The organism is Planococcus massiliensis (assembly GCF_000821325.1).
Classification (GTDB): Bacteria; Bacillota; Bacilli; order Bacillales_A; family Planococcaceae; genus Planococcus; species Planococcus ruber.
In genome coordinates this window covers 877,782-935,452 of sequence record NZ_CCXS01000001.1, presented here as the reverse complement: position 1 = coordinate 935,452, position 57,671 = coordinate 877,782, and the positions used below count along the sequence as shown (strand labels likewise).

General features: G+C 46.0%; 36 protein-coding genes and 2 pseudogenes (2 of these 38 cut by a window edge). 12 read left to right on the top strand and 26 right to left on the bottom strand.

The genetic code is table 11. The features are described from left to right. The 5 genes from BN1080_RS04585 to BN1080_RS04565 form a co-directional block, all read right to left on the bottom strand. Positions 1-265: the 5' end (the start) of a sugar transferase gene (locus tag BN1080_RS04585; protein WP_052650764.1), read on the bottom strand. It extends 371 nt beyond the left edge of the window; only the first 265 of its 636 coding nucleotides appear in the window; its start codon is at positions 263-265; its stop codon lies beyond the left edge, outside the window. 2 nt (positions 266-267) lie between these two features. Next, positions 268-1,380 carry a DegT/DnrJ/EryC1/StrS family aminotransferase gene (locus BN1080_RS04580; RefSeq protein ID WP_052650763.1) on the bottom strand — a complete coding sequence of 371 codons (1,113 nt, stop codon included), beginning with the start codon at positions 1,378-1,380 and terminating at the stop codon, positions 268-270. 54 nt (positions 1,381-1,434) lie between these two features. Then, entirely contained in the window at positions 1,435-3,273 is a 1,839-nt protein-coding gene (locus BN1080_RS04575; protein WP_052650762.1) for a polysaccharide biosynthesis protein, read from the bottom strand. A gap of 331 nt (positions 3,274-3,604) precedes the next feature. Further along, positions 3,605-4,312: a CpsD/CapB family tyrosine-protein kinase gene (locus BN1080_RS04570; protein WP_052650761.1), complete on the bottom strand. Its 708-nt coding sequence runs from the start codon at positions 4,310-4,312 to the stop codon at positions 3,605-3,607. A 5-nt stretch (positions 4,313-4,317) separates the two neighbouring features. Next, a complete protein-coding gene (locus BN1080_RS04565) occupies positions 4,318-5,046 on the bottom strand; it encodes a YveK family protein (protein WP_052650760.1) in 729 nt (242 codons plus the stop codon). A 547-nt stretch (positions 5,047-5,593) separates the two neighbouring features. Between BN1080_RS04565 and BN1080_RS04560 the strand changes: the two genes are divergently transcribed. The 5 genes from BN1080_RS04560 to BN1080_RS04540 all read left to right on the top strand — a co-directional run bounded on the left by BN1080_RS04560 (position 5,594) and on the right by BN1080_RS04540 (position 10,057). Beyond that, entirely contained in the window at positions 5,594-6,283 is a 690-nt protein-coding gene (locus tag BN1080_RS04560; RefSeq protein ID WP_052650759.1) for a glycosyltransferase family 2 protein, read from the top strand. A gap of 15 nt (positions 6,284-6,298) precedes the next feature. Then, positions 6,299-6,658 (top strand): DUF2304 domain-containing protein, encoded by a 360-nt coding sequence (locus BN1080_RS04555; protein WP_052650758.1) that lies wholly within the window; start codon positions 6,299-6,301, stop codon positions 6,656-6,658. Beyond that, positions 6,655-7,023 carry a DMT family transporter gene (locus BN1080_RS04550; protein WP_052650757.1) on the top strand — a complete coding sequence of 123 codons (369 nt, stop codon included), beginning with the start codon at positions 6,655-6,657 and terminating at the stop codon, positions 7,021-7,023. The genes BN1080_RS04555 and BN1080_RS04550 overlap by 4 nt, the downstream gene beginning before the upstream one ends. Before the next feature lie 530 nt (positions 7,024-7,553). Then, positions 7,554-8,996 (top strand): MBOAT family O-acyltransferase, encoded by a 1,443-nt coding sequence (locus tag BN1080_RS04545; protein ID WP_052650756.1) that lies wholly within the window; start codon positions 7,554-7,556, stop codon positions 8,994-8,996. An 11-nt stretch (positions 8,997-9,007) separates the two neighbouring features. Next, entirely contained in the window at positions 9,008-10,057 is a 1,050-nt protein-coding gene (locus BN1080_RS04540; protein WP_052650755.1) for a hypothetical protein, read from the top strand. A gap of 647 nt (positions 10,058-10,704) precedes the next feature. On the opposite strand, the gene BN1080_RS04530 is transcribed toward BN1080_RS04540, so the two are convergent. Both BN1080_RS04530 and BN1080_RS04525 read right to left on the bottom strand, forming a co-directional pair. Next, entirely contained in the window at positions 10,705-11,472 is a 768-nt protein-coding gene (locus BN1080_RS04530) for a tyrosine-protein phosphatase (RefSeq protein ID WP_052650753.1), read from the bottom strand. Between the two features lie 125 nt (positions 11,473-11,597). Continuing rightward, complete coding sequence (locus tag BN1080_RS04525; RefSeq protein ID WP_052650752.1) at positions 11,598-13,418, bottom strand: S-layer homology domain-containing protein; 1,821 nt, start codon at positions 13,416-13,418, stop codon at positions 11,598-11,600. A gap of 176 nt (positions 13,419-13,594) precedes the next feature. Here BN1080_RS04525 and BN1080_RS04520 point away from each other — a divergent pair, with 176 nt between their 5' ends. Further along, entirely contained in the window at positions 13,595-14,497 is a 903-nt protein-coding gene (locus BN1080_RS04520; RefSeq protein ID WP_052650751.1) for a hypothetical protein, read from the top strand. Between the two features lie 45 nt (positions 14,498-14,542). Here BN1080_RS04520 and BN1080_RS04515 read toward each other — a convergent pair whose 3' ends face one another. Then, the gene (locus BN1080_RS04515) at positions 14,543-14,752 is read right to left on the bottom strand and encodes a hypothetical protein (protein WP_052650750.1); all 210 of its coding nucleotides are present in this window, start codon (positions 14,750-14,752) and stop codon (positions 14,543-14,545) included. A 159-nt stretch (positions 14,753-14,911) separates the two neighbouring features. Then, on the bottom strand, positions 14,912-16,306 hold the full coding sequence (locus tag BN1080_RS04510; protein ID WP_052650749.1) for a trypsin-like peptidase domain-containing protein: 1,395 nt from the start codon (positions 16,304-16,306) through the stop codon (positions 14,912-14,914). 347 nt (positions 16,307-16,653) lie between these two features. Here BN1080_RS04510 and BN1080_RS04505 point away from each other — a divergent pair, with 347 nt between their 5' ends. Then, complete coding sequence (locus tag BN1080_RS04505; protein WP_052650748.1) at positions 16,654-17,589, top strand: nuclease-related domain-containing protein; 936 nt, start codon at positions 16,654-16,656, stop codon at positions 17,587-17,589. Between the two features lie 810 nt (positions 17,590-18,399). Here the strand turns inward: BN1080_RS04505 and BN1080_RS04500 are convergent. Further along, the gene (locus BN1080_RS04500; RefSeq protein WP_052650747.1) at positions 18,400-20,760 is read right to left on the bottom strand and encodes a bifunctional 2',3'-cyclic-nucleotide 2'-phosphodiesterase/3'-nucleotidase; all 2,361 of its coding nucleotides are present in this window, start codon (positions 20,758-20,760) and stop codon (positions 18,400-18,402) included. A 363-nt stretch (positions 20,761-21,123) separates the two neighbouring features. Between BN1080_RS04500 and BN1080_RS04495 the strand changes: the two genes are divergently transcribed. Both BN1080_RS04495 and BN1080_RS04490 read left to right on the top strand, forming a co-directional pair. Continuing rightward, positions 21,124-22,206: an S-layer homology domain-containing protein gene (locus BN1080_RS04495; RefSeq protein ID WP_052650746.1), complete on the top strand. Its 1,083-nt coding sequence runs from the start codon at positions 21,124-21,126 to the stop codon at positions 22,204-22,206. A 32-nt stretch (positions 22,207-22,238) separates the two neighbouring features. Beyond that, on the top strand, positions 22,239-23,300 hold the full coding sequence (locus tag BN1080_RS04490; protein ID WP_052650745.1) for an S-layer homology domain-containing protein: 1,062 nt from the start codon (positions 22,239-22,241) through the stop codon (positions 23,298-23,300). A gap of 100 nt (positions 23,301-23,400) precedes the next feature. On the opposite strand, the gene BN1080_RS17500 is transcribed toward BN1080_RS04490, so the two are convergent. From BN1080_RS17500 to BN1080_RS04470, 4 genes and pseudogenes are all read right to left on the bottom strand, one after another. Further along, complete coding sequence (locus BN1080_RS17500) at positions 23,401-27,021, bottom strand: S8 family serine peptidase (RefSeq protein WP_052650744.1); 3,621 nt, start codon at positions 27,019-27,021, stop codon at positions 23,401-23,403. 182 nt (positions 27,022-27,203) lie between these two features. After that, positions 27,204-27,398: pseudogene (locus tag BN1080_RS04480) on the bottom strand (hypothetical protein); the annotation flags it as partial. Between the two features lie 421 nt (positions 27,399-27,819). Further along, positions 27,820-32,049, bottom strand: a complete 4,230-nt coding sequence (locus BN1080_RS04475; RefSeq protein WP_110925570.1) for a S8 family serine peptidase — start codon at positions 32,047-32,049, stop codon at positions 27,820-27,822. Positions 32,050-32,311: 262 nt separating this feature from the next. Beyond that, positions 32,312-33,331: an acyltransferase gene (locus BN1080_RS04470; RefSeq protein WP_052650742.1), complete on the bottom strand. Its 1,020-nt coding sequence runs from the start codon at positions 33,329-33,331 to the stop codon at positions 32,312-32,314. Between the two features lie 175 nt (positions 33,332-33,506). On the opposite strand from BN1080_RS04470, the gene BN1080_RS04465 reads away from it, so the two are divergent. After that, entirely contained in the window at positions 33,507-34,559 is a 1,053-nt protein-coding gene (locus tag BN1080_RS04465; protein WP_052650741.1) for an acyltransferase family protein, read from the top strand. A gap of 327 nt (positions 34,560-34,886) precedes the next feature. On the opposite strand, the gene BN1080_RS04460 is transcribed toward BN1080_RS04465, so the two are convergent. After that, positions 34,887-37,067 (bottom strand): S8 family serine peptidase, encoded by a 2,181-nt coding sequence (locus BN1080_RS04460; protein ID WP_052650740.1) that lies wholly within the window; start codon positions 37,065-37,067, stop codon positions 34,887-34,889. Between the two features lie 637 nt (positions 37,068-37,704). Here BN1080_RS04460 and BN1080_RS04455 point away from each other — a divergent pair. Then, a complete protein-coding gene (locus BN1080_RS04455; protein WP_052650739.1) occupies positions 37,705-38,469 on the top strand; it encodes a C40 family peptidase in 765 nt (254 codons plus the stop codon). Positions 38,470-38,840: 371 nt separating this feature from the next. On the opposite strand, the gene BN1080_RS04450 is transcribed toward BN1080_RS04455, so the two are convergent. From BN1080_RS04450 to BN1080_RS04425, 7 genes and pseudogenes are all read right to left on the bottom strand, one after another. Beyond that, entirely contained in the window at positions 38,841-40,139 is a 1,299-nt protein-coding gene (locus BN1080_RS04450; protein WP_052650738.1) for a S1C family serine protease, read from the bottom strand. A gap of 163 nt (positions 40,140-40,302) precedes the next feature. Then, the gene (locus BN1080_RS04445; protein ID WP_052650737.1) at positions 40,303-43,818 is read right to left on the bottom strand and encodes a DUF6359 domain-containing protein; all 3,516 of its coding nucleotides are present in this window, start codon (positions 43,816-43,818) and stop codon (positions 40,303-40,305) included. Positions 43,819-44,215: 397 nt separating this feature from the next. After that, a complete protein-coding gene (locus BN1080_RS17495; protein WP_407674798.1) occupies positions 44,216-45,013 on the bottom strand; it encodes an endonuclease I family protein in 798 nt (265 codons plus the stop codon). A gap of 768 nt (positions 45,014-45,781) precedes the next feature. After that, a pseudogene (locus BN1080_RS17490) lies at positions 45,782-46,201 on the bottom strand (lamin tail domain-containing protein); the annotation flags it as partial. A gap of 227 nt (positions 46,202-46,428) precedes the next feature. Continuing rightward, complete coding sequence (locus BN1080_RS04435; RefSeq protein ID WP_052650736.1) at positions 46,429-47,682, bottom strand: serpin family protein; 1,254 nt, start codon at positions 47,680-47,682, stop codon at positions 46,429-46,431. 124 nt (positions 47,683-47,806) lie between these two features. Beyond that, positions 47,807-48,082 carry an excalibur calcium-binding domain-containing protein gene (locus BN1080_RS04430; protein ID WP_052650735.1) on the bottom strand — a complete coding sequence of 92 codons (276 nt, stop codon included), beginning with the start codon at positions 48,080-48,082 and terminating at the stop codon, positions 47,807-47,809. Between the two features lie 399 nt (positions 48,083-48,481). Continuing rightward, a complete protein-coding gene (locus BN1080_RS04425; RefSeq protein ID WP_052650734.1) occupies positions 48,482-51,217 on the bottom strand; it encodes an S-layer homology domain-containing protein in 2,736 nt (911 codons plus the stop codon). A 700-nt stretch (positions 51,218-51,917) separates the two neighbouring features. On the opposite strand from BN1080_RS04425, the gene BN1080_RS04420 reads away from it, so the two are divergent. Further along, positions 51,918-53,195, top strand: a complete 1,278-nt coding sequence (locus tag BN1080_RS04420; RefSeq protein ID WP_052650733.1) for an ArnT family glycosyltransferase — start codon at positions 51,918-51,920, stop codon at positions 53,193-53,195. Between the two features lie 365 nt (positions 53,196-53,560). On the opposite strand, the gene BN1080_RS04415 is transcribed toward BN1080_RS04420, so the two are convergent. The 4 genes from BN1080_RS04415 to BN1080_RS04400 form a co-directional block, all read right to left on the bottom strand. Further along, complete coding sequence (locus BN1080_RS04415) at positions 53,561-54,952, bottom strand: O-antigen ligase family protein (RefSeq protein ID WP_052650732.1); 1,392 nt, start codon at positions 54,950-54,952, stop codon at positions 53,561-53,563. 16 nt (positions 54,953-54,968) lie between these two features. Then, on the bottom strand, positions 54,969-56,084 hold the full coding sequence (locus tag BN1080_RS04410; RefSeq protein WP_052650731.1) for a glycosyltransferase family 4 protein: 1,116 nt from the start codon (positions 56,082-56,084) through the stop codon (positions 54,969-54,971). Positions 56,085-56,418: 334 nt separating this feature from the next. Beyond that, complete coding sequence (gene galU, locus BN1080_RS04405) at positions 56,419-57,288, bottom strand: UTP--glucose-1-phosphate uridylyltransferase GalU (RefSeq protein ID WP_052650730.1); 870 nt, start codon at positions 57,286-57,288, stop codon at positions 56,419-56,421. Positions 57,289-57,302: 14 nt separating this feature from the next. Further along, positions 57,303-57,671 carry the final stretch of a nucleotide sugar dehydrogenase gene (locus BN1080_RS04400; RefSeq protein WP_052650729.1) on the bottom strand. Its footprint extends 903 nt past the window's final position, so the window shows 369 of its 1,272 coding nt (coding positions 904-1,272); its start codon lies off the right edge, out of view — the gene reads right to left on this strand; its stop codon occupies positions 57,303-57,305.

Here is a 57,671-nt window from a genome sequence, read left to right as displayed (position 1 = left end):
TGGTCAGGCGAATTTCATCAGGCAACAAGTTTCCATTCTGATCTTTTTCGTCAGTCATCGAACGAAACTTATACATGAAGAAGATTTCCTCGTTTAATCCTGGACGCTGCTGCTTGAAGAGTACTGGGCTACCTAGCTTTGTTCTGACTAAAATAACTACGATTAAAAAGACCGGACTCAAAACAACAATAGCCATCAAAGAAAGTAAGAAATCCATCGGCCGTTTAAAAAACCTTTTATATAATCCGCCCTTAGAAACCTTCATAATTATTCCCACAACCTTCGAATAATCTTCACAACTCTCTCCAACTGCTTATCCGTAATTTTCGTATCACTAGGCAAGCAAATCCCATTTTCAAACAACTTCTCAGAAACATCGGTTCCCACAAAATCATATTTCTCAAAGTAAGGCTGAAGATGCATCGGCTTCCACACTGGACGCGACTCAATATTCTCTTTCTCAAGAGCCTCCATCATATCAATCGGACGAACCTTACCAGTCAAAGTCATAGCGCTCAACCAATAATTCGGTTGATCCCACTCATTACTCGGCATGAATTCTACACCTCCAAGATCACTGAGATTGCGTATATAAAAATCGTATATGTAATTCTTCTTTGCAACTCGATCATCCAATACTTTAAGCTGCCCTCTGCCAATTCCGGCAACCACATTGCTCATACGATAGTTATATCCCAATTCGCTATGCTGGTAATGTCTTGCTTGATCTCTTGATTGCGTTGCCCAGAATCTCGATTTAGCAATTCGTTCTTCATTATTTGAAACGAGCATGCCACCGCCTGACGTCGTGATGATTTTATTGCCATTGAATGAGAAAATTCCGTAATCACCAAACGTTCCCGTATGCTGACCTTTATAGCAAGTTCCTAGGGACTCTGCTGCATCTTCAATCAATGCGACATTATATTTTTTGCAAAGGGCTGCAATTTTATCCATATCTGCCGATAAACCATATAGATGAACTAAAAGGACTGCTTTTACTTCCGGATATTTCTCAAATGCTTCTTCCAAAGCTTTTGGAGACATATTCCATGTTTCGTAATCGCTGTCGATAAAAACCGGAATCGCATTTTGATAAATGATCGGGTTTGCAGTTGCAGAGAATGTGAGAGTCGAACAGAAGACGATGTCTCCTTCTCCCACCCCTGCTGCTTTGAGTGCTAAGTGGATAGCCGCTGTTCCAGATGAAAGAGCTGCTGCCGCTTTTGAACCGACTTTTGCAGCCAGTTCATTTTCAAATTCGTTTACATTCGTTCCAAGAGGAGCAATCCAATTTGTATCGAACGCTTCTTTTACGTATTGCTGTTCGTAGCCTTCCTCACTCATATGAGGTGAAGAAAGAAAAATCCGTTCTGCCATTATCTGATGCTTCCTTCCTGATGTACCGCAAATTTCTATTGCGCCTTTAATGATTTATTTTGCAGCTTTTAATAAGTGATTTTCACTTACTTTTACATTCTTACGATTCGCTAGTGCAATTAATGTATCCTTTAAAACATCTACTTCCATATCCAATAACTTATCCAACAGAATCGTCAGCTCTCCCTCACTAACCGGGTTCGCCTTCCCAATATGGATTTTCGGAAATACTTGCTGGCTTTGGATTTCATCTGCATTCAATAATTCTTCGTATAATTTCTCTCCAGGACGTATGCCTGCGAACTTGATGCCGATATCTTCTACTTCATAGCCCGATAACCGGATCAGGTTTTCTGCCAGGTCCACGATTTTCACAGGTTCGCCCATATCAAGGACGAAGACTTCTCCGCCTTCAGCGAGAGTTCCTGCCTGGATAACGAGACGAGATGCTTCCGGAATCGTCATGAAATAGCGCGTCATCCGTTCATCTGTTACTGTGATTGGACCGCCTGCCGCAATTTGTTTCTTAAACAATGGAATTACCGATCCGCGTGAACCAAGTACGTTCCCAAAACGAACTGCTGCAAATTTCGTCTTGCTGCGTTTTGCCAAGTTCTGGACGATCATTTCGGCAAAGCGCTTCGTTGCCCCCATAACGTTCGGTGGGTTGACCGCTTTGTCGGTCGACACCATGACGAAGTTTTTAACACCCGAGAAATGTGCCGCATCTGCTACGTTCTTTGTACCAAAAATATTATTTTTGACCGCTTCCATCGGGTTTCCTTCCATTAACGGAACATGCTTATGCGCAGCGGCGTGATAGACGACATCTGGTTCGTAGTCCATCATGATCTGGATCATGCGTTCGCGGTCTTGGACGTCTGCAATGATCGGAATGATTTCGGTATCGCAGTCAATCGAATTGCGCAGTTCCATGTCGATCAGGTAAATCGAGTTTTCGCCGTGGCCGAGAAGCAAGAGCTTCTCCGGTGTGAAGCGTGAAATCTGGCGGCAGATTTCGGAACCGATGGAACCGCCTGCTCCTGTGACGAGAACGGTCTTTCCTGTCAGCTGGCCCTGGATTTTATTCATATCCAATTTCACTTCGTCGCGCCCAAGCAAGTCTTCGATTTTCACGTCTTGCATATCCGTGACGGACAGTTTTCCCGTCATCAAGTCTTCGATGAGCGGAATGATTTGCGTTTTGATGCCGGTGTCGACGCACTGGGAAATGATTTCTGCGGTTTCTGCTTTCGGGAGTGAAGGAATCGCGAAGACGATTTGTTCGATTTTGTTGTCTTTTGCAATATCGGCAATGGCATCGGTGCCGCCGACGACCCGCACGCCGTAAATTTCCAAACCTTGCTTTTTGATGTCATCGTCTACGAAGGCAATCGGCAACAAGCCTTTTTCCGGGTTGTTGATGAGCTGGCGGGCTACTAACGTGCCGGCTCTCCCCGCTCCGATGATCATCGTGCGTTTTTGGTCGTTTTTTTGGTGGTCGAGGAACATATCCCGGAGCAAACGCCAGGAAAGTCTGGATCCTCCGATTAATAAGAGGTGCAGCATCCATGTAATGGCCAGTGCCCGAAGCAGCACATCTCCCCGCACAAAGTATTGGACCAGACCGACCGCGATGACGGAGAAGGTCACCGCCTTAAAGATTGACGTCAATTCGCCGATCGACGCGTATTCCCAAATTTTCCGGTAGAGCCCGTAATACATCGCAAATGCGTGGTGCGCGACAAAGATCGTCGTAGCGCTCGCCAGCAAGAAGATGCTGTCAAAGGGGTTGGTCCATGGATGAAGCAAGAAATAACCGATAAAGATGGAGAAGAAAACAATTAAGGAATCCAGCAATACCAACAGGGATACTCGGTTTTTCAAAGACACGCTATTCACTCCTTTCCGTTTTAAGTACTTTAGATCTAGGCAATTAGACTATTCATCTATTTTAGCACACTAGTATTTGGAAAAGAATACATTTCAAACACAAATTCTTACTTTTTCTGTTATTAATTTCTGAGATAACTTACAATTCCTACAAATTCATGAATACGTAATCCTTAGTTCCCGAAAAGGAATACGTTTCGTTTTTATTTCAAATGCTTATGTATGAATAGTCCTGAGGAATGGGTCTAGAGGTCTAAAACCAGAAAATCCGTTTATAGGCCTTTTTCCGAGCTCGTTTAGGCATAGAAAAAAGCAAAAAGGGATGCCCTTTTTACTTTTCAGCTCCGTAGTATTGGTAATAGTAATTGTCTTTCGGCAAAATGAAGTTATTTAAAACAGCACCGATCAAGCGGCTATTGGATGAAGCAATCGCTTCTTTCGCTTTTAGGGCCATTTCTTTTTCCGTTGTGCCGGAGTTGACGACGAGGATTGTACCTTCGCATTTGCTGGCAAGGATCTGGCCGTCGGTTACGGAAAGAACCGGCGGCGCATCGAAAATGATGATGTCGTACGTTTCTTTTAATTGTTCAATCAAAGCGTCCATTGATTTGGATGCCAAAAGCTCCGCCGGATTTGGCGGAATCGGACCGCACGTCAATAGGTCAAGGCGTTCGATCTCGGTTTCCCGGATCGCCGCTTCCGCCTCGATTTGGCGGGTTAAGACAGATGACAAGCCTTGCGTGTTCCCCATATGGAACGTATAATGCGTCGTCGGTTTCCGCATATCGGCATCGACTAGCAAGACACGTTTTCCTTCTTGGGCGAAAACGACAGCCAAGTTCGCCGATGCCGTTGACTTCCCTTCAGAAGGAGCAGCTGACGTCACAAGCAGTGAACGGATATCTGAATCCGGAGACGAGAAGTTGATGTTCGTCCGGAGCGTCCTGAATTGTTCCGCTACGTAAGAGCGGGGATTGGTAAACGAGATTACTTTACGCGCAGTTTCCTGCAATACTTTTTTCTGTCTCTTTCTTGCCATCTGTTTTACGCTCCCCTTCTCTTAGATGAAGTTTTTGCAGCTTCCTGCATATCGGTTTTTTCTTCGATTGGTGAAATCATGCCAAGTACCGGAATGCCCAGTACGTCTTCGATATCTTGATCGCTTTTGATTGTCGTATCCAAGTATTCAAGCAAGAATGCGATACCGACTCCAAGCATTAGGCCAATTACAGCGGCAATCGCCATATTGAGCATCGGATTTGGTTTGATCGGGGTCGGGTCTTCTTTCAACATAGCCGGCGAAAGAATCGAAACGTTGTCAACGCTCATCAATTCCAGAATCTCGTTTTGGAAAACGTCTGCTGTCGTGTTCGCAATGTCTACAGCAATTGCCGGGTCTGCATCTTCCACGGAGACGTTCACGACTTGTGAGTTTTCTGCGTTGCTGACGGTGATTTTGCTGTTCAGCTGTTCAGCAGTTAAGCCAAGGTCAAGCTGCTGCGCCACTTGATCCAAAATGGCCGGGCTTTTGATGATGACTGAGTATGTATTGATCAATTGAAGGTCGGTTTGGATGTTCTGGTTCGTCAGCTGCGTTGCTTCCGTCTGTTCCTGATTGACGAGAATCTGCGTTGACGTCTGGTAGATCGGTGTCAGCAAGGTGTAGCTGACAACACCTGCGATGATGACTGCGATGACCGTCAAAGCGATGATCAAGACGAGCCTTTTCTTTAACGTGGTGAAAAGTTCCTGTAACGAGATGGTTTCTTCCATGTGCCGTTTGACTCCTTTTAAGGTAAATGTGGTAGGTTCTTACTTTAAATGACAGGACAGCCCCTCTTTTGATGCGGGAATCAGCTGGCGGTTAAAGTCCGATTGGTCTAAGCGGTGGTAAATAATTTCCTGTTCACCGGTTCACTTTATCTCAGTATAACATGAAGTTATAAGGGTATTGCGGTTTATTTTGGAAAATTTTCGTAGGTATTGTTTCCTTTATTGGGAAGGATGCAGGTATTTTCACATGCCCAGATGGATAAATTATGTCGAAAACCGTGCGTGGAGAAGAGATTTTTGAGTTTTTTAGCAGGACGATTAGAAACGAATTGGAAAAGAGATTCTTAATAAAAATAGTTGGAGCAGACTGACTTTATTCTTACCTATTTTGTATTGCCTAAGGGTTATAGCCTAGCCATTGGGGTTTGGCAGCCATGAGCTAAAAGAAGGAACACTTGGTTTTATTGTATGTATTTAGGAATTCACATGACTTCTCTTAGATTTCCTCCTATAATGAAAGTGACTAAGAAAAAGGGGCTTTTTGGCAATGACTTCTAAGATTTTAATCATCGTTCCCGCTTATAACGAGGAGCAGGCCATTGTTGGGACAGTCCAGCAACTGGAACAATTTGATGAATATGATTATGTGGTGATTAACGACGGCTCAACGGACCGGACGAAAGAAATTCTGGAAGCCCATAACTTTTCGCACGTGACGCTTCCTTTGAACTTGGGCATCGGCGGTGCGGTCCAAACCGGCTTCCGGTACGCGGAACGTTTCGGCTATGATTATGCGATTCAGCTGGATGCGGACGGCCAGCACGATCCGGAAGATCTTCATCATTTGGTGGCGGAGATGAAAAAGCGGGATGTGGATATGCTGATTGGTTCGCGGTTTTTGGAGAAGTCGAATTACAAAGGCAGTTGGACGCGCCGGGTCGGCATTCTTTATTTCAATTATTTGTTGCGCCTGATTGCCCGGGTGAACATCACGGATCCGACTTCCGGCTACCGGATTGTCAACCGCCGCGTGATCGAGTGGTTTGCGAAAGACTATCCGGTGGATTATCCGGAGGTGGAAGTGATTGTGAAGCTTGCGCGCAAAGGCTTTAAAGTGGAAGAGACGAAAGTCGAGATGAATGCGCGGCAAGGCGGCGCGTCTTCGATCACGCCCGGCAAGTCGGTCTATTATATGGCGAAAGTGACGTTCTTTTCGCTGATCCGTTCTTATATATAGGAAGGAGTTTTGTGAATGAATACGGTTTATCTCATTGTGATCGCTTCATCCCTCTTCTTTCTGTTTGTGGTAATCGGGATGACGGCGAAGAACAAGCTGACGGACCAGTACGCGTTTATGTGGCTGACGTTTTCGATCATTGGCGTCGTGCTCGCGTTTGCTTTGCCTTATTTAAATGATTTTGCCCGCGCGATCGGCATCAGTTATTTGCCGTCGCTAATTTTTTTACTGGCGTTTTTGGTGGTGTTGAGCTTGCTCATCTACCATACGCATTTATTGTCGAAGCAGGAGCATCGCATCAAAACGCTCGTGCAGGACGTTGCGTTTTTGCAGCGTGAAATACAGGAAGTACGGAAAGAGGATTCGCGTTCATGAATATTGTGTCGCTGTTGTTGGTATTGTGCAATACGTTGATATTGGTTGCCGGCCAGTTTTTATGGAAGGTCGGCATGGAGAAAAATACGGATGCGTTCAGTTCGATTTTCTCGGTGGTTAAATTGTTTTTCACGCCGTATATTTTTTCGGGCTTGACGATGTATGGGCTTGCTACGGTGTTGTGGCTGTTCATTTTGACGCGGGTGCCGCTGAGTGTGGCATATCCGCTGCAGTCGAGTGCGTATGTGATTGCGGTGGTTGGCGCGTTTTTTATTTTCGGTGAGGCGATTACGCTTTGGAAGATTGCAGGTGTGTGCTTTATCATGCTTGGGGTTTCGATTATCGGAATTAGTGAGATGCGTTGATGGTGAGTTTGGGCCTCCTTTTTAGGGGGTTCTTTTTATTTAGAGCGTTTTCTTGAGCCGTTCGGCTCGCTTAGGGGGTGACTTTCGCAAGAAGCCAAGCAAAGAGCGCTTGTCTTCTTGCTTCGCTACCCCCATGGCGCTCCCTCACTTTTGGGTGTGGCGGTAGTTTTGGTGAAATCACCTCAAAACCTGCTGAAATTACCCCAAAGTCGACTGAAGTTACCCTTTTAGGTGTCGAAATCAACTTTTCTCCTGTTGAAATCACCCTGCCCTTGCTTTTGTCGCTTTTCGCGAAGCGGAAAGCCGGTTTTGAGTAATCAGATTTTGTTGTTTGAGTTCCCCCTCGTTTATTCAGAACGGCATAAATGCCAGCGAAAAGTAGTCCATCTTGCTCTTTTTTTCGGGAAGTGTTTTGAGGTCTGTTTCATTTTTGGGTGTTTGGTTTAGAATGGGAGATAGGTTTTGTTTTCTTGGAGAATTTAGTAGAATGGATGGATTGTTTCATTCTTACAGATCAGAGGGGTTTCGTTGTGATATTTAATTCGTTTGAGTTTATCTTTTTGTTCCTTCCGATTGTTTTTGTTGTTTATTACATACTCGGCCGCCTGCATATTCCATTTGCGAAAAGTTGGCTGCTGGTCGCTTCGCTGTTTTTCTACGGTTATTGGAATCCTGCGTATTTGCCGCTGATTTTGGTGTCGATGGTAATCAACTATACTGTCGGGGCTTTTCTTGGCAAGGACCGGGCGAAGCCGCTGCGCAAAGGGATTCTGACGCTCGGGATTTTATTTAATGTCGGCTTGCTTGGCTATTATAAGTACTATGACTTCTTTGTGGAAAATATTAATATTGTGTTCGGTTCGGAGATTGTGCTGAAAGAGCTGCTCTTGCCGCTCGCAATCAGTTTTTATACGTTCCAGCAGATTGCGTATCTGGTGGATTCGTACCGCCTCGAGACAAAGGAATACAATTTCCTCAATTATGGGTTATTCGTTTCCTTTTTCCCGCAATTGATCGCGGGACCGATTGTACACCACGGCCAAGTGATGTCGCAGTTTACAGATAAGAAAAATTACCGGATCCAGTATGAGAATATTTCGAAGGGGCTCTTGGTGTTTGCGATCGGGCTGTTCAAGAAAGTCGGGATTGCGGATGTGTTTGCCGGTTGGGCGAACACCGGCTATAGCGATGTTGCGTCGCTGACGTTCCTCGACAGCTGGTTTACGACGCTTTCCTATACGCTGCAATTGTATTTCGATTTCAGCGGCTATTCGGATATGGCGATCGGGCTTGCCCTCTTGTTCAATATTCGCTTGCCGATCAATTTCAATTCGCCGTATAAAGCGCGCGACATCCAGGACTTCTGGCGGCGCTGGCATATTACGCTGTCGCATTTTTTGACCGCTTATATTTACATACCGCTCGGCGGCAACCGGAAAGGGCCGCGGCGGACGTATTTGAATATCTTCATCATCTTTTTGGTGAGCGGCATCTGGCACGGCGCCGGCTGGACGTTCCTCATTTGGGGCGTTCTGCACGGCGTGGCAAGTGTCATCTGCCGCTACTGGAAACTTGCGGGTTATAAGATGAACGGAATTGCCGCCTGGGCGACGACGTTTTTATTCGTCCACTTGGCTTGGGTGTTCTTCCGTGCGTTGTCTTTGGAAGACGCGATGACGGTGCTCGGTGCGATGTTCGGTTTCAACGGCTTCTACTTCCCTGCCGGCATTTACAAATTGTTCCCGGACTTCAATCCGGACTGGGTGATGCTTCTGCCGTTTGATACGCCGACGATTCATATGTATTTCTTATTATTGATTGGTTTATTGCTCAGCTGGTTTGCGAAAAACTCGATTGAAATCAAAAATGAGATGAAACGGAATGTGCCGATGGCGATTTTTGTGGCGTTGCTATTGTTCTACAGCACGATGCAATTGCAGCAAGTGAGCGAATTCCTGTACTTTAACTTCTAGGAGGAGATCCCGTGGACGATAAGAATTTTACAATGACGGTCATGGCGATCTTCGCCTCGCTGACCGCGATTGTGGTGGCGGTGAATTTTTGGATCGATCCGCTTTGGCATTATGCCCATGCGCACCTGTTCAACGATGTGCAGGTCGTGACCGATGAGCGCGAGCAAAAGACGGCGAATCAGAAGTATCAGCCAAAAGACGTCGATACGCTGTTGATCGGTTCGAGCCGCAGTACGTATATCCATACGACCGCTTTTGAGGATTGGAACGTTTATAATTATTCGGTAGCGAATTTATCGATGCGTGAATACCGCACGATGATCGAATATGCGTTTGAGAAGAATCCGGATTACGAACGTATTGTTCTTGGCGTCGATTTCTTTAAGTCGAGTACGCAGGAAGCGGAAGCGCCGAAAGATATTACGAATCATGTGGCGCGGACCGAGAAATCGTTTTACCGGACGAAGAATTTATTGTCATTGGATGTATTTGAGACATCGCTGAAGAATCTACGTTTGTCCGCGGCCAATGAGATTTCCGAAGACCGCTTGTATAACCGCGAAGGGAATGCGTTTGCGCGGCGCTTGAGTGCTGAAGAGACGGCGGCGGATACGGCGAATAAAATCGAGATGTTCGAGAAAAGCTTCTACGGTTCGCATTATGTGTACTACCCTCGCTATAAAGAGATCATGGGAATCGTGAAGGATACGGAGCCGGAAATTGAGAAGACGGTTTATACGACGCCGATTTCAACGGAGCTGTTCAAATCGCTCGTTTCGACGGATTTGTATGACGATTATGAGGTTTGGCTTCGTGATTTGGTCGACGTGTACGGCGGCGTGTGGAATTTCATGTATCCGAACTCGGTGACGAATGAAATCACGAATTATTACGACGGCCACCACTTTTATCCCGAGATCGGCAATTTGATCGCGAAGCGTGTGGAGCAAGGTGCGGACGCGGCGGTGCCCGAGGATTTTGGGGTGTGGGTGACGCAGGATAATCTTGAGGAGCATTTGGAAGATGTGCGTGAGCTGGTTGAGGAGATGGAGATTGAGTGAGGCGTTAGACTTTCTAAAGTCGTTCGTCCCGCTTAGGGGGTGACTTTCGCAAGAAGCCAAGCAAAGAGCACCTGTCTACTTACTTCGTCTTCCCCATTACGCTCCCTCACTTGGGTTGTGGTTTTATGTAAGGTGATTAGATAGAGAGTAATTTGTGAAGCTGCTTGTACCTTTTGGTGCGGGTGGCTTTTTTTGATGGCGGCGAAATCACCCTTTTCTTGTTTGAAACCACCCCTCTACTCCACGAAATTACCCGTCTCGCCTTCGAAATCACCCTACTCACTAAGGTTTTGCCTTTTCTCGCTTTTTGCGGAGCAAAAACGACGGTTTTGGGCAATTGGGGTTTAAGGGGTTTGGGCGAGTTGCTCTCCCCAAACGATTGTCTCTCCTGACATAAATTGCGAAATCACCCCACAGCATGCTGAAATTACCCTTTTCTTGTTTGAAATTACCCCTCCACTCCTCGAAATTACCCTTCTCGCCTTCGAAATCACCCCACACATCAAGGTTTTGCCTTTTCTCGTTTTTTGCGGAGCAAAAACGACGGTTTTGGGCAATTGGGGTTTAAGGGTTTGGGGGGCGAGTTGCTCGCAAACGGACTTGAGTTTCCTCACACTGCCCTTACCCAAAATAAAAACGCCTCCGCATTATGCGAAGACGTTCCACCATTTGGGTTTTGGGATGTCCTGGGGTTCCAAGACGATCAAGTTGCGGTTGAGCAGGATGCGTTCGTTGTTCTCGAGCATCAAGTCGACCATTTCGTGGCGATTCTTTTTTTCCAGGTAATCGAGTCCTTCATTGAATAGGAAGGGACGTTTGTCCAAGCTATGTACGTCGGAGCCGTAGACGTGGATCAAGTTCGCATCCAGCAAAGTCAATGCGTTTTTCTGGATGGCTTTGCCAAAACTTCCGGCGATGGAGCCGGCGGTTACTTGAGCGACTGCTCCGTGGAGGAGGAGTTTTCGCAGGCGCTCCGGCTTTTCGATGATGCCTTGGTTGCGTTCCGCGTGCGCGATGACCGGTACATAATTGGCTAAAATCAGCTGTTGGATGATCGGCACAGTGTAAGCCGGGATGCCGGACGACGGCAGTTCCAGCAAGACGTATTGCGAATCGGCAAGCGGCAGTGCTTCGCCGTCTTTTAGGCGCTGCGGCAATTGTTCCGACAGGCGATTTTCAAGGCCGCTGTAAACTTTGATCGGCAATTGCTGTTCTTCGATATAGGCATTCGCTGCGGCCAATTGGGTCCGGACGGCCCCGATATCGGTCTTGAAATTCGGGTGGTGGCCATGCGGTGTGGCGATGATGCCGGTGATTTGCTCTTCGACTGCTTTTTCAAGAAGCCGTTTTGTCTGTTCCATCGTTTCAGCGCCGTCATCGAGGCCTGCCAAAATGTGTGAATGCGTGTCAATCATAGGTGTTCTCCTCCGTTGCTTGAAAAATGTTGAGTGGAAGCCTTTCGCAGGTTTTATTAGTTGAGGGGCTTTCGTCTTTCATTTAAAAAACAGGCACTCCGGTTAAGAAGTGCCTATTCGTATGATTAGTTGATAAATTTAATTGAGTTAAGGAAATTATACAGGATTCTTGAAGTTTCTGCACGTGTTGTTTCATTTTGTGAACGGAACGTGTTGTCTTTGAATCCAGACAGGTAAGATGCTTGAAGCACGCGCTCAACATGCGGACGTGCTGCAGGCGAAATGTAACGGTAATCGGCGAAGCTTGAAACTTTTTTCGTTGTGTCTAATTTTACATCTTCAGACCCGATATAGTCCATTGCTTTGCTGATCATGATAGCCGCTTCGTTGCGTGTGATTTCGTTGTACGGTCCGAACTTGCCGTTGCCGTAGCCTGAAACGATTCCCGCTTCTACAACTGCTGCGATTTCTCCGTTGCGGTTAACCGCTTGCGTTGGAGATACGTCCGTGAAGTCTGCGGAGTTCACGTCTTCAGCTACTAAACCAAGTCCACGAGCAAGCACTGCTGCGAATTCGCCGCGCGTGATTGAAGTTGATGGCGAGAAGCTGTCTGCTGATTTACCGGAAACGATCATTTTCGAAGCCAATTTCTCGATATATTCCTCAGCCCAGTAGCCGCGGTTATCGATGTCTTTGAAGGTTTTTGCGTTTTGGATCACTGTATATGCTGAGTTTGCCGAGAAGTACAAGTTCGCTGTTTTTCCATCAATGTATGTTGGAACTGCTGTAAATGAACCGTCTTGGTTTACCCGTACGCCGACTGAAGTCGCTGCGTTAAGTGCTGTCGGAGTTTCGATTGAACGCAATACTGGGTAACCCAAGTATGTAATGTCAATAGATTTGCCGTCTGGAGCTACTGCTTTGATGCTGAATTCGATTGCGAAGCCGATTGAGTTTTCTTTCGTCAATTGGTTTGCGATTTTTGTCAATTCAACTGTGATGCTTAGTTCAGAAGAAGCAACGCCTAAATCTTTCGCAAGTTTTGCTGCATCAATTACGGATACTGGCAATTCGTATGAAGCTTCAGTTGAAGCGATGACGATTACTGCATCTGCATTTTTGTTTTCAAGCGCTGAAGCAATTGTCAACGGAATTGATACTGCTTCACCCGGTTTTACGTCAACTGCCAATTCTGTTACAGAAGGTGCGTTTTGGATCGCTTCGATAACTTCTTCAGGGTTGTTTTTCAACGTGTCCGGAGTTGCTTCGATTTCACCGCCTGGTGTAGTTGTTGGTGGTGTTACTGGTGGTGTTGGAGTTGTTGGAGCACCACCGTTGTTTCCACCGCCGCCTGTAGAAAGTGCAGCCAAAATCTGGCTTGTCATAGTATTTAATTGTGTATCAGTAGGCTTAACCAAAATTTCTTTAACAGAAGCAGGCGCTTCCGCTTGAACTTTTGTAATTGAGTTTTCTAATACGGTTATGATTTGACCAGTAGTAGCAGCTTGATTCAATTCAATCATTAAATCGGTGCTAATTGAATTAGCAAAATTAAACATATCTTGTAAGTCGCCTTCATCTTTCAAGTATGATTGGGCTTCTCCCAAGAAAGTTGTCATCCTTGCTAATGCCTCTGCCTCTACTTCGCTCTTTACTCGAGAAGTAGGAGCTTCGATTAGATTTGCTAAATCACCTTTTAAATCTTCATAATTCGAATAATTTGGATCAATAAAATCCCCAACGTTTACTGAAAGTACATGTTGTGTAGCATTTACAATGTTTTGTTTTTGAGTGGTTAATTTAACGTATTCTTCTGCTAATTTTGTTGCTGCTTCTTCTGGAGTAGTTGGCGCCGCATCTGCCGCAACCGGGATTCCTACTGCAACGACTGATGATAAAGCCATAGTTCCAGCTAGGAACATTTTCGTGTTTTTGTTTTTACTCAACCTTGCTCACCTCTTATTTGAAATTTGTGGTATTGTCTAATTGTAGCTTAATAAAATTGGTACTACAATATTAATTTCTGTAAAAAGTTAGTAATTCGGTGGATATTTGTATATAATTAGCAATTATTATGGCTATTTTGATTAGATTATTTATTTAGATATAGGAGGATGTAATGATGAAAAAACATTGGAAAAAGATTGTTTTGGTGCTGGGGATCCTCTTTCTAAGCGTCGCGGGTTATTTGGTGTATTTATTCCAGTTCAAAGAATACGATGTTGCGGATGAGCAGGTCGATGAAATTACGAAAGAGAATTATGAAGTGGAATTGCCGGACGGTTCTAAGATTATTGTTGACGGCGATGGAAATGTGATAGAAGAGGAAACTGGAGAAGCGGCTGAGGGGGGTTCAAAAGACTCTTCATCAGAAAATGCCTCTGGCGCGAATGGAAATTCTGCTGACGAATCCGGTTCAGGCGGTTCTGAAGGAAGCTCTTCTGCAGACGAATCGACGACTGGCACTTCTTCAGGGACAGCCGGATCTTCAACTTCAAACGGCGGAACAAGTTCTGGCGGTTCGGATAAAGCAAGCGGATCCGGATCAAATTCCGGTTCCACTGCCGGCAACACAGGATCAAATGGCTCTGGTTCATCTAATTCGGGCGGCGGTTCAGCTGGCGGGTCAGGAGGCTCCGGTTCGGATGCCGGATCTGGTTCCGGTTCTGGTAAAGTAACGGTAGCGCAAATCAAGCAGAAATATGAACCAAGTTTGGCGGATATCGAAAGCCAGGCAAATTCACGCATCAACGGGTTGGTCAGCCGTGCGAAAAGCGAGTACGACTCGAAAAAAGCAAAAGGCGAATCGATCAGCTACGGTTACTTCTATAATAAGTACATGTCCGCAGCCACTGAGCTTGAAGGCCGTACGGATACAGTCTTCTACGCAGTCCTTGGCTCGATGAAAAAGGAATTGAAGGCGAACGGCTTAGCTGAATCGCATGCTGATTCCCTTGTTTCTGAATACGAAGCACGCAAAGAACAGCGCAAGAGCGATTTGATCAGCAAGGCTACTGGACTATAAGGACAGCAAAAATGCCACCCACTTCCAAAAGTGGATGGCATTTTTTTATTTGTCCGGGCACACGTTTTGATCGGCGTGCAGCGCATGTTTGACTTCTTTTAAACCATAGTAGTTTCGGAAGTAGATAAAGACGCGGCGTGGAATTCCGAGTTCTTTCGCCCCTACGGACGGCCCGTAGTTTTTTGTAATGTAGTATTCGTAAATGATGTCTTTCATGGGCTTGCCAAATTGTTCTTCCAGTTGAGTTTGGTACATTTCGAACTCCTCCATAAACCTTTTTACCTACTCTCTAAAGTGTATTAGATGAAATTAAAAATTATCAGGGCTATAAGTTACAATCATTATAGCCCAATCAGTAATTTTTGCCTATAGAGATTCGGAAGTTTTTTGAGAAAAAATGGGTTTATTTGAAATTTACTGGTTAACGACATCCGAGATGTAATAAAAGCCGGAATCGTCCATAACGACAGTATAGGTTTTATTGCGTTCTTCTTTCGTCGCTTCTCCTGAAGCATTCAGGAAATCAAATGCTTCGTACGTATGGACGAGTGCGTGATCTTCGTTTATTTCCACGCCGGTGATTTCCAGGTCGGTGAATGTGTATTCCATGCCCTGGCCTGTGATTTCCGTGATGTAATCGCGGATGCCGATGTAGGCCGGGCTGTCATATAACAACATGTCTTCGACGTAGAAGAAATCTTGGCTGTTGAGTGCGATTTCGTAGTAATAGCGGAAATCGCCGATGAATTCACTCAGGAACACTTCATCAAAGACCAGATTGCCTTCGTGTTCGTAGTCGTATTCATAGTCTTCGCCTTCGTAGTTTTCGAAGTCGTCGTATGCCGGGAACAGCGCAGCGACTTGGGATTCTGTCATCGGACTGTGGACCCAGCTGTTGACGAGGTCGACCATCGAATGCATTGGAATCGAGAAGCCGATTTCGCTGCCGTCCATGAAGAGCAATGAGTTGATGCCGATGACTTTGCCGGTTTTTGCATCAATCAGCGGGCCGCCGCTTGAGCCTGGTGCGATTTGGGCATCGATTTGGTAAATGTCTTCATAGAGGAAGTCTTGTTCGAAATCGCGGTCGATCCCGGTTAAGTAACCGATCGAAGCGGTGTTTTCGAAGCCGGACGGGCTGCCGAGCGCGATGACTTCCGTGCCGACATCGGTCGGGTTCATTTCAATTTCAAGCGGCGCAATCCCTTCGTACGCATTGACTTTGATGAGCGCTACGTCGTATTTATCGGAAATGCCGATCACTTTGCCGGGCTGCTCCTGGCCATTGATGTTCCGGACCATGACATCGGTGAAGCCCGCGACGACGTGTGCGTTGGTCACAACGGTGCCGCTATCGGTAAATGAAAAACCGGATCCGTAGCCATTTTCTGTTTTGATGGTATAGACTTTTTGCTGCGTTTCTTTAATGATGGCCGTCTTTTCACGCGTCTTCGGTTCTGATGGCTCCTGCTGCTCCGCTGGCGGCTGGATCGTTTCGACTTTCGTCACTTCACCAGCAGATTCAGCGGGCTCCTCTTCTTTTGGCTCTTCCGGTTCCGGCGCTTCGTCCTCGATGACGTCTGCCGTTTCTTCAGCCGGCTGCTCGGTGCGCTGCCGCTCGTCGTCATCCCCATCAAGCAATTGCGCAGCTCCGATTCCGCCTGCAAGCAGCACCGCGGCGGCGATGCCGACATACAAGCCCTTTTTCTTCTTCGGCCTTTTCGAGCGCATCTCTTCCAGCGGTTCGCCGCAATTCTTGCAGAAACGTGCGCCTTCTTTATTTTTCTGTCCGCAATTCGAACAATACATAGTCGTTCCTCCTATTGGTTTTGCAAATGTTTTTTTGCTAATTATGCCATTCCCCTTTGATTATCGCCATTATACATGGGAAATAGTGCCATGAACAGATTACATAAGGTGTGTTTTTAGTAGACGAAAAGGGTGGGAGGAGGGTTCCTTTTCGAAATTACCTTGTGAGAAGGCGAATTTACCTTTTGCGGGTATGAAATTACCCCAACACCTTTCGAAATTACCCCAATGGCTTTTGAAATCACCCCCTATTAATTTATTTCACCTATATTTTTTCAGATTCTTCTAAAATCATATGTCGTTTTCGTTTCTGAATTGGTATACTTCAGAAGAAAAGGAGGAATGATATGTTTATTAAAGAAAGAATCCCGCCAATTGAGCTGGAAGTGTTGCCGCAGCTCATGCACCGGCTCCCTTTCCATCATAAAAGTTGGCCAGATGTGGAAAGAGCCCATTATATGATAAAAGCAGGACACGGCGGTGAAATCGAAGTTGATCGGCTGTTGAAACAGATGAGGTGGAAGGAATGCCTTTTTATCAGCGACCTTCAATTGAGCGAAGCTTATTGCCAGATGGACACTATTGTCTTGACACCTTATTTTGCAGTGATTCTGGAAGTGAAAAATTACTCCGGCACCCTGATTTTCGATGAAGAAAGCATGCATATGCGGCAAATCACGAAGCAAGGACAAGAAATTGGCTACCGCTCCCCCGTGACGCAAATCTGGAATGCGCGAGAAGAGCTGCTGGTTTTATTTAAAGAAATGGGCGTTTCTCTTCCTGTCTATGCAGCGATTGTCCTGCCTTACCCGACGACATTGGTCGAAAATATTCCCAAAACATTTCCTGTCATTTATGGCCATTCCTTAAATCGGTTCATCTTCACCCTCCCCCGGAACGGTCAGCCGCTTCCAAACGAAGAACTTCTTCGTATCGGCGAACTGCTTATCAAACAACACTCACCCTTCAGCGAGAAAAACTACCCCCAGACCTTTAAATACCATCCATCTGAATTAAAGAAAGGCATTCTTTGCCGACAATGCGGCGCTATCGGAAGCCGCCATAGTGCTCGAACTTATCATTGCTCTATTTGCCAATTAAGGATAATTGATGGCTTTCGTCACGCGCTTGATGATTGGTTCGCTCTCGTATCCCCGACAATCACCAATCGTCAATGCCAGGATTTTTTAATGCTGCATAATAAAAATGCTGCCCGCCATGTTTTGCTGCGTGCTGAGCTGAAACGCGTACGTAAAAAAGGGCAATTCTACTATTATAAATGATTTTGTGCGCTGGCCTTTTAGAAAGGTCAGCTTTTCTATTGGCTGAGAGTGTGAAATTACCCTGTTTCGTTTCGAAATTACCCTTTGCGCATGCGAAACTCCCCCGCTCCCCCATGAAATTACCCCATTCCTCCTTGAAATCAACTCTCCTCTTTTAAATGAGGCATTCGCCCGCGAATGCCTCATTCCTCGCGGTTCGCTGCAAGCGAAACGCAGCCATTCATGTACTTGATTTCTTCAGCGAGTGTGAAATTGCCCTGTTTCGTTTCGAAATTACCCTTTGCGCATGCGAAACTCCCCAGCTCCCCCATGAAATTACCCCATTCCTCCTTGAAATCAACTCTCCTCTTTTAAATGAGGCATTCGCCCGCGAATGCCTCCATACTCGCGGTTCGCTGCAAGCGAAACGCAGCCATTCATGCACTAGATCTCTTCAGCGAGTGTGAAATTACCTCATTTTGACTCGAAATTACCCTTTGCGCATGCGAAACTCCCCCGCTCCCCCATGAAGTTACCCCATTCCTCCTTGAAATCAACTCTCCTCTTTTAAATGAGGCATTCGCCCGCGAATGCCTCCTTCTTCGCGGTTCGCTGAAGGCGAAACGCATCCATTTGGGCTCTTGATTTTGCCTCAGAGCGTGAAATCAACTTATTTGCAGCCGAAATCAATCTTCGAGCGTGCGAAATCAACCTTTACACTCTCGAAATCAAACATCTCCTCTTCGAAATCAACCCACACCTTCCTCAACCCAATCAACCCAAACAAAAAAGCCCCCCACCAAAGGTGAAGGGCTCTCCCAAAAAAATCGCTTATTTGATTTCGATGCTGTACTTCGCAAATCCGTCTGCTGCTGCGCCTAGGTATTTGATGCCGCTGTCTGCTGGCACTAGTTTTTGGCCTTTGCCAGATGTTTCGAAGACAACATTCGGGTTGCCAGCGATTGGTGCGAATGACCAGTTGCTGTCAGCCGATGGATCGATGGTGCCGACTTCGACCATGTAATCCATGATGACTTGGCGGTTTTCGTAAGCGTAGTCGACTTTCTCACTCGCTTTTGTCACGCCTGGGAAGTTGCCGCTTGCGCGGTAGTTGTTTGTAACGACTAAGAATTCTTGAGTTGCTGTTACTGCTTTTCCATCATACTGCAAGTTTTTGATGCGGCTTGCTTTTTCGTTGACCAATTTGCCGTCCGCGTCGTATTTCGCTGGCTGCGTTACGTCGATGTCGTAAGTGACGCCGTCGATTACGTCAAAGTTGTACGTGCGGTAATCCGGGTTGATCAATTGCTGCTCGCCTGTTGCCGACGGGTTGATTTGCTTGAATTGGCCTGCTGACATTTCCAGCCATTCCGTCAAATCAGCACCCGTCAATTTCAATGTGAAGATGGTGTTGTCGAAGACGTAAAGGTCTGCAACGTTTTTAATTGCGATTTCGCCTGTGTTGATTTCTGTGTAGTAATCCGAACCATTGCGTCCGCCTGCTTTGAATGGTGCTGCAGCTGAAAGGATTGGAAGGTCAGCGTTTGGTGTGCCGGCCACTTTCTTCTCTACGTACCATTTTTGTGCATTGTTGACGATTTGGATCGATGGGTCATCTGTTACTTGGGAGAAATAGCTATTGATTGGTGCTGTCGTTTTGCCGACTGGGCTGCGGACATAGTCAATCGTCGCTTCGTGTGTCTCTTTAACTGCCTCGATGACTTGTGCTGCTACTTTGTCAGTTTTGGAATCGATTGCGCGAAGTGCCGCTTTTTCAGAAACGATTTCCCACTCTTCCCCTTTAGGCGAAAGTTTCAAATCGATAACGCCCAAGTGGCTGCCGAATTTACCAGGCATTACGATTGGCGTACCGTTGATCGTGCCTTGCTCTTGGTTGACGTTTTTCAAATCGCTGTATGATCCAGGGAAGACATCATGGTTATGTCCTGTGATGATGGCGTCGATGCCATCAATTTCAGAAAGCTGGTACGTGATATCTTCTTCGCCGACTTCATGCGTTTCATCGCCCATTCCGGAGTGTGAAAGAACGACGACCACATCTGCGCCCGCTTTTTCGACTTCAGGAAGGAATTTTTCTACAGATTCGACCGCATCTTCAGCAATCACTTTGCCTTCCAGGTTTGCGCGGTCCCATTTCATAATTTGCGGAGCAACGACGCCAATGACGCCGACTTTGATTGTATGTTTTTCGCCGTTTCCATCAACCACTTCCTGGTCGATGATTTCATACGGCTTGTATTTGTTTTCTTTCGTTGCTGCATCGTAGACGTTTGCGTTCAGTACTGGGAACGGTGCATCATCAAGCGCTTCATCCAAATAGTCGAGGCCGAAGTTGAATTCGTGGTTTCCGAGCGTCGATGCATCGAAGTCCAACGATTCAAGAGCCGCATATGCCGGGTGAAGTTCGCCGTCTTCCAGTCGGTCAACCGTCACTTTATAGCCACCGAATGGTGTTCCTTGGATCAAATCGCCGTTATCAAATAGCATCGTGTTCGGATTTTGCGCACGCGCTTCTTCGATTAAGACACCTGTTTTCGCAAGCCCTAAGCTATTCGATACTTTATCTTGGTAATAATCGTAGTTGACGAAATTCGTATGAAGATCGGACGTTCCAAGAATGCGGAGCGATACGTCTTCAGCATTTACGGGCTGGTATTCCTTCAATAAACGCTTGATGATTGCGCTCATTTCTTTCGGCGCAATTCCTTTTGCCGGTTTCACCGTGCCGTCGCTATAGCCTTTCAGCAAACCGATGCCGACAGCTTCTGATAAATCAGGCGTCAAGCTTTTGCTTAAGTAGCGGTTGTCTTTGAACGGCTTCAATAATGAACTCGGGTACTCTTTCCCTGAATCGACTGCGCGTGCAGCGATCGAGAATCCTTGCTCACGTGATAGTTTTTCATTTGGCGCGAACGTTGTCTTTGTCTTGCCGCTTGTTAATCCCAAATTGAAAGCTGCTTCCACGTAAGGTGCAAGTTTAGCATCCACGTCTTTAAAAGCGATTGTCGAGCCGTCTCCCAGCTTCACATCAAGAGCCGTCACCAATTGTTTGATGTACTCTCCGCGCGTCACTTCTTTTGTTGCAGCTTGAGCCGGTGCTGTTGTCGCCACTGCGCTCGTCGCTAAAACAAATGCCGCTAAAGCCATTGCCGCTTTTTTACCGATTGCCATTTTCCCATCTCCCTATTATTGAATAGTCTAGCTTTTTTATTATATGCCTAATAATAAAACAATTGAATACGTTTACATAAAATTTATAAAGAATTTGCAGTTAATTTAAATTTAATTGAGAAATAGCGAGACTTTATTGTTTTATAAGCGTCTAGTAGGAGGAAGGGCATGCCGGCTAGAAATATTTGCATAAAAAGACCTACTTACTAATTCTGGAATGTTTGTTACAGTATTATTACAGAAATGTTACGAAATGACTTTATTCCATGAAACGGTTTTATTCTCAGTAATTAGGAAAAAACAGGAATAGACTGATTGCTGGCCTGTCTCTTGAAGTAACAATTCTATTTGAGGGGTGTCGTTTTGAAAAAGTTTCCATTAATCACAGGTGCCGCATTAGCAATCAGCTTACTGGCATCACCCGCATTTGCAGCAACCGATTTACCGAAGAGCCACGGGTTCTACGACGAAATGACCTATTTGATCAATAAAGGTGTCGTTTCCGGCTTTGAAGACGGCACGGTGAAACCGGATAAAACCGTCAGCCGTGCAGAAGCTGCCATAATGATCGGCAAGCTGAAAGGCTTTAACGGAACACAAAGTGCAACAAAGTTCAAAGATGTATCGCAAGGCCAAAAAGCGAGCGGCTACATCGCGGCAGCTGAAAAAGCCGGCTACATCACCGGCTACCCGGACGGCACATTCAAACCGAATGCACCGATCACCCGCGGCGATATGGCCATCATCCTTTCGCGCGTCTTCCCGATGGCGATGGAAGGCATCGAAGAATTCAAAGATGTGTCGCCGAATATGCGCGCATTTGATGCTATTGGCGAAGTAGTCAGCGCAAACATCGCAGCGGGCTATAAAGATTTCACGTTTAAGCCGAATAACGCAACAACTCGCGCACAATTCTCCGCTTTCCTAGCTCGCGGGCTTGAGCCGAAATTCAAGAACGACACGCATATGGCGCATTCGTATTTGAAAGATAAAACAAAAACGTATACGTACCGCGAAATCACGGGCGAAGTGTCAACTGAAAAATATGTGGACAGCGCGAAATACTTCGACGAGCCGCTTGGCTTCTTCTGGTTGGTAGATTATAAAGAAGACAGCGAAGATTATTTCTACGGGGAGTACGAAAACCGCGAAATGTACATTACCGGCTTCCCGGAAGATGGATTTACAGCTAGCCTGGTCTATCCGATCACAAAAGGCAAAACTTTCGATAGCGGCGACACCGATTTACCGCCATTCAAAATTACCGGCGTGAATGTTAAAGTGACGACTCCTTATAAAACGTTCACCAACGCTGTCGAAGTTTCCGTTCTGGATCCTGAATGGGATGGCAAAAGCTATAAATACTACATGGCTGAAGGCTATGGGTTGATTAAAACCGTCCATTACGACGGCGACACGCTTTATGAATTAGTGGATGTAAAATAAACATCAAATAAATTATTGAAGGGAACGATTCTTTGAAGAAATTTCCGATGATCTCAGCAGCAGCACTCGCACTTACCCTACTTGTCTCGCCTGCACAGGCGGCGACAGATTTGCCCGCAAGCCACGGTTTTTACGATGAAATGACCTATTTGGTGAATAAAGGCGTCATTTCCGGCTACGAGGATGGCACCATCAAACCTGACAAGATCGTGACGCGCGCAGAAGCAGCTATCATGATCGGCAAATTGAAAAACTTTAAAGGGACGCAAACTTCTACTAATTTCAAAGATGTTTCGAAGTCCCAAAAAGCAAGCGGCTATATAGCTGAAGCAGCAAAAGCCGGCTATATAAGTGGTTATCCGGATGGCACATTCAAGCCGTACGCACCGATTACGCGCGGCGACATGTCGATCATTTTGGACCTCACATTCAATATCTTTAATGGCGTTGGGGCGTCATTCAGCGATGTATCCCCAAATATGAAATCGTATAATGCGATTGCTACCATGGTGAGCGGCAATATCACTGCAGGCTACTCAGACAATACGTTCCGTCCGAACCAAGCGATTACGCGTGGCCAACTTGCTGCTTTCATGTCTCGCGTCCTTGAGCCGAAATTCAAGAACGATACGCATATGGCAAACTCATACTTGAGAGACAAAACTAAAATATACAGCTACTCAACCAAGCAAGGCACGGCTACTTTGAAATTTGAAGAAGTTCCTGTAATTGAGGGCAATGACTTCGGCTTTATGTGGGTGACAAGAACCGATTGGAATTCCGCTACTACACTGTTAGTGGAGAACGAAACAAAAGATGCGCTGATTTATGGCTTGCCATACTCTGAAGCTGAAACAGAGATTGTTTACCCGATCCAAGTCGGCAAAACTTTTGAAAATGGTTTAGGCGAGCGCTATACTTCGACCATCACTGGTGTTAATAAAACCGTCAACACACCTTATAAGAAATTCACCAACGCTGTCGAAATTACTATTGAAAGTGGCGAAAAGTATTATATGGTTGAAGGATACGGATCAGTTAAATCATTGGACGCTAAAGGTGAAACAGTAAGTGAACTTTCAAGCGTGAAATAAGGAGTATGATTGAGGGCCTTCTCTATGGAGAGAAGGCTCTTTTTTATTTGGATAAGTTCCCGCAAACAAAAAGGCACCCGAATGGATGCCTTTTTCTCTTCTATTTCAATAACTGCATTTTGCCAAGCGCACGGTACAGGATGACGGCTGTTTCAGCGCGTGTCGTGTTTGCTTTCGGATCGAATTTATTGCCCGTCCGGCCTGTAATGATGCCGAGCGCATACGCTTTGGCCACCGCGTCTTTCGCATAGCCGCCGATTCGGTTCGCATCCGAAAATTGATGCGGCTTCCCTAAGTTTTTCAGCAACGATGGATTTTGGAACTCGACGGCGCGAATCGCCATGACGGCCATTTCTTCCCGCGTGATCGGGGCATCCGGGGCGTAGCTGCCGTCTTTTTTCCCGGCCACAATTCCGGCTCTGGCAGCGGCTTCGATGCCCGGATATGCCCACGCCTTGCTCACCCCCACATCTTTGAACGTTCCTTCATATTCCCGGAGCGGCAATTCGAGTGCCCGGGCAAGCAGCACAGCAAACTCTGCACGGGTCAAATCGCTTTCCGGCTCGAACGTCGTCGCTGTTTTTCCGGCAATGATACCGCGGCTCGCCAACGCTTCAATTTGGGTGCGGGCCCAGTGGTTTTGAGTATCCGTAAAGCCGGATGGGCCGGTTCCCCCTTTTCCGGAAATCACTTGCTTGCCGACATTTCCGGCTGCGTCTTCCACCCGGACGGTGACAGCATCTTTTTCTCCAGCCGTGATAGCGAATGTGAACGAACCATCCGTTGATAGCTTGATCGGCACGGGCGCTCCTTCTTTTCCGCCCGACGTCACGGTATACGTTGCCTTCAGTTTTTCATTGAGGGCAAATGCCGTTCCGTATTTCGTCAGTTCTTTGTAATAGTCGATGTATTTGTCGGTCACTTTGCCGCTTGCTTTTCCTCCGCTCACAACCCCTGAAATTTTCGGTGCGGTCGATTTGACGACAATCGGGCCGAGCGACGCGCTGACGACAGGCGGATTGCCGGAAACGGTCTGGCCCATGTAATCAATTGTATATAAGCCGTCCGGAATCGGTTTTTCCTCTGGGCCGCTTCCTGGAATGTAAGTGCCGTCGATGTCCATTCGGTAGGAGCCGGCTGAAAGCGTGGACGCTGCATACAGATAGCCGATATAGCCGTCTCCTTCAACGCCCGCTGCCGGATCCATGATGTTCCAGAGCTGGATGAAGTTCGTTTTGACGTCTTCCGTCAACACAAAACTCAATTCCGCTTTGTCGTTGATGCCGTCGCCATTAAATGAAAGATCGGTTTCCGTCATTTTGAAATTCTTCACTTCGGTTGGTGCGCCGCCGAAATCTGCAGCGAACGGCAAGGAAATTTCCTTGGAATTTCCGGATTCCGGTTTGATGCGGATATAGCCCAGAGCTTCATCGCCTAATTGGAAGTTGGCATTTTGAGATGCTGTCAAAGTCACTTTAATCCGTTGCTCGCCGTTTAAAGTGAACGAAGATTTGTCGACCGTGACTTTGGCGTCTGCAAACGTCTTCAGCGTGTCCACTGAAACGGTGTACTTCCCGCCTCCCCCGTCCATATCTTTCACTCGGATTTCTTTAGTGATGGAAATCGGTCCGGTTCCCGGATTCAGCGAACCGAATGTGATGGTGCCTTTGACATTCGGCACGCGTTTGCCGGTTTCATCTAAAATCGCTTCGTCTTCGGCATAAGCCAAAATATCGGGATGGAGCGCTTCGTACGGATCGACCCGTCCGGCGCCTTGGGCAAACACGTCATATTTTTTCGTATCCAAAATTTTCGCAGTATTGGATAATGCCACTTTCACGTCGAACGGCGACCAGTCGGGATGCTTCTGCAAAAGCAGCGCGGCAATTCCAGCAATATGCGGTGCGGCCATGGACGTTCCGCTTTCATTGCCATAAGCGAGATCGTAGCTTGCTTTCGGGTTGTCGGCTCCATACATCGGCAGCGTCGACATGATATTGGTGCCGGGTGCCATGACATCCGGTTTGATGTCGTAATTCGGCGTACTCGGTCCGCGTGAGCTGGTGTCGTTGATGTCATCGCCTTTTACAACGGTTTCGTTGAAATCACTGAACGAGACCGTGCCGGCATTTTGCGCAATTATGATTTTGATCGCTTCCCCGTCCCCTTTTGATAAATCGAACGTCGGCAAAGCATCAAGCCCTTCGCCGAGAGATGCGCCAGCCGGCTCGGAAAGGCTGCTGTTGTTATAGATGAGAACCGCTACGGCCCCGGCATTTTTAGCGTTTTTAACCTTTTCGACAAACGGAATGTCGCCTCTCGAAATGAGCGCCACTTTCCCTTTCACATTCAGTCCATTGAAGTTGTTCGCTTTGCCGAATCCGGGAATGGAGACGATTCCATAGCTCCCAGTCAGTTGCTTGGCCGGGTCCGCATTAAATGTGTTGAGCATCAGTTTGTTCACTTTCGAATAATTGAAGAGCCCTGCTTTAATTTGCACTTTTCCGCTGTAGACGGATTCAGGTGTCGTCGTGTTCCCGACCGCAATTCCGAGGCGCGCAGTAGACGGCGTACCGATCGTCCCGCGGTCCGGACCGAAATTGCCGGGGGCAGAAACGGCGACCGTGCCGGCAAGCATCGCATTATTGATGGCAAATGAACCGGCATCCGTTTCGGAATTGGTGCCGCCGCCAAGCGATAAGTTGATGACGTCGATATCCTGTTTGACCGCTTCCTCGATGGCTGCGACGATGCTGGAATTCAAGCCGCTGCCGTAAGCGCCAAGCACGCGGTAGGCGTAAAGGTCGACTTTCGGCGCGACGCCTTTCACTTTGTATTTATTGGCGCCATTTGCAGCAATGATCCCGGCCACATGCGTGCCGTGGGACGTATAGAACGGATCGCCGCTTTCATCGAATTCCGGCAAGTTGCCGGGACGTTCCGACGGGCGCGTTTCAGAGGCATCGTTGTCTGCTCGCGGCCGCGTGTAAATGGATGAGTGTTTAACGAAATTTTTGCCGCCTTTGTAAATTCCTTTAAATTCAGGATGGTCGGCATCAATTCCCGTATCGATGACGGCGACACTAATGCCTTTGCCGTCGATGCCTTCCGCCCAAAGCTTCTCGATGCCGAGAAACGGAGCGCTGACATTCATCGCCGGCTTGACTTCAGCATTGCCGGCTCCGGATGAAGCAGCCCGTACCGTGACGTCCGGTTCCACTAGCGTCACGCCGTCGATATCCATTAATTTATCCAAATCATCGGCTTTGACTGTTGCCGAAAAACCGTTCAACACGGTTTTGTAGCTGAATCCTACTTCATATGAAATTTGTTCGCTGGCCATTTCTTCTTTGGCCGATCTTTGCTGGCTCGCCACTTTCACTTCCGCTGAACTTTCAAGCGAAGCAGTGAAGGCTTGTCCGGCTGACTCCGCAATTCCTTTTTGCAAAGCTATCGGCTTTTCCGATAGATGGATGATGACCGGCACTTTTTGGCTGCCGGAAAGACCCTGCAAATCTTTATGTAACTTTGCAGTGCGATGGGGCAGTTGAAGCTGTTCGATAATCGCCGCTTGGGCTTGAAGATCTCCTGCAGTGCGGGCTGATTTGTTATACGGATTGGTTTCCGCAGCCTCCGCAGCTTCAAAGGGCACGAGCAATGAAAGAACCAGGGCAAGGGACAGGAAGCTGCTGAAGAATTTCACGTGCAAAACCTTCTTCATGGGACATAACTCCTTCTGTTCTATCATTATTATCTGAATAATTAGATAATTTTATAATAGCACATGATTCGAAAATCCCAAGTTTTATTTTAAATAATTTAAAAATTATTTTTATTAGGTACTTTAGTCCTTTTAAAGGCACAAAAAAACCCAAGCTTGCGGCTTGAGTTTGATTGGCTTCTTTATTCGTCTTGATAAGTGAATCCTTTTTCGGTTAATGCTTCTCTTAGTTTCGGCAGCGAAGACGGTCCGATGCCATGGAGCTGCAGCACTTCTTTTTCCGTGAACTTTGATAGTTCTTCAGCTGAGGTAATGCCATGTGCTTCTAATGCCCGCCTCGCCGGCGCTGAAAACCGGGAAAGAAATGGATCAACTGGGTTTGCCATTGAAATTCATCCTTTCGGTTAATGTTTGCCCCTAGTATAAATAAATCGGCGCGTATTGAAAAGGCGGCGAAGATTGCTGCTGAGTTGCTCATTATTGTGATTTTTTCTCAAGTCCGTGCGAGATTACCCCAATCGTTTCCGAAATTACCCCATTCCTGTTCGAAATTACCCCAAGCCTCCTTGAAATTACCCCGATCCGCTGCGAATTCACCCTTCTCCCATTCCTCGTCCTTTGAACTTTCGCTTTTCGCTGCAAGCGGAAAGCCGGCAACTAGGTTTTGATCTTTTGAATGAGTTTCTACCTTTTAAGGATGAATTCTATAAGGAAACTAAAAGCAACATCTGCCCCACTCAGGTACCCTGCAACCACCAAAAAGCCCGAAGCAGCTTCTGCTGCTCCGGGCTTCCCTTCTTACTTCACAGTTAACTTAATGGTAGCTTCATTGCCGCCGTACGAAACGGTGATCGTTGTCGAGCCTTTTTTCTTGGCTGTGATTTGGCCATTGCTCTTCACTTCGACAATTTTGCTGTCTTTCACTTTGAATTTCGCTTTTTTCGTGACATCTTCTTTGACTGGCTTGGCTTTGCCTTTTACCGTCGTTTGCGTCACTTTGATTTTTTCTTTCTTGCCTTCTTTTAATGACAGGTTCGCTTTATCCACTTCCAGCGTTACGACCGGCTTCGGATCTGCAACTGTCACATTGACGACAACTTTCTCTTTGCCATGCGAAACAGTGATCGTTGTTTTGCCTGCTTTTTTCGCAGTGATTTCACCATTTTTCACACTGACGATGGATGAATCTGCTACTTTATAAGAAGCTTGTTTCGTCACGTCTTTTGTTTTCTTTTTGCCGTTTGGCAGCGTTGTTTCTTCTGTCACCGATAATTTTTCTTTATCACCGACATTCAATTCAACATTGTCTTTGTTCACGCTTAAGTTCGAGCCATCTTGCGCCGCTGCTTGTTTCGTGATTGTGAAATCCAGCTCTGTGCGGTGGCCCGTCAAATCTTCAACGACCAATTTGTAGTCGTTGACGCCTTCTTCAAGCACTGGCACCGTTGTTTTGATGTTTTGGTCAAAACTCTTGCCGCTGTATGAAGCCATTTCGTGCGCAAAAATTTCGCTGTCATACAAGTAGACGCGGATTTGGTCGAAGTTGTCTTTAACGTTGAATGTAATTTCCACTTCATCCGTATCTAGGCCAACTGTTTTCGGCGCATCCACTAACGTGATGGTTGCCGCTTTCGTATCCACCAGGATCTGGCGGCGGATTTCCATTTCGTTATCGAATTCATCTACCGCTTTCACTGTTACATACTGCGAACCGTCTTCAAACGTCAAGGTATGCGTGAAGTTCGTGCCGTCGAATTCTTTTGCCGGCTCGCCGTTCACCGTTACTGTTGTGATATTTGAATCGTCTTCTACGCGTCCTTTTACTGTTACTTCGTTTTTATCATGCGTTGAAAGGACTCCAGGGGAATCAATGAAAATCACAGGCTCTTTATCTTCAGAACCGGTAACCGGCAATTCCACTTCGGTTTTATTGCCAGCGACGTCATAGAAGACGGCTGTCAATTTGTCGTCTTTTTTCAACTCTGCCGTTACGGTAAAGTCTGTTGTAGCCGGTGCCAATGATTCATCAGCCGGAGTTGCCGCATCTTCCGTCAATTCCTTGCCGTTCAAGTAGACTTCCCAGCGGTCAGGCGCTGTGTTGTCGGTAAAGCTGTTGACGACAACTTTTTTTGTTTTTGGATCAAATGAAGCTTTTGCTGTCGGCGCTTTCGTATCCACGATGACCGGGAATTCGATCGACTGCCATTCAGCGTTCGGGTAATCAATTACGGCGCGAAGCTGTAATTTGTAATTGCCGTCCGCTACCACTTTGCCCATCGCTTTTCCATCCCATTTGAAATCAGGCGAGAATACGTACGGTTCTGTGCTGTCGTAGCTCTTAACCATTTCTTCTTCCGTGCGGATCGTCCGCAATTTCTTGCCGTTTGCATCAAGCACATTCAACTCGAAGTTCTTTGCATTTCGCATAAGCGAGAATACCGGAATGACGCCATCTTGCACGCCATCGCCGTTTGGAGAGAAGGCAAATTTCGTTGGATCGAATCCTTCAAGATGCGTGCCGCCGTTCAGGATGAATCCTTGGTCATCTGCAAGCATTGTCTGTCCGTAGTACGTCATCGGATCCCAAGCGAAATCATCGAAAATGCTGGCATCGTCCCATTCGCCGTTAAAGCCGAAATACGGAACGACCAATTCGGTGTTGCCTGTCACTTCTTCATTTTCATCTGTCAAGATGACGAAACCATCTACAAAATAGCCGTTTGTGAAGATTTCATCCAGTTCTGCGTCAATCGCTGAAACGTCCACTGTTACCGGGATGTCGACGGTTTGATTTGCCGGAACCGTCACAGTTTTTGGAGCTGCGATCGAGACTTCATCTGATACATTGACTGAACCGATTTCGTTCGGCGCAGTTACTAAGACCCCGCCGCCATCTGTTGCCGCATCCACTTGCACATTGACATCCACTGCGAATTCCGCAGCTTCATCCGAATAGTTCTGGGCTTTCAATGTGAATGCATATTGGTTGTTCTTGATTTCTTTTAATGCCACTTTTCCTTCGTTTGTCGCTTTGTTGACGACTGTTACGTCCGTTGAAAGCGCATCGTGCAATTGCATCAATCCTGCACCTTGGCGGCGAGGCGATACGAATTGGCCTTCAGCGAATTCTACCGGGTTTGCTGTATTCATCATGATGTTCTTCGCGAATTGTACGCGGTCTTTTCCTTGTAAACCAAGTTCTTCAATGCGCTGGAACACTAATGCCGTTCCGCCCGCTACGTGCGGCGCCGCCATTGAAGTACCGCTCATCAAACCGTATTCATCGTCGTTCAGCGTCGAGAAGATGTTGCCGCCTGGCGCTGTGATTTCCGGTTTGAAGTCAAGGTTCGGCGTTGGGCCCCATGAAGTGAAATCACTCATTTCCCCAGCTGCCGGGTTTTGCGTTTCCAAATACTGTCCGTCAAATGAAACCGTGACAGTCTGTCCGGAAGCAAGTGCATTTTTCATCGCTAGGCCTGCGTCCTGGACCGTTGACATGAATGGAATCGTGATCGATGGATCAGAGGCCATATTGATCGTGCCTGATGTGTTGTTGTAAATGATGACGCCTGCTGCGCCTGCTGCTTGAGCCGCTTGGCCTTTTTCAACAAAGCTGATTTCACCGCGGGAAATCAACGCGAATTTGTTAGTGAAATCTTTGCCTTCAAAATCAGCCGGCAATCCAAGCCCTGCATCTACTAATTCATACGAGTCTTCCGGCAAATCGCGCGGATCTTTGTCATTGGCAAGCAAGTACAATGCGCGCCCTGCTTCAGCACCGCCGAATTGGTAGCCGAAGCTCAGTGCTGTAATGACGTCGTTTTCAAATGAAGCGACACCGAAAGAATCATAAGAAACACTCGGTGAACCGGTTAAGCCGTAATCCTGGTTTTCTGCATATGGATAGAAGTAACCCGATCCGAACATGTCCGAGTTCCCCGCAGAGATTGAAACCAAAATACCGTTATTTGTTGCACGTTCTACTGCTTGCTGCTCAGGATCTGATGAATCCACGAAGCCGCCAGTTGAACCGAGCGACATGTTGATGACATCCGCCCCTAATTTGATGGAATCATCAATTGCTTTAATGTAGATATCGCCATAAGTTGATGGGTAAAGCGGATCGTTGCCGAAGACTTTCAACGCCAGAAGCTGCGCTTCCGGTGCAACGCCTTGGATCCCGCCGTTTTCTTCATTGCCGTTCGCGCCGACTGTTCCGGCGACGTGCATGCCGTGCATCGAAGCTTCAGGCCCTAAGTCAAGGATCGTATCGTTGCCATCCATATAGTTGTAGCCGAATGGCACTTTTGCTGTGTAGTATTTTCCTGCTTCCAATGATTTATCTGAAAGCAATGCGTCGACTTCTGCTTTGGTGATTTCACCCGTTGCGTTGTCCGTCAACACCATATCTTTATGTGATGGATCAATGCCGGTATCAATGACGCCGACCACCATGCCTTCGCCTTTGTAGCCGTAATCATTCCAGACTTGCTGCGCCTGGACCAATGCTTTCGAATACTTCATTTCCGGTTTGATCGCCGGACGCTCGTATTCGGTTGCTTCATAAACCGCTTTTACGCCAGTTTGTGCTGCAATTTTTTCGACTTGCCCAGCCGGAACTTTTGCGGAGAAGCCGTTAAATACCGTGGTAAAGTTTTCGAGATATGTAATGCCGGGTGCTGCTGTTTTGATTTTGGATTTGACCGTATTTTGGTCCGTGACCACCGCCGACTCCAAGCTGTCTTTTGTGGAATCCGGCAAGCTCTTGTAAAGAACCCCTTTGCGTGTCGCATTTTCAATCGCCGGCTCTTTTTGGAGCTCGACAATGACGCGCACCTCTTTTTTCGGATCTTTCGGATTCGCCAGTTTGTCCGGCAATTTAACAGCCGGCTTCTGGTTGACTTGTTTCGAGACCCCTGCAGCCGAAGTGTTCGGTGCAGCGGATGCTCCCGTGAACCCGAAGGCCACTGAGCTGAACGTCAGCAAAACCACAAGCGCTGTGATGATGAGATTGCGTAAATTACTCAATTGTTTTCCCCCTTATGATAATGTGGTTGCTAAAGAAAAATTAGCGGCATATCAAATTTACCATATTATTAAAATATTCTAACTAGTCTGATGTGATTATTTCTTCTTTTTTCCAGCTCTTTTTATATAGGTATATGTAAGCTTTAAGACTATTCAGGCAAGGCTTTATGGACTATTTGAAAATCCATTACCGGGACTTATGGCGTTTTTTCCTAAACGAAACCTCGTCTCTGAGTATGAGACGAGGCTTCAAACAGGCTGCTTATGGCACAATATTCTTTATTACCGGGATTTTCTGCAGCACTAAAATGATCCCGAGGGAAATCAGGAATATCAGCATCCAGGAAACCGGGATGCCGAAGGCCGGATGGATCATCGTTTCGTTGATGCCGAAGAATTTATTCAAGTACAGCTGGATCAGCGGATGGATGACGTAGATGCCGAGCGTCGCCATGCTGATGCGGGTGATGATGGGATTTGGGTTCAGGCGGTCGCTGAGCTTTTGGAAAAGGACGAACAGGAACAGCGAAATGAAAAACGCGTTCGGCCGGTAATGCTCGTAGTAGAATTCATCCAATTCGCCTGCCTGATTGGTCAAGGCTGCCGTTCCCCAGATCGTCGCAATATAGCCGAGCACCGCCGCAGCGCCGAGCCAAACCAGGTGCTTTTTCGCCAGCGGATACATGACGAGATAAGCGCCGAGCATGAAGTAGCCGATATACGGCGAGAACAGTCCGGCCGGCACCGCGAGTTCAAAACCCAAATATTTCGGGAAGAACGGAAGGATGGCTGAAAACAGGAGCCAAAATCCGAGAAGCCATTGAAACGCGGCCTTCGACATGTAATGGACGAGGATGCGGAGGAACGGCGCCATAAGATACAAGCCAAGAATTGTATACATGAACCAAAGATGATAATAGACGTCGTCGGTCAGGAACAATTTGACCATTTCCCAGGCCGTATAGCTTTTGCCCAGTTCCATCACATTATAGACCATATAAAAACCGCTCCAGACGACAAGCGGGATCAATAATTTGCTCAAACGCTTTTTCAAAAAGTCGCCGACCGGCTCATCCGGATGCCGGGTCAGCAGCAGCGCGCCGCTCAGCATGAAGAAAATCGGCACACACCAGCGCAATCCGGAATCGATGACGTTCGCAAATTGCCACGCCCATTCATCGGTCGCCGCACTGTTGATGATTTTTGACACCACATGAACGCCGACCACCGCGACGATCGAAAACACACGAAGCCAGTCCATATAATCGTATCGTTCGTTCATAGCCCCGCCCCTTTGCAAAACTCTCTTTTCTCTACACATCCCCTTCCCGCCGATTCTTGAAACTCCCTTTTTGCTGAAACGAAACGGACACATCTTCTTCTCGACTCCCCCGCTTCATTTGATATAATAGGTGCCGTTATGACCAAAAGCATTTGAACGAAACGGAGCTATTGTCTTGAAGCAATTAAACGAAATCAATATGATCCGGGCCTTTGCCTGCCTCAGCGTCGTCTATAACCACGTGCTGACGAATTACGCAAAGTTTGCCGAAACGGATTTTACCGAAACCCCTGTATTTTTGGCCATCCGCTATTTATTTTTGTTTGCTACCCCGGTTTTCATTCTCATTTCCATCACCTTGCTGTCGCGGAATTATCCGGATAGGCTGCCGAAGGATTTTCTATGGAAACGGGTCCAATACATTTTCCTGCCGTACGTGTTGATTGGTCTGCTGTCGGCGTACATCACTGCCCAGCAAAGCGGCGGCGTCTTCTGGCCGACCGCTTGGAACATCATCGGTGCAGGCGACTGGCACGGTTTCTTCATTCTCGTCATTTTCCAGTTCTACCTCTTGTACTATTTGCTGAACCGGCTGCTGCGGAAGATCAATCCTTTTGCTGCACTCGCTTTCGCCTTCGCGCTTTCATTTGCCCACCTATATGCGCTGGAGCATCTCGAAAGCTATCGCCTGTTCATTTTTGAGGAATATCCGCTCTGGTACCGGACGTTCATTTTTGCCTGGCTGTTCTATTTTGTCGCCGGCTTTTATATCGGCGTCTATTACGATAAGATCTTTGCCTTTCTGGCGAATAAAATCTGGCTACCTTTGCTTGCAGCAGTAGCAAGCTTCAGCTGGATTTACTTTAATGCATCGGAAACCGATTATACCTTGGTTTCAAGCGACCGCTACGATATGTTTTTCTACACCTTATCGGTTTACTTCCTGATAACGGTGCTGTTCCAGAAAATGAAAAAGCCGCGTCCCTTGCTGGAAATCGTCAGCAGCTTTTCGTTTTTCATTTACTTGTCGCATATGCTGTTCATTTTGGCACTCGGCCGCATTGTGAAAGTTTTTGAAAACAGTTTCCTTCTATATACGGGATCGCTACTGTTGTTCACCGTCGGAATTTGCGTCGGCGTCGGCGCATTGCTGTATCTTTATCGTTGGACGCAGTGGATTACGGGACGCAACCGCTTGATGGACCGGCTCCTTGCGAGATTTGAATAAAGAAAGACCGATTCGATTTTGAATCGGTCTTTTTTTGGGTGGTTGTCGGAAGATGGGAGTCGCTTGTAAAAAATGCTGCCTTCTTTCCCGCTTTTTGCTATAAGCGGAAAGCATCCAATCGTTCTTTTGAACTTGGTCTTGGATGAGAGGCTTTTCCATTTGATGAATTGCTCTATAATTTGAATGAGTTTCCCGTAAGAACCTTTGAGTTTCCCTCAAATCCATCCGAGTTGCTCGCAAATACCCTTGGGTTTCCTTCATTTCCCTGTGAGTTTCCCGTACCTATAAAAAGGGACCGATTCCCAAACTGAATCGGTCCCTTTTTCTTTATTCCGCTAATCGGTAAATGAATACCGCTAGCTGGCCTCTTGTAATATTTCGCGAAACGCCAAATTGCTTTGGCGTCAATCCGTCGGTCACGTCGTTTGCAACTAAGGCGTTGACCGCATCTGCGTAGCGGGACGAAACATCTGTGAAAGCGGATGTTTCATTGCCTGCGTCGAGTTTATATGTCCGCTGCAGAATGATCGCCACTTCGCCGCGCGTGAGCGGATCGTAGGAACCAAACCGCGTTGCTGTCTTGCCGCCGATGATGCCCGCTTGTTTCAAAGCATTAACGGCTCCTGCTGCACGGTCCGGCACGTCGCCGAAACCGGATGGACGAGCGGTCGCTGTATTCAAACCGAGTTCCTTCGCGAGCCAGACCGCTGCATCCGCGCGGATGATGCTGTCAGTTACGCCGAACTGCGTCGCAGATTTTCCTTGCGTAATTCCTCGCTGCACTAAATAATCAACTGCCGGTGCATAGAACGATGGGACATCGTCGAAATGGATTTTATTCGGTGCCGCTTGAGGATTTGGACTGTTGACTATAACAGTCGCCGTTTGGCCGCCGAATGAGAGCGAGACGGTTGCCATGCCATAGCCTTGAACAGTGATCTTGCCATTCGAAACCGTCGCAATCGCTTCATTGCTCGAAGTCCAAACGGCTTCGTTCGTTACCATTTCTTTTTGGTTATTTTTAAACGTGGCTGCTGCAGAAACTGTGAACACGTCACCAGGTTTTCCAACGAGTGTCGTCTGGTCCGCTTCCAACTTCACAACAGGATTTGCTTCAGGCTGCGGAACCGTGATGGTCGCCGTTGCCGATTTGCCGCCGAAAGTCGCTGTAATGGTTGTGCTGCCATATGCCTTTAATTGAACCTTGCCGTTTGCAACCGTGGCAACCTTTACATCAGCGGACGCCCAGACTGCATCAGGCGTTACATTTTGTACACTGCCGTCTTGGAATGTCGCCGTCGCAGATAAACTGAACATATCGCCAGGTGCTCCCGTTATGGCTTTTGAATTCAATGCCAGATTGGCCACCGCATTTACCTGTTGAGAACGTGGTGGTGCTGTAAAGGAAGAAGCCCGGATGATGCCGTAGCCATAATACGGATCTTTTCCTGCCGGCCCTGCATCTCGGGTATGGTCGATCAATACTTGCCGCAATTCTTTATTCGTTAAATTCGGATAAGCTTGTTTGATCAATGCAAGTTCGCCGGCGACATAAGGCGTCGCCATCGATGTTCCGCTTAAGTAAGCGTACTGGTTGCCCGTATAGGTGCTTAAGATCCGCTCGCCCGGCGCCGTCACTTCGACTGTGCTGCCGGTTGAAGAAAAATCAGCCCGTTTTGAAGAGCGGTCAACCGCCCCGACCGCAATAACGGATGGATAGCGGGCAGGGAAATCGACCGTATCGCCTGCTCCTACTGAATCGCCGTCGTTCCCTGCAGCAGCCACGATTAATAATCCGCTGGCATATGCTTTATCCGCTGCCGATTTAAAAGCGGTCGAACCCGTCTGTGAACCTGCGCTTAAGTTAATGATGTCCATATCATTGGCAACTGACCAATTGATGCCTTCGATCATATCGGACACATAAGCCTGGCCCTTTGCATCAAAAGCTTTCACCGCATAAAGCTCCGCATCATATGCGACTCCTTTAACGCCGTAGCTATTATTCAATCCGCCTATAATTCCCGCCACATGAGTGCCATGCCCTTGGTCATCTGCGTAGGAATTTGTATAATCTACAGTCGATATGCCGCCAGCCAGCTTTAAATCTTCATGGCGCGAAATTCCAGAGTCAATGACAGAAATCTTGATGCCTTCTCCCGTAAAGCCGGAATTCCATGCAGCCGGGATGTTACTTGAAGCAATTCCCCAATCTTCCATCTGCGCTTGAAGTTCGACAACTGTATCTTCTTCTATAGAAAGGATTGCAGGATCTTGCCGTAATTCATTAATCACGGAATCCGTTAGTTCCGCTGAAGCGATATCAACTTCCTCGAATGCTTCTGTTGCCGTTCCACCCGCGTCCTCAATGATTTCTTCCATGTCGGCTTGCTCTTCAAAAACCACAATCATCTTTTGTTCCTTTTCGCCTTGTGCCGATGCCGGGATTTCGTCAGCCCCAAATACGAGCAGCGCCAACGCCATAAATCCACTTCCGATAACTTTCAATCGCAGAACTCCTTTATGAAATAAAATTTATAGAACGAATCCATAAATTTACATTATTTTTAACATCTTTCCATTATCAGTATATAATCTCTGCATAGTAGACGTCTATTTTATTCACTTTTTATTAAATTGTTATTTCAAAGTAGAGAAAATTATCAATTTATTGGGATGATGTAAGAAAAAGTAAAATCATCTGCGAGTCCAGGTAAAATTTTCTTGTCATATTAAAAATCTTAAAATTCAATTATTTCTTAATAAATTAAATGCTGCCTTTCCAGATCAGTGATGGATTGTGTAATAGTACACTTTCTTGTTTAACACGTTTGACTCGAAATATATCCTATTTTATCCCCTTATTTTTACATTTTTAAGGATCTAAACGAGCGCAAAATTGAAATATTTAGTGCATATAACCACTATTTCTGATTTTTAAACATTTGGAAGCGATTTTTTATTTCTTGAAAAACCTTGATATAACTGGGTTTATTAAACAAATTTTTCTTTGTAATAGAACTGTAATATAACTGCAATCTAACTGACGTTGTTTTTAAATACACAACTCTATATAGTTAGAAACAGATTCAGACGAAAACAAAAACTTATATTTAGATAATATAAAACGACAGGGGAAATAAATTTGAAGAAATTTGTCTTTTCAGTATTAGCAGCAAGTACACTACTCCTTAGCCAAACAGCCGCGGATGCACAAGCAGCCTTCAATACAAACGACGAGGTTCTTTCAACTTATGAATCCACTACTTCCGTAGATGCTTCAGTAGAAGTCGAGCAAGTTGCCGCAAGCAAAGCAACTGCAAAATCCGGAACTTTCAAAACGAAATACAACACGAACGTACGCCAGGATGCTGGCACAAAATACAAAGTTGTCACTCTAGCGAAAGCTGGCACTAAAGTTACTGCCACTCACCAAAAGAAAGTCGGCAAAGAAACTTGGTACAAAGTAAAAGCGAACGGCAAAGCCGGTTGGGTTTTGAGCTCACTTCTTACTTCAGCATCTTCTTCAGTCGCTAAAGTATCAAACACAGCTTCAGCTTCAACAATCGTTTCTAAAGCATTGGCACTTAAAGGAATTCCATACAAATTCGGCGGCACAACAACTGCTGGATTCGATTGCAGCGGATTCACTCAATACGTATTCAAACAAGCAGGCAAGAGCATTTCACGTACAACAACAACTCAGTTTGCTGAATCGACAACTGTTTCTACTCCACAAGCTGGAGATCTCGTATTCTTCGCAAACACTTATCGCGCTGGGATCTCTCACGTCGGGATCTACATCGGAAACAACCAGTTCGTTCACGCTGGCGGATCGAAAGCAGAAGTTGTTAGCTTAAACAACTCTTACTGGGGACCAAAATTCCACAGCTTCAAACGCATCAACTAATCAAATAGGAAAGAGCTAGGCAGTAATTGCTTGGCTCTTTTTTTGCGTTGTTTTATATGGAAGGAATTTTGTGGCGCGGGGTGATTTCGTCTGGTGATGGGGTAATTTCAAAGTGTCACGGGGTAATTTCGCATGTGCCGAGGGTAATTTCGAGGCTGATTAGGGTAATTTCGCACACAATCCAAAGATCAAGTGCATGAATGGATGCGTTTCGCCTGCAGCGAACCGCGACAAATGAGGCGAATTGATTTCAGCTTGAGAATGGTTGATTTCAGGAGTACGATGTTTGATTTCTCATGTGCAAAGGTTGATTTCGAATTGTAAATGGTTGATTTCACAAAAAAAGAGAGCCGGCACTTAAGCCGACTCTCTTACTTCATTTCAATATTTTTAATCTGGTAATCCCCATATCCATCGATCACCACGGTATAAATCGCTGTGTGCTCGATCGTCGCGGTCTCGCCTGTTTCTTCATCGTGATAGGTCAACGTAGCTCTCGCTTCTACAAGCGCTTCTTCCTCGCCGATTACGACACTGTCAATCGAAGGGACGACGGCATCGAATGTGCGCGTCTCGCTGCGGTTCGTTTCTACGAAGTTCTTGCCTTCTGTTGCTCCTTGGCTGTCCGGCAGCAAATACGACTCGTAGTACGCCAATTCCGGATCGTTCAACGAATATGGCAGCAATTCATAATAAGCGGTGATAAAGTCGCGCAGGATGGTTTCTTCAAAGAAGGCATCTTTGACATCCGGCAGGACAATTTCCTCTTCTTCGTACGTAATCGGATCAGCTGCCCATGCGTTCAGCTGGTCCACAACCGTATACATTGGAATCGCGTAGCCGATTTCCGGTTTGTCTTCCAAAATGATCGAGTTGATGCCGAGCACTTTCTCGCTGTCCAAATCAATCAGCGGCCCGCCGCTCGACCCTTTCTTCAATACGGCCGTCATTTCATACATATCTGTGTACTCGTAGCCGTCCGAGAAACTTGCACCGGTTGCAGTGATTTCCCCTTCTGTGACGGTATTGCTGACGTCTCCCGGGCTGCCGATCGCTACCACTTCAGTGCCTGGCTCTGCAGGCGATGTCGCGATGCCCATCGGCTGTTTGCCCGCCAACTCTTCCACCCGCACCAAGGCGATGTCTTCCGTTTCAGAAATTCCGGCAATCTGGCCGCTGAATTCCTGGCCGTCGCTGTTCTTCAAGACAATATACGACGCATCCCGCACGACGTGAGCGCTCGTCACGATATCGCCTTGCGTATTAAACAGGAATCCGGATCCCTGCTCCAAATCCGTGTAGATCGTATAGACATGCGCTTTGGCATTGGCGATCATCAACGAACTGTCTTTTTTCGGCGGGATGATGACGGTTTCCGTCTTCACCGGCTCTTCCGGTTTACTTTCCACCGCATTTTCGACCGTGCCCTGCACGACTTCTTCCGGCGCTTCCAGTTCTTCAATTTCACTTACATCAAATCCCGTATACACCATGCCCGCGAAATCTTCTTTCATCGGAGGTGCGGCATTCGATTTCGAATCCGGCGTAAAGGCTAAAAAGTAAGCCCCGAGCCCAATCGCTGCCAATAAAACCAAAGACAATATACTAAGCAGCAATCGTTTATTGCGCGATTGGTTCTGCTGTTTGCGTTTTCCTGTTCGGTTATTCATCGATTCCCTCAACTCGCTTCTGCTTTTCTCTTCCTATAATAGACGGCCCAAAAGCCATTTGGTTTCAATTCTTACCTATTATAGCAAGTCGATTGTGCGGTTGCCAGAATCGGGCATAATAAAAACCAGCAGAGATGAAAACTCTCTACTGGCTGATATCCGTTTATTTCTTATTTCCTTTTCCAGGCTTGTCATCTTTCATTTGCCCTTTGTTCGAAACAGCTGTGTAGTTGCCGAATTCGTTGATGGAAATAGTGAAGCTGTTTTTGTTTAGCTCACCTTGGAAGATTTTCCATTTGCCTTTTTGGTCTTCTTTCGCCCCGAACACAATTTTCGCATTGTGATTCAAATCAAAAGTCAAATCGGCCGGCTGCTTGAATTGGATGGCAAGGTCTTCGCCGTTTTTGTTGGTGATGCCTAAGTCAATTTGGTCGGCCACTGTCGGACGCTTGTCGACTTCCTCTTCTTCAGCATACGCAATTTCCAGCGTGAACGCGTCCCCTGCTTTTTTCGCAAGCTTAACCAGATTCGAAGCTTGCAAGGTCAAGTCAGCGGTCGGCATGTCGATGATCAAGTCTTTTCCTGATGCGATCAATTTAGCCACAGTATCTTCATTGAATAAAATATTCAACTGGCCTTCTTCATCTGCTTCTCCTGCCACCACTACCGCTTTTTCGCCGGAGTAATCCGGATCGGCCACTTGTTCACCTGGAACGGCCGGCTTGTCAAATGCGATTTGCATAAGAAGCGGATCGTGGTCAGATGCACGTCCGTGCTCTTCCATGAACATGGAATTGATGTGGACCATGTCCAATTCTGTTTGTTCCGCCAAGTTGTTTGTGACCAGCATATGGTCCAGAACTTGTGAATTCCCTTGGTAATAGTAAGAATAGCGATCTTCCACAGGCACATCTTCGACTTTATTCGTCAGAATGCTGCCTTTCAGCGCCGCCAGAGCCGGCGTGAACTCGAAGTCGTTCATATCCCCTGCCACCACGACATTCAAATCCGGATTTTGAGCCAATCCTTCTTCGATAAAGCCGTTAATCGCTGTTGCCAGTTCAATGCGCTCCGGCACAGATCCAAGGACTGGCGGCTGGTTCTTGCCGAAGAGCGGCTGGTCTCCGCCTTTCGAATTCAAATGGGCACCGATCACTACCACTTGCTCGCCTTGGAATTCAAACTGCGCAGCAATTGGTTTGCGCGTGTTCGGCATCGGAATTGGCTGAACGCGTCCAGGGTTCAACGCAAGCTCTCCATTCACCCATGAATTTGTCTCTGTTGCCGTTCCTTTTGTGCCTTCAGCCAAAGTGACGCGTTCCGGGTTGTACAAGTAGCCGACACGGATGTTTCCGCCCGGCTCCCCGCCGTCCTGGTTGTATTCAGGCGCAATATCCGTCCATTTGTATGCCGGACCTCCTGCTGCCTGAATGCCGCTGATCAATCGCTCATACGTGGCAGTTGCATCGCTGTTCCCTGAAGTAATCGGGCCGTCGTTGTCCTGCACTTCCACCATCACGATGATATCCGGTGAGTTCAGGTCATTGACGAACGATTCGGCAACGCGCTGTGCTTTCGCATCGGACGTATGGCTTGGATCAGCAGAGAAGTTCTCTACATTATAGGATGCTACAGTCAATTTATCTTCCTGTTTTTGGATCCATGTTTGTTCCGGCGCCGTTCCGCCATCTACCAGTGCCGGAAGATCGCTTTCTTCTGCCCAGATTTTGTAGTTGCCAAAGCCGAAGCCAAGAACACCTACAGGAGTGCCGGCAAACGAATCACCGGATTTCGCGATGAATTTCTCATTATCCATATCAATGGAAATGCGTTCCGGGTTGTAGTCGTCTTCAGCGATCAAAATGCCGCCTTGTTTATGGAAATCGTTGTTGGTCGCATGTTTGGAGACAACGAATACCTCCCCATAGCTTTGCGGGCCGACAATTTGCGCGTCAGCAACACCGACTCGCATCAATTCAAGCGATTCCCAGAAATCGATGCCGTCAACGTCAGGATTGAATTGAGTCAATCCATCTGTGTCAATTTTCTTAGTCGGCGGGAAAACGTCCTTCCCGATCACAATCGCTTCCGGTAGTTCCGCAGTGCCGTTTTTCACTGATTCCGTTGCACGGATGCGCGTAATCGGCAAATCGTTCTTTTTCATATCGGAGTAGCCTTCTTGGTAATGCTCCTCAACTGTTCCGCTGACCGTCACCAAATCTCCGACTTTCAAGCCGTTTGAAGCTTTGTTGACCATGATCGCTTCCGATGTTGTCAAATCGTCATCCGGGTTTGTGTCTTGGATAACGAAATTCGCTGAGTTGTAAAGATGCGTTACGACACCCGTAATTCCTGTCACTGTGGCATTCTGATAATCCGAATAATGGCCATCGCCTTGGATATCCCGGATTTTCAGATCTTTCGTTTTAAGGACCGTGTATTCAAACGAGAACACTTCTGAAGTCTCGTCTCCCACAGCAATCGCTTTGATCACAGTGTCTTTCGTCAATTCGATCGGCGCTGTGTATTTTGTGCTTGCTGGAGTTGGCGTTGAGCCATCCAGCGTATAGTAGATGTCTGCATTTTCCCAGCCCGATTGAAGAGTGATAGCTGTTCCTTCTGAAACAACTCCCGGGAAGATGTCTGCGTAAACTGCAGGTTTGTTGACTAAATCAAAGCTCTCGCTGCATAAAGTCTTCACTTGGTACGATGTGTTGAATTTTGAAGCGATCCCCGTTACATGAATCAAATCGCCTTCTTTGTATTGTTTCGTGAATTGCTCGAAAGTAAGTCCGTTGCGGTTATCGTTGCGCACAACAACCGCTTCGCCATTTTCAGCCGTTGCTGAAAATTCGAATGTGCCGAAATCATTGACTGATTTCAAACCGGTGATGGTTACATTTTGAAGTTCGATTCGTTCCCCTTGCGTATCTTCATTAACGCCTGCTGGAGTAATGCTCTGCAAGGCTGGCAGTTCGTTGCCTGAAGAAATTTTCTCGACTGTATTCGGCTGCAGCTGCAGTTCACCCGAATACTCTGAAACGGAACCCGTCAAACGGACTTTGTCGCCAGGGCTCACGTCCGCGTTGTTTGTATAGACATAAATTCCAGCAGTTTCATCCTGGACATAAAATGCATTGCCGCCCCAGAAACCAGTTCCTGTCGTTACAATGGCATCCACTTGAATCAAATCGCCTGCTGATGTACGCGCTTCAGCAATTGAAGCTACAGGAGCCGCTTCGGGCGGAGCTTCGCCTTCAGATAGAATCGTGAACGCAGTTGGTGTTTTTAAGCCAGCTACCTGGAAGTAAGCTTCTAATTTGCCGGTAATGGTAACTTCCGCTTTAAATAAAGAAGGGTTGTCCACCAAGTTTAGGCTTGAACGGATAGAACCCGACGGCAATTGAACCGGCAAAATCTTCGCAGGATCCGTTTCATCCGGTGAATCAGCTAATCCAAGATTCGTCGCTACTGTAAAAGGCGCTTCTTGGTCATAGCTTGAACCGCTTATAACTGTCCCAACAATAAACCCTTTCACAGTCTGAGTTCCTGTATTATTCGCAATTGCTTCTGCAACCGTAATCGGTTCAGCCGCTTTTGCAGTGGCCATATAAGGCAAAGCTGCTGACAGAACCAAAATTAGGCTCAAAAACAATTTAATCCATGCATTTTTTGTCAAACTCTTTCACTCCTTGGAATTTATTAGTCATACAAACCATATTATACAGAAGCAATGTAAGCGCTTCGTAAATTTTCTGTAACTTTTCCAACTATTTGCCTTAATAGCACATTAAAATGTTAATATATAGAATTTAATAATCTTAAAGGTTTATATAATTCCATCTTTCTCTATGTTTTTGTAAGGTTTTTGAGTTGGAAATAGATATATTTAAGCCTATAAATCCATGTAATAGCTGCCGTTGTAAACTAGTTGTAAAGATTAGGCATATCTAAATATCGTCTATGAGAAACTCATAGTCGGTTATAGGGAATTCAGCACTACTTGCGAACATCTCGATCTTCTCCCCAATCAAAAAAGCCCCACAAAGATTTCTCTCTGCAGGACTCTCCTAATCTCAGCTCGCATCCCAAATCGACGCTGCCCATTCGGGGTGATCGACAAACGGATTGCGGTTGCCTTGAATGTCTTGAATTTTATCGTTGCGCTGGCGCTCCCAGTCGCTGACGGGATCCTGCTCATGCCATTCAAGCAAAACAGACAATTTCCCGTGGTATGGCGCCGAGCCGTTATTCAATTGCTCGTTCAGCTCCAAATCCACTGTGTCGCCCGGTTCGTAGCGAACGGCCATGTAGAATAGCATGCGCGCTACATCACCTTTCACTCTATCCGGCGGCTCAAACGAATTCGCTGTTCGCAGACAGCCGTCACAGCCGCTCACTTTACTGCCGCCATAATCAAAATCAAGATTTCCGCGTGCGCCATTCACTTGCACATCTGTCGGACGCAAATGATGGATATCCGTTCCTGCGCCGCGTGATGTTCCAAAATTCCCGTGTGACTTCGCCCACGTGTGTTCCCGGTTCCAGTCGCCGACATTGCCGCCGTTCAACCCTTTCGAACGCGATTCTCCGCTATAAAGAAGGAGAACGTTGTTCGGATTGTTCGGGTCTTCATCCGTCACTTTCAACGCATCCCAAACCGCCGAGTAGCTCAGCTGATCATGGTCGTCGATGATTGCATGCAACTCATCCTTCAATGCATCGCCGCTCAAACCAGTAGCTGTTTCGTAATAGCTTCCCGTTGCTGGAACTTCTTCTGTTACCGTTACCGAGAACGATTGCGTGATGCTTTCTTTGCCATCAGTCGCCGTCACGCCGATAATATGGGAACCGGCCGGCAGATCCAATGTCAGGATAGAACCTTCTAAACTGCCTTTAGTGGAAGTAAAGGCGAGACTTTCCCCTTCCGGATCCGCGAAGTATTCCGTCAAGTCGTATTGCAAACTTTCCCCGCTTTTCACTTGTTCATTGCCAAATGCTTTCAGCACGACCGGCGCTTTGTTCTCTGCCGGCAAATGAGGCGAATTCATCGGCTGGCCAGCTGCGTCATAAAATTCGATGGCTTCATAATCTGCTCCGTTGGTAAACTCGATTGCCTTGACGTTTTCTGCCCCTCTAATTTGAGAAACTTTCTGGCCATCAACTACCACTTTTGCCACTTCGATCCCTTTAAAATCAAAAATGGATTCGGCCCTAACCGGACTCAATACCACTTTTACATCTTTAAAGCCCATTCCGTGAAATTCAGCGTATTTTCCTTTCAAGTAAACCGCATCGGAAATCGCTGTTTTTCCTTCTAGCGTCAATGACACGCTCGGCTGGCCGATATTCAATTTCTTCTTGTTCAAGTTCTTATAATGAAGGAACTTTTGAGGTTGAATCGGTTCTATCCCTGGTTCCGGTTCAGGATCTGGGGTTGGTTCCGGTTCTGGAGCCGGTGTTTCACCGAATCCCGTCATCGTATGCGCTCCAAGATGCTCGAACGTATCTATTGGATAAGCAATCCATTCGTCCGCAGGATTGAATGCATCATCCACAATGCCATCGCCTGCTTGGATATCGGGATTGCGGACCAGCGTAACATCTTTTGCATTTTCAATGCGCGTGCCGACTTGGCCAAAAGAATCGATCGGTGCACCGTTTTTCTTCAATACCAAAGCATCATCGCCATTAAAATTGATGACATTATTATTTTGCAGCTGCCCTTTGCTCTTGATACCTTCTGCTGCCTGGCTGTTATAGATGACGACCGTCTCGCCACTTGCTACTGTTCCGGATAAGTCCATTTCACTTTGCACTGTCGTACTGCCATTTGCGTACAAAGCTAGCGAATATGCGCTTAAGTCAATAGAATTGCCCGTCCCGTTGTAAAGTTCAATTACCTTATTCATGCTGCTACCTTCAATGTACTCCGATATAAAAAGATCACTTGCCGTTGCCGCCGCTTCAACCGGCGATTGCGTTGCTGGCACCCATAATCCTGCCGCCAATCCGAGTGACAATAGGACTTTCACAGGCTTGCTCCATTTTCTGTTGGCCATTTGTACTGTTCCTCCTCTGTTCTTTGTATTCCTATATTTATCTCATCCCACCAATAAATATTGTAAATTTTTAACTTTAAATAAAGTAAATTTACAATTTTAACTATTCTCTACTTACGACTTTAACCAACTGCCTTTCCTACGTCAACGCTATTCGGAAACTATTACATGAACTTAATAAAAGCAAAAAGCGCTGCAGGGAAAATTTCCCTGCAGCGCATCATCTTTTATTTCCCCGCCATCGGCTCTTTAATCGCTCCCATGAATAGGATTAATCCGGTTTCCACGTCTTCAATCGTAATGAAAAATGGCCGATCTACTATCATTTCAAAAGTCAGTTCGCTGCTCCCCGACTCCTCCACAATTTCTATCGAAGTCGCCGCAGCTGCTTCAGTGCCTTTTTCATTTACATCCAAGAATGTTTTCTGTTTTACTTTGCTGATGAATAATTCCTCGTTTTCTTTTTTCACCATTTGCGGGAACTCTGCCGTAAACCGGTCAAATGCCGAAGCCATTCCCAATCCTTTCAACGCGTCATTCAGCTCCACTTCATACTCCAGCTGGAACTTCGGCAGCTGGAGCGTCCCTTCCATATCTTGCGATGTTTCATTCCATTTATCCCAATTTTCACCGGTCAGCGATTTTTCAAAGTCGCTAAGCGAAGTGCCTTCTTTAGGCAGAAACACTTTCATCGCCATTTCTCCTTCACCGTAAGGCAAAGAAACAGCTTGAAAATCATCCGTTTCCAGATATGACAGCTCTTCATAAAGAGTCATTAATGGCATCTTTTTCAAAGTACCATCTACTAGATGGAAATCTTGCTCACTTGTTCCCTCTTCTTCGAACGGATACTGCCAGTCCCCTTTAAAATAAATCGCATTCAGCAATACCGTCACAAGTTTTGGATCTAAGGGAGCTTCCATCATTTCTTTAATCTTGCCATTGGTCGAGTCCTCTACCCATCCATTTATCCGATCGACAGATTCATTATCCGTTACATCGATTTCCTCAATCTTTGCATTAAAATAATCTTCATTGTTCTTCGCAAAATCTTCCTGGAACTGATAACTTTTATTCAGCCAAATGGAGTTGCCAATCGATAATTGAATCGCTTCAGAATCGCTTGCAAGTAAGTTCATTAGAGAGGCATTGGCTTGGTTCAATTCCTTTGCATCCATCCCTGGAACCTCCAAGACATTCAAAATCTCATCTTCCGTCACACCGTCCGCACCGTAATGGACCATCGATAATGCCATAAACAAACTTGGTGAAGAGATGAACCGATTTCCTTCTTCATTCGGTTCCACAACCGGCAGCAGCTTCCACCCGAGCTCATTGCTCGGTTCAATAATCTTTTGATAATCCGCTTCTCCGTACTTTACATCTTTTGAAATCTTTAAAGATCCAGAATTCATATTGGGCTCTGCAGTACCGCAGCCGGCTATCATCAATATGAATAAAATCATTGGCAACTTTCGCATTGTCATCACTCCTTATCTATTAGACTGGATATATGAGGATAAGTTACATATTTGAATATAAGAATTACCACTAAAAAAGCCGTCCTGCAGATGAGTTCTGCTGGACGGCTCTATTACTTTTTTATTAACGCTCACAAGCGATATTATCTTTATCGCGATCGCTTTTCTTGTTGGCATCATACAAAGCTTGAGAAACGAACGGTTTGTACTTCGATTTCCCGCCTTTGTTTGTCGCTTTTGAAGAACGGGCAATGCCGCCTGCATAGACCTTGTTGATCTCTTTGCAGTTAGCGAACGTCTTCACTTTTGTCCCTGCAGCATCTGCCTCCATTGGTGCTGCGCTAAATGTGAAGCTAAGCGCTACCATCAATGACATGAATGCAAAACTAAGTTTTTTCATAGTAATTTCCCCTCTCCCTTTGTGTTGTTTTTCATGACAGTATTTCGATAATTTTATTATCCATCAAATTACTGTTAGCTCAAATATTATAACAGGAATTTATTCCCATAACTATAGTTGTTATCTATTTGATGAAAACAATTTTATTAAAAATTAAAATTCATCTTGCAAGATTTATGTTATCTTTCAAGCTTTCGGTTAAATTGTTTGGGCACCCCAACAATTAAAGTAGAACTCAATTTAACAGCAATTAAAGACTAATTACTTCCACTCCTAGCTCCTATATAAATATGTAAAAAGCCGCATCTAAAACCTTAAGGGTTTCAGGTGCGGCTTTTTTGGTATTGTACAGGAATATAGCCAAGCTAATGCTCTATACAATTAAAGAATTTAACTAAATTATTGAGAAACAGTAAATCTAGCTGGAGTAATTGCATTTCCTGCAATGTCTTGTACACCAGTTAAATTAATAGTTTGCGCAGCTGTTGGAGCTGAAGTGAATACGACTCTGTACTGTCTTGGGCCAACTTGAGCAATGCTCTGAATTGTATTAGTTTCTACAACTTGGTTACCTTGTTGTACAGTGTAGTTGTCTGGGTCATTTACAAACTCACTAACTACGTTGTTAGCTGTCAATAGACCGCTAGTATTAGTAGTAGTTCCAACTTGTACAGCTTCATTAAAAGTTAGAATATAGTCGTTGTTTACAGTAGACTCTGGTGTAGTGTCTGGAACTAAAGTAGCTGTTGGAGCAGTAGTATCAACAATCACATCACGAGTCACGACTTCACTGTTGTTACCAGCAGTATCAGTTGAACGTACTACAATACGGTAATTACCATCAGTGTTTGGCAATGTATAAGTTGCTACAAACTCTTCGCTAGTTGAATTGAAACCACCGTCAACAGCAGTCACCCCTGTTGAAGAGAAAGCTTGAACTTCTGTTTCATAGCTACCATTTGAATCTCCATCACGGTAAACAGCGTATTGTACATTACTTACTCCAACTGTATCTGCAGCTGTTCCAGTAATACGAACATTTTTCGCGTTAGTACGTAAAGGCGTTCCGCTAACTACGGTAGTATTTCCAACTGTAAATGTAGTATTTGCTAATGTTGGTGGTGTAACATCACCAGTTCCTGCAGGTGCAGTAAAGTATCCTTGGTTTGCAGGCGTCCCAATATTTGTCGGGTTCGCATTAACTGGCTCTCCAGTGTTACCTTGTGCATCAACTGCACGAACTTGAATTCTATAGTTAGTATTAGCAGTCAATTGTGGAGAAGCGAAAGTAAATTCTTCCGTTCTTTCATTGAATGTTCCATCAACAGCTGTAGCATTTGTCCAATCTGTAGATGTAGTGAAAGCATTTGTAGTAGCGTTGTATGTTTGAACACGGTATTGAACGTTTGTTACATTGCTATTGATATTAGAATTAGCAATAAGATCGCTAGCAGATCCTTCAACAGATACACGGCGAGTAGTGTTACTAAATTCTGATTTAGAAATTGTAGTAGAAGGTGCAGTAATATCCGCTGCTACAATCGTTAATGTTAATCCAGAAGCAGAAGAGAAATTACCTAGTGTATCAGCAACTTGCACTTGTACCTGATAGTTCCCACCAGCATATCCCGTAGTATCAATTGAAGCTACAGCTGTTTCAGCAAGTTCGTCATAACGCCCATCTTCTGCATTTACAGAAACCCAATCAGTGAAAGTGTTATCTGGTTTTAGTAGACGGTAACGAACTGTAGAAAGTTCTACAACGCCTTCAGCAGCTACATCTAATTCTACTTTATTACCAGCATTTGCAGTAATTGAAGAACTAGTCTGTGCACCGTTTGTTAATGAAGAAGAAACGATTGCTGGATTAGCTGGTGTAGCAATATCTACCGGTGTGATATCAAGAGTAGTTGTTGGAACCGCTGCTCCTGATAAAGATTTAAGGTTTGAGATTGTAAGAGCTGCTTCAGCATCTTCTACAATTACACCAGAAGCAAATGTAAGAGTAACAACTTGATTTGCAGCAAATGGTCCATTAGCAGTTGTGCTTACATTTACTGCTGTAGGGAATGCTGGAGTATCATTCGTTCTTGTTACATCTCCATCGTAGCTATAGTTTGCACGGTTTTGTGCAGTAGTTAAATCTACTGGGCTGTTAAAAATTAAAGTAACAGTGTTTGTAGCTTCATTCGCAGCTGCTTGAACTGCAGGTACTGCCGCTGCTGCAATTGTAAACGATCCAGTTTTAGCTGCATCATCTTTATATTGTACAGAGTAAGCTACTGTTTGGGCTGCATTAGTTTGTGCTACTTCAGCAACTGAGAATGTAACTGTTTTAGTAGATTCGTTATAAACAAAGTTTGATGGTGTTACAGTTTCAGTTGCTCCACCATTGATTGAACGAGTTACTACGAAATCAGCAGCTACAGGAGCAGTTTCAGGAGCTACGTTAAATGTAGCAGTAACTGTACCATTAGAAGCTGTAACTGATTGAACAGCTGCTTCAGCTGGGTCAACAATGTACTCTTCCAAAGCGTAAACGAAGCGAGCGAAGTCTCCACGTTTGATGTTGTTAGAAGTACCGAATTGAGTAGCTGAGATACCGTTAGTTACGTCGTTAGCAACTAAAGCAGCAACTGCAGCTTTGTAACGATCGCTAACATCAGTGAATTTCACGTCAGCTGTATTTCCTTCAAGATCAAAAGCGTTAGCAAGCATGATAGCTGCTTCACCGCGAGTGATTGAATCATTGAAACCGAAGTTAGTAGCTGATTTACCGTTAACTACTCCAGCTTTTTTCAATGAGTTGATAGCTAGAACGCCACGAGTAGGAACGTCAGAGAATCCTGATGCTGGAGCTGTTTCGTCGTTAAGACCTGCAGCGTTTGCGATCATGATTGCCGCGTCACCACGTTTGATTTGAGCGCTAACTCCGAATTGAGTTTCGCTTAAACCTTTAGCAATGTTGTTAGCAACAACAAAGTTAACTGCTGCTTCGTATTGTTTAGCAACGTCCGTGAATGCTGCTGGTTTTACTTCGTCAGCAAATGCTGCTGGCACTACTGCTGTCGCTACTAATGTAGCTGTCGCTGCAGTAGCAACGAATTTCTTGTAAGACTTTGGTTGGTAAGCCATGTGTGTAATTCCTCCCTGTTTTAGGTGTTAATGTGTTAAATGATGAGTATTGGTTAACCCAATTTAATTATACTGATAAAAGCTCTTCTTTGCCACTTAATCCTAAAATATTATGACTAAAGTCTAAAATGTAATAGTAAAGATGATTAGGCAGTTCGAAAGAGATTATCAGAAAATTAAACTCTAACTTAGTTTAACAAAGATATTAAAGATTTCAACTGATAAATTAAAAATGTATCCTAAAAATTACACTTTATTGTAAAAAAGAGTCTATAGTATTACAAAAAATACAGAATCTCGAAGCTTTTCATGTGTTTTAGGGGTTTTTCGCCTATCATTTTGGAAGATCTCTTCTCTCTCCAATGTTTAATTATACATAAAAAACGAATTTCTATTCATCCATTATTGGTAATAATTTATTGCGTTAAACAAGCACTTAAAATTTAAATTTCCTGCATCAGATTATTATGAAAATTATTTATCATTTCGATAAAATATTGATTTATTATTCGTTTTCAAGTAAATCTCCTAGTTCGAAACGTTTAGTTCCGTCGTAATTTCAGGATTTTTTAAATTTTTCCATTTGTGACTAAAGAAGCGTTGTGAAAAACTAGAGATATTTTCCTTTTCTTAGTGAAATGGCTGAGAACTCTTCTTCTTTCCTTTATAATAGGAAGAGCTATGCATTTAGGAGGATATGATGATTACAAAGATTACAAAATTTAATCTCTGGCTTTGGATTCCGCTCGCCATCGGTTTTCTTTTCAGGTTAGCGATCCTTATTTATTACGGACCAAACTTGTCGCTTAATAGCGACGATTACTTTTATATCGACAGCGCGAAGTTTTTATTGGAAGAAGGCAAATTGGTTTATGTCGATCACTCAGAGCCGACTGTTCATATTATGCCCGGTCTTCCATTCCTAGTCGCCAGCGTGTTTTTCTTTTTCGGCACAGGAACTGTCGGTCTCGCTGCAGCAAAAATAGTGATGATTTTAATCGGCTGCCTCAGCATCTTCGGCATCTATAAAATCGGAGAGCGTTTGTTCAGCCCGATCGCCGGGTCGATTGCGGCTCTGATCCTCGCGCTTTATGTTCCGATTGTGGTGACAGATAATTTGATCGCTACCGAGTCGCCGGTCACCGCTGCGTTTATCTTCTTCGTGTATTTCTCACTGCGGCTTGCTGACACGCATTCGATGAAAGATTTCTATTGGGTCATTGGCTTGTATTTGTTCATGCTAATGTTCCGTCCGACGATTGCACTGTTCCCTGTCATCCTGCTTGTGTATTTGGTGCTGAAGAAATATCCGGTGAAGATTGCGCTGAAACAGTTCGGCATCGCCGCTGTTTTGCTGCTGCTAGTGATGGGGCCGTGGTGGGCACGAAATTACATCGCCTATGACGCGTTTATCCCGCTGTCTGGCGGCGCAGGCAATCCAACCTTGCTCGGCACTTACCAAGGCAACGGCTATAAATACGGACCGCCTTTTGACGTTGTCGTGCAGCAGCTGGTCGATGAACATCCGGAGGCCAGCCGCTACGAACAGAATATTTATCAAATGGAAGTGGCGAAAGAGCGAATCGACATGATGCGTGATCATAATTCCGAGTGGTTCTGGGAAACGTACACGACGGCGAAGCTGCGCATCCAGTGGGAAGAGCCTTTCTATTGGCTCCGCGTTTTCGGCATCGATAAAGCGACTATGCTTCCCGTCTATCTGACTTTATTTTGGACGGGGCTCGCTTCCCTTCTCCTGATGTTCGTTTTTAAAAAACCTATCTGGAAAGAATGGCTGTTCATCATTCTGTTTATCCTGTATTTCACGGTGATGAACAATCTGTATCTGGCTTACCCCCGCTACAACCAGCCGCTTCTGCCGTATTTCTTCCTGGCAATTGGCGGCATGTTCCATGTACTCGTGAGCTTTGTTAATAGAAACAAAATAAAAGAAGCTGAGTTGGAAGATCGTTTATAACGATTTTCCACCAGCTTCTTTTTTTATATAAAGACTATTCATGAATCTTACAACAAAGACCCGATTCTCTTTGAAGAAATCACTCCAGGCGGACGCTTTCCGCTCTTTCTTCTAGTATTGAAATTTTATGCTATATATGTTGAATACAACAATCTTGTATTTTTCATCTATACATCCTTACTACTTTACAATTATAAAAAGCGCCGGCGCGGTTCCGGACTGGGTGGAGCAATAAGACGAGTGCTCTTCTCGGCTTATTGTGGAAACCCTGTCCATAGCGCCGAAGCGGCTTATAGATGTTACTTCTTTAGTTCAACTTATAGAAACAAAAAAATCCGCATCAGAATTTCTGATGCGGATTTTTATTAGCTCTTCGATTTGATTAAATTCTCTTTCACGACCAGCATCGCAAGGATGGCTGCCAAGTAAATCGATACGGCCGGTGCTGTCAGTACGTGGCCCGCTGTATAGGCAATGCCGATGCCCAGCAGGAAACCGACGCCGTAAAGCACGTAGAAGTACGTGAAATGCGTTTTCAGGTTGCGGATAAAGTGGATCAAGTATTTGCCGGCGAAGTAAACAAACGGCGCCATCAAATAAATGAATCCGATAAATCCGAACGAATAAAACCAATCATGGAAGTCCATTTCAATCATTTTCGGTGTTTTGCCTGGAAGCTGCGGCTCATAGTTGCCCGCAAAGCCCATTCCGAATAATTGCTGGGAAATCGGTGAACTGTAGAAATCGTTTTTCATGACTTCTTTATACTTTTCACGCGAACTGAAAATCAAGTTTTGCACTTGGTCGTTTGTGATGACCGGTTGTTCCGGTTCAAAACCAGGTTCCCCTTCAACAGGCGCTTCTTCTCCTGGACGTTCGACAGCATCGCCGAAATTGATGCCAAATGAGCCAAGATGCGCAAACATGTTTTCATAAACCGGTGTAGCCGGAGTAATAACCGCTAAAATTACGGTTAATACGGCTGAAATCAATAAGTTTGATTTTACATTGGCTGTCTTTTTCTTCATAACGAACAGCATAATCAAACTACCGATCAATACGGATAAGAGCACAATGATGATCCCGCCATAGCCGACTTTCGTGCCAAGCGCTAACATGCCTAGTGACAGCAAAACAAACGGAATCCAAGCCCATGGCTTCTTCCAGGAATTAGTCTTTTCTACTCCATAAAGCGCCATGATTGGCAATACGATCGCCATGATGGCTCCGATTTCATTGCCCGCATAGAACCAGCCGGTGAAGCCGACTTTCGTATGCGAGTAGTTTGAAAGGCTTGTTCCAGTGATTTGCGCTACGATGAACACAATTCCGATAATCATGCCCGAAAGCCAGAAAAACTTCGTCGTTTTGCCGGAAATGTCGTAATCGCGGGCTTTTAACTCACGGTAAACGATCATTAATCCAAGCAAGACAATATGGAAATAAATTACTTTATTGAAAAATTTAAGCTCTTGGAATAAATAATACGGGTCTTTGACTTGCAGATTGACCAAAATATTCGCTGTGAGCAGGACGGCCAACCCTACCAAATAAATCGTAAAGATCCGGCTGATCTTGCTTTTCTTTGAAGCCCATAGAAGGACAAGGAGCAAAGCGACCATATAAGCGGCGCGGATTAGCACTCCCACTGTTATGCTGGTGTCCACAACGAAAATGGACGCGGTCGTCAGAACATCAATGACTGGCTGCAGGGCGATAAAAGCCACTAGGAGCATAAGAATTTTTTTATAATTCATGGTTGGGAATCCTCTTTCATTTTTTTAACCGAAGCTCGTGAAAAATCGCTGAAAGTTTCGATTGAATCGTTTTTTGTTCGTACTGTTGAGCGGTTTGATAAGCGGCTTGGCCGACTTGCTGCTTTTGTTCCTTTGAAAGCTTGTTATAGGCGGCTAAGCCCCTTGCCAAATCCTGCGGGTTGCCGGGTTCAAAAAGCCAGCCGTTTTCGTTTTCTTTCGTGTAATCCAAAATTCCGCCGATGCGGCTCGCGAGAATCGGGGTGCCGCAAGCCATCGCTTCAAGGCCGACAAGCCCTAAGCTCTCCCCTTTCCGGGTGGTCGGGAAAATGAAAAGGTCGATAATATTGTAAATCGCAGCAAGATCTGCATGCTTCATCAATGGGAAATGCACCACTGATTCTTCCAATCCAAGGCGTTTGCGAAGTTCGAAAAATGCGGCGTCGTCTTTGCCGGAGCCGACCATGATCAAGCGGGTCTTGGCTTTTTCTTCCGGATGTTCGTTCAGGAATGCGGCGAACCCGTTCAATAGATGGTCCCAGCCTTTTCCGACGTCCATGCGGCCGACATAGCCGAAATAGCGGAAATTCGGATCGAGTTTATACGTCGCCATCAGTTCGGCGTTATTTTCTTTGTTCGGGTAGAACACAGCCGCGTTGACGCCGCCGGAAGGGAAAATCCGGATCGGGGTGCGGACCTGGTATTTTTCTTTAACGAGTTTTTCGTAGTAATGGGAAGGTGTAATGATCATTGTGGATTGGCCCAGCAGTTTTTTGACGTTCGGCTGGAATTTCTCCTGCGAAGCCACTTCCGGCACCACGTCACTGCCGTGGACATTGGTGACAATGCGTACGGATGGCTTGAGTTTCTTTAGAACCAATAAAGGCAATGCGTTGTGGGCAGCGTAATGCACATAGATTGCATCATACTTGCCGCTCATCCCTTTTCGGACCACGTTCGCGTAATGCTGTGCATAGCCGAGCGCTTTTTGCGCCTTGCCGGTCTTTTTCGTCAGCACCGCTCTGTCGATGCTAAATCCCTCGTCTTTCAAAATGGCTTCCGTGTTTTGGACGAAAACGCCATAGCTAGGAAATGCCTCAGAAGGATACATATTCGATACCAATAAAATCTTCAAATTGTCCCTTCCCTTCCTGTGGATGAATGTTTTTTATGAGTGCGGTATGCAGGTAATAAAAGATATTCCGCAAAACAGCTTGCTTGCCGCGGGCGAGCACCGAGCCTCCTCGGTCGCTATCGCTCCTTGTGGGGTCTCGGCTGTCTCGCTATTCCCGCAGGCGTCTGCGCTGTTTTGCTCCATATCTAAAATTATATTTCTTTTTTTATAAATTATGAAGCGCCGCCGCGCTCATGGGCTAAGCGAAGTAAGAAGACAGGCGTTCTTAGCCTGGCTTCTTACGGGAGCTATGCCCTAAGCGGCGAAGCGACTATAGAAAAGAAACTTCTATTAATTACAATCCCTCAAGCTTCGTTTTCATGAACTTGATCAAGTCTTCGCGCAGGTCTGGGCGCTGCAAAGCAAATTCGAGGGTCGTTTCGACGAAGCCAAGTTTTTCACCGACGTCGTAGCGCTTGCCTTCGAAAGCGTAGCCGTAGACGTTTTGGATCGTGTTCAACTGTTCGATGGCGTCAGTCAATTGGATTTCTCCGCCTGCGCCGACTTTCATCTGGTCGAGATACTTGAAGATTTCCGGCGTGAAAACGTAGCGCCCGATGATTGCCATGTTTGACGGAGCTGTGCCGGCTCTTGGTTTTTCAACAAACCCTTTCGCGCGGTAAAGCTTGCCCATCCGTTCCGCTGGATTGATGATGCCGTAGCGGTATGTCTCGTTCTCCGGCACTTCCATCATTCCGATGACGGAGGATTGCTGTTCGTCGAACTGGTTGATCAATTGCTTCAATCCTGGCGTTTCCGCCTGGATGATATCGTCGCCGAGCAATACGGCAAACGGTTCGTCGCCGATAAATTTACGCGCCGTCCATACCGCATGGCCAAGGCCAAGCGGAGATTTCTGGCGGATGTAGTGGATATCGACTTTGCTGGAAAGCTGGACCGCGTTCAACAGCTCGAATTTCTCCGACTCCGCTAAACGCGTTTCAAGCAAGTGGGCAGAATCGAAATGGTCTTCGATGGCACGCTTGTCTTTTCCGGTCACGATGATAATGTCTTCGATGCCGGATTCAATCGCTTCTTCTACGATATACTGGATCGTCGGTTTGTCGACGATCGGCAGCATCTCTTTTGGCATGGCTTTTGTGGCAGGAAGGAAACGCGTACCAAGTCCTGCAGCGGGGATGATCGCTTTTCTGACTTTCTTCATTCGGTTTCCTCCTCTTAGTTTTTCGAATCGCCTAGCAAATAGACGTCAAATCCTGCAGCTTCCCATTTTTCGCGGTTGATGCAGTTTTTCGTGTCGATGATGATTTTATTCGCCACATTCGTCAATGTTGTCGGATCGATGTCGCGGAATGCCTGGTGATCCGTCAATACGACCAGCGCCGATGCGTCCTGGATCGCTTCATCGAAGCTTTGTGTCTGTTCCGGCAAGTTGTTGACTTTGATATGCGGATCGTGTGCCGTCAGTTTCATGCCGCGTTCGCGGAATTGCGATACGACTTCCACAGACGGACTTTCGCGCATGTCGTCGATGTTGCCTTTGAATGCAAGGCCAAGAACCGCGATTTTTGGGTCTTTAATGCCTTT

Bases quoted from the DNA above. Each gene is read 5' to 3' on its own strand.
- BN1080_RS04415 (WP_052650732.1), bottom strand. From the start codon at position 54,952: ATGAATTATAAAAAAATTCTTATGCTCCTAGTGGCTTTTATCGCCCTG.
- BN1080_RS04570 (WP_052650761.1), bottom strand. From the start codon at position 4,312: ATGGCAAGAAAGAGACAGAAAAAAGTATTGCAGGAAACTGCGCGTAAA.
- BN1080_RS04580 (WP_052650763.1), bottom strand. From the start codon at position 1,380: ATGGCAGAACGGATTTTTCTTTCTTCACCTCATATGAGTGAGGAAGGC.
- BN1080_RS04530 (WP_052650753.1), bottom strand. From the start codon at position 11,472: ATGATTGACACGCATTCACACATTTTGGCAGGCCTCGATGACGGCGCT.
- BN1080_RS04435 (WP_052650736.1), bottom strand. From the start codon at position 47,682: ATGCGAAAGTTGCCAATGATTTTATTCATATTGATGATAGCCGGCTGC.
- BN1080_RS04510 (WP_052650749.1), bottom strand. From the start codon at position 16,306: ATGTATTGTTCGAATTGCGGACAGAAAAATAAAGAAGGCGCACGTTTC.
- BN1080_RS04550 (WP_052650757.1), top strand. From the start codon at position 6,655: ATGAATATTGTGTCGCTGTTGTTGGTATTGTGCAATACGTTGATATTG.
- BN1080_RS04425 (WP_052650734.1), bottom strand. From the start codon at position 51,217: ATGGCTTACCAACCAAAGTCTTACAAGAAATTCGTTGCTACTGCAGCG.
- BN1080_RS04500 (WP_052650747.1), bottom strand. From the start codon at position 20,760: ATGGCAATCGGTAAAAAAGCGGCAATGGCTTTAGCGGCATTTGTTTTA.
- BN1080_RS04470 (WP_052650742.1), bottom strand. From the start codon at position 33,331: ATGAACGAACGATACGATTATATGGACTGGCTTCGTGTGTTTTCGATC.
- BN1080_RS04555 (WP_052650758.1), top strand. From the start codon at position 6,299: ATGAATACGGTTTATCTCATTGTGATCGCTTCATCCCTCTTCTTTCTG.
- BN1080_RS04565 (WP_052650760.1), bottom strand. From the start codon at position 5,046: ATGGAAGAAACCATCTCGTTACAGGAACTTTTCACCACGTTAAAGAAA.
- BN1080_RS04560 (WP_052650759.1), top strand. From the start codon at position 5,594: ATGACTTCTAAGATTTTAATCATCGTTCCCGCTTATAACGAGGAGCAG.
- BN1080_RS04420 (WP_052650733.1), top strand. From the start codon at position 51,918: ATGATTACAAAGATTACAAAATTTAATCTCTGGCTTTGGATTCCGCTC.
- BN1080_RS04515 (WP_052650750.1), bottom strand. From the start codon at position 14,752: ATGTACCAAACTCAACTGGAAGAACAATTTGGCAAGCCCATGAAAGAC.
- BN1080_RS04505 (WP_052650748.1), top strand. From the start codon at position 16,654: ATGTTTATTAAAGAAAGAATCCCGCCAATTGAGCTGGAAGTGTTGCCG.
- BN1080_RS04450 (WP_052650738.1), bottom strand. From the start codon at position 40,139: ATGAATAACCGAACAGGAAAACGCAAACAGCAGAACCAATCGCGCAAT.
- BN1080_RS04430 (WP_052650735.1), bottom strand. From the start codon at position 48,082: ATGAAAAAACTTAGTTTTGCATTCATGTCATTGATGGTAGCGCTTAGC.
- BN1080_RS04520 (WP_052650751.1), top strand. From the start codon at position 13,595: ATGAAAAAACATTGGAAAAAGATTGTTTTGGTGCTGGGGATCCTCTTT.
- galU (WP_052650730.1), bottom strand. From the start codon at position 57,288: ATGAAGAAAGTCAGAAAAGCGATCATCCCCGCTGCAGGACTTGGTACG.
- BN1080_RS17500 (WP_052650744.1), bottom strand. From the start codon at position 27,021: ATGAAGAAGGTTTTGCACGTGAAATTCTTCAGCAGCTTCCTGTCCCTT.